61 protein-coding genes and 1 rRNA gene are annotated in these 57,671 nt (G+C 38.4%); 14 read left to right on the top strand and 48 right to left on the bottom strand.

Annotated features, from left to right (window positions below; translation table 11 throughout):
* Together BLR86_RS08665 and BLR86_RS08670 are read right to left on the bottom strand one after the other, a co-directional pair.
* Positions 1–319 (bottom strand): 16S ribosomal RNA (locus tag BLR86_RS08665); the annotation flags it as partial.
* A gap of 282 nt (positions 320–601) precedes the next feature.
* Positions 602–1,477 carry a nucleotidyltransferase-like protein gene (locus BLR86_RS08670; RefSeq protein WP_090760383.1) on the bottom strand — a complete coding sequence of 292 codons (876 nt, stop codon included), beginning with the start codon at positions 1,475–1,477 and terminating at the stop codon, positions 602–604.
* 147 nt (positions 1,478–1,624) lie between these two features.
* Between BLR86_RS08670 and BLR86_RS08675 the strand changes: the two genes are divergently transcribed.
* Positions 1,625–1,975: a YgzB family protein gene (locus BLR86_RS08675; protein ID WP_090760385.1), complete on the top strand. Its 351-nt coding sequence runs from the start codon at positions 1,625–1,627 to the stop codon at positions 1,973–1,975.
* Between the two features lie 37 nt (positions 1,976–2,012).
* Here the strand turns inward: BLR86_RS08675 and perR are convergent, their stop codons facing one another.
* The 4 genes from perR to BLR86_RS08695 all read right to left on the bottom strand — a co-directional run bounded on the left by perR (position 2,013) and on the right by BLR86_RS08695 (position 4,293).
* Complete coding sequence (gene perR / locus BLR86_RS08680) at positions 2,013–2,450, bottom strand: peroxide-responsive transcriptional repressor PerR (RefSeq protein ID WP_090760387.1); 438 nt, start codon at positions 2,448–2,450, stop codon at positions 2,013–2,015.
* 109 nt (positions 2,451–2,559) lie between these two features.
* Complete coding sequence (locus BLR86_RS08685; protein ID WP_090760389.1) at positions 2,560–3,111, bottom strand: cob(I)yrinic acid a,c-diamide adenosyltransferase; 552 nt, start codon at positions 3,109–3,111, stop codon at positions 2,560–2,562.
* Positions 3,112–3,351: 240 nt separating this feature from the next.
* Positions 3,352–3,822 (bottom strand): thioredoxin-dependent thiol peroxidase, encoded by a 471-nt coding sequence (bcp, locus tag BLR86_RS08690; RefSeq protein WP_090760391.1) that lies wholly within the window; start codon positions 3,820–3,822, stop codon positions 3,352–3,354.
* Between the two features lie 66 nt (positions 3,823–3,888).
* Positions 3,889–4,293: a potassium channel family protein gene (locus BLR86_RS08695; protein ID WP_368086766.1), complete on the bottom strand. Its 405-nt coding sequence runs from the start codon at positions 4,291–4,293 to the stop codon at positions 3,889–3,891.
* A 154-nt stretch (positions 4,294–4,447) separates the two neighbouring features.
* Between BLR86_RS08695 and BLR86_RS08700 the strand changes: the two genes are divergently transcribed.
* The 4 genes from BLR86_RS08700 (at position 4,448) to BLR86_RS08715 (ending at position 12,047) form a co-directional block, all read left to right on the top strand.
* A complete protein-coding gene (locus BLR86_RS08700) occupies positions 4,448–5,743 on the top strand; it encodes a glutamate-1-semialdehyde 2,1-aminomutase (protein ID WP_090760393.1) in 1,296 nt (431 codons plus the stop codon).
* 299 nt (positions 5,744–6,042) lie between these two features.
* Positions 6,043–10,512 carry a glutamate synthase-related protein gene (locus BLR86_RS08705; RefSeq protein ID WP_090761062.1) on the top strand — a complete coding sequence of 1,490 codons (4,470 nt, stop codon included), beginning with the start codon at positions 6,043–6,045 and terminating at the stop codon, positions 10,510–10,512.
* A gap of 190 nt (positions 10,513–10,702) precedes the next feature.
* A complete protein-coding gene (locus tag BLR86_RS08710; protein WP_090760395.1) occupies positions 10,703–11,776 on the top strand; it encodes an FUSC family protein in 1,074 nt (357 codons plus the stop codon).
* Between the two features lie 160 nt (positions 11,777–11,936).
* Positions 11,937–12,047 carry a YjcZ family sporulation protein gene (locus BLR86_RS08715; protein WP_090760397.1) on the top strand — a complete coding sequence of 37 codons (111 nt, stop codon included), beginning with the start codon at positions 11,937–11,939 and terminating at the stop codon, positions 12,045–12,047.
* A gap of 281 nt (positions 12,048–12,328) precedes the next feature.
* Here the strand turns inward: BLR86_RS08715 and BLR86_RS08720 are convergent, their stop codons facing one another.
* From BLR86_RS08720 to fabL, 5 genes are all read right to left on the bottom strand, one after another.
* On the bottom strand, positions 12,329–14,104 hold the full coding sequence (locus BLR86_RS08720; protein WP_090760399.1) for an ABC transporter ATP-binding protein: 1,776 nt from the start codon (positions 14,102–14,104) through the stop codon (positions 12,329–12,331).
* Positions 14,105–14,249: 145 nt separating this feature from the next.
* Positions 14,250–14,780 carry a nucleoside tri-diphosphate phosphatase gene (locus BLR86_RS08725; protein ID WP_090760401.1) on the bottom strand — a complete coding sequence of 177 codons (531 nt, stop codon included), beginning with the start codon at positions 14,778–14,780 and terminating at the stop codon, positions 14,250–14,252.
* A gap of 194 nt (positions 14,781–14,974) precedes the next feature.
* Positions 14,975–15,232 carry a YgaB family protein gene (locus BLR86_RS08730; RefSeq protein WP_090760403.1) on the bottom strand — a complete coding sequence of 86 codons (258 nt, stop codon included), beginning with the start codon at positions 15,230–15,232 and terminating at the stop codon, positions 14,975–14,977.
* A 296-nt stretch (positions 15,233–15,528) separates the two neighbouring features.
* Complete coding sequence (locus BLR86_RS08735; RefSeq protein ID WP_090760405.1) at positions 15,529–15,747, bottom strand: gamma-type small acid-soluble spore protein; 219 nt, start codon at positions 15,745–15,747, stop codon at positions 15,529–15,531.
* A gap of 74 nt (positions 15,748–15,821) precedes the next feature.
* The gene (gene fabL, locus BLR86_RS08740; protein ID WP_090760406.1) at positions 15,822–16,571 is read right to left on the bottom strand and encodes an enoyl-[acyl-carrier-protein] reductase FabL; all 750 of its coding nucleotides are present in this window, start codon (positions 16,569–16,571) and stop codon (positions 15,822–15,824) included.
* A 107-nt stretch (positions 16,572–16,678) separates the two neighbouring features.
* Between fabL and BLR86_RS08745 the strand changes: the two genes are divergently transcribed.
* The gene (locus BLR86_RS08745; RefSeq protein WP_090760408.1) at positions 16,679–16,903 is read left to right on the top strand and encodes a hypothetical protein; all 225 of its coding nucleotides are present in this window, start codon (positions 16,679–16,681) and stop codon (positions 16,901–16,903) included.
* A 422-nt stretch (positions 16,904–17,325) separates the two neighbouring features.
* On the opposite strand, the gene mutY is transcribed toward BLR86_RS08745, so the two are convergent.
* Positions 17,326–18,423 carry an A/G-specific adenine glycosylase gene (mutY, locus tag BLR86_RS08750; RefSeq protein WP_090760410.1) on the bottom strand — a complete coding sequence of 366 codons (1,098 nt, stop codon included), beginning with the start codon at positions 18,421–18,423 and terminating at the stop codon, positions 17,326–17,328.
* 163 nt (positions 18,424–18,586) lie between these two features.
* Between mutY and BLR86_RS08755 the strand changes: the two genes are divergently transcribed.
* Positions 18,587–19,570 carry a metal-dependent hydrolase gene (locus BLR86_RS08755; RefSeq protein ID WP_090760412.1) on the top strand — a complete coding sequence of 328 codons (984 nt, stop codon included), beginning with the start codon at positions 18,587–18,589 and terminating at the stop codon, positions 19,568–19,570.
* Between the two features lie 276 nt (positions 19,571–19,846).
* Here BLR86_RS08755 and BLR86_RS08760 read toward each other — a convergent pair whose 3' ends face one another.
* On the bottom strand, positions 19,847–20,113 hold the full coding sequence (locus BLR86_RS08760; RefSeq protein WP_090760415.1) for a YfhJ family protein: 267 nt from the start codon (positions 20,111–20,113) through the stop codon (positions 19,847–19,849).
* A 140-nt stretch (positions 20,114–20,253) separates the two neighbouring features.
* Between BLR86_RS08760 and BLR86_RS08765 the strand changes: the two genes are divergently transcribed.
* A complete protein-coding gene (locus BLR86_RS08765; RefSeq protein WP_090761064.1) occupies positions 20,254–20,427 on the top strand; it encodes a small, acid-soluble spore protein K in 174 nt (57 codons plus the stop codon).
* A 55-nt stretch (positions 20,428–20,482) separates the two neighbouring features.
* On the opposite strand, the gene BLR86_RS08770 is transcribed toward BLR86_RS08765, so the two are convergent.
* Together BLR86_RS08770 and recX are read right to left on the bottom strand one after the other, a co-directional pair.
* Positions 20,483–20,806, bottom strand: coding sequence for a YfhH family protein (locus tag BLR86_RS08770; protein WP_090760417.1), 324 nt, complete (start codon positions 20,804–20,806; stop codon positions 20,483–20,485).
* A gap of 57 nt (positions 20,807–20,863) precedes the next feature.
* The gene (recX, locus tag BLR86_RS08775) at positions 20,864–21,673 is read right to left on the bottom strand and encodes a recombination regulator RecX (protein WP_090760419.1); all 810 of its coding nucleotides are present in this window, start codon (positions 21,671–21,673) and stop codon (positions 20,864–20,866) included.
* Positions 21,674–21,848: 175 nt separating this feature from the next.
* On the opposite strand from recX, the gene BLR86_RS08780 reads away from it, so the two are divergent.
* Both BLR86_RS08780 and BLR86_RS08785 read left to right on the top strand, forming a co-directional pair.
* On the top strand, positions 21,849–21,983 hold the full coding sequence (locus BLR86_RS08780) for a YfhE family protein (protein WP_090760421.1): 135 nt from the start codon (positions 21,849–21,851) through the stop codon (positions 21,981–21,983).
* A gap of 144 nt (positions 21,984–22,127) precedes the next feature.
* Entirely contained in the window at positions 22,128–22,316 is a 189-nt protein-coding gene (locus BLR86_RS08785) for a YfhD family protein (protein ID WP_090760423.1), read from the top strand.
* Positions 22,317–22,862: 546 nt separating this feature from the next.
* Here the strand turns inward: BLR86_RS08785 and BLR86_RS08790 are convergent.
* The 12 genes from BLR86_RS08790 to argC all read right to left on the bottom strand — a co-directional run bounded on the left by BLR86_RS08790 (position 22,863) and on the right by argC (position 37,491).
* Positions 22,863–23,531: a GNAT family acetyltransferase gene (locus tag BLR86_RS08790; RefSeq protein ID WP_090760424.1), complete on the bottom strand. Its 669-nt coding sequence runs from the start codon at positions 23,529–23,531 to the stop codon at positions 22,863–22,865.
* Positions 23,532–23,548: 17 nt separating this feature from the next.
* Positions 23,549–24,214 carry a GNAT family N-acetyltransferase gene (locus tag BLR86_RS08795; protein ID WP_090760426.1) on the bottom strand — a complete coding sequence of 222 codons (666 nt, stop codon included), beginning with the start codon at positions 24,212–24,214 and terminating at the stop codon, positions 23,549–23,551.
* A gap of 13 nt (positions 24,215–24,227) precedes the next feature.
* Positions 24,228–25,085, bottom strand: a complete 858-nt coding sequence (locus BLR86_RS08800; protein ID WP_090760428.1) for a carbon-nitrogen hydrolase family protein — start codon at positions 25,083–25,085, stop codon at positions 24,228–24,230.
* Between the two features lie 91 nt (positions 25,086–25,176).
* Positions 25,177–26,553 carry an argininosuccinate lyase gene (gene argH / locus BLR86_RS08805; RefSeq protein ID WP_090760430.1) on the bottom strand — a complete coding sequence of 459 codons (1,377 nt, stop codon included), beginning with the start codon at positions 26,551–26,553 and terminating at the stop codon, positions 25,177–25,179.
* 61 nt (positions 26,554–26,614) lie between these two features.
* Positions 26,615–27,826 carry an argininosuccinate synthase gene (locus BLR86_RS08810; protein WP_090760432.1) on the bottom strand — a complete coding sequence of 404 codons (1,212 nt, stop codon included), beginning with the start codon at positions 27,824–27,826 and terminating at the stop codon, positions 26,615–26,617.
* 76 nt (positions 27,827–27,902) lie between these two features.
* A complete protein-coding gene (gene argF / locus BLR86_RS08815) occupies positions 27,903–28,880 on the bottom strand; it encodes an ornithine carbamoyltransferase (protein ID WP_090760434.1) in 978 nt (325 codons plus the stop codon).
* Positions 28,864–32,100, bottom strand: a complete 3,237-nt coding sequence (carB, locus tag BLR86_RS08820; protein WP_090760436.1) for a carbamoyl-phosphate synthase (glutamine-hydrolyzing) large subunit — start codon at positions 32,098–32,100, stop codon at positions 28,864–28,866. Before carB ends, argF begins: the two co-directional genes overlap by 17 nt.
* On the bottom strand, positions 32,087–33,163 hold the full coding sequence (locus BLR86_RS08825; protein ID WP_090761065.1) for a carbamoyl phosphate synthase small subunit: 1,077 nt from the start codon (positions 33,161–33,163) through the stop codon (positions 32,087–32,089). Before BLR86_RS08825 ends, carB begins: the two co-directional genes overlap by 14 nt.
* Positions 33,164–33,182: 19 nt before the next feature.
* Complete coding sequence (locus BLR86_RS08830; RefSeq protein WP_090760438.1) at positions 33,183–34,370, bottom strand: acetylornithine transaminase; 1,188 nt, start codon at positions 34,368–34,370, stop codon at positions 33,183–33,185.
* Positions 34,367–35,164 carry an acetylglutamate kinase gene (gene argB, locus BLR86_RS08835; protein ID WP_090760440.1) on the bottom strand — a complete coding sequence of 266 codons (798 nt, stop codon included), beginning with the start codon at positions 35,162–35,164 and terminating at the stop codon, positions 34,367–34,369. The genes BLR86_RS08830 and argB overlap by 4 nt, the downstream gene beginning before the upstream one ends.
* Before the next feature lie 13 nt (positions 35,165–35,177).
* Positions 35,178–36,404: a bifunctional ornithine acetyltransferase/N-acetylglutamate synthase gene (gene argJ, locus BLR86_RS08840; protein ID WP_090761067.1), complete on the bottom strand. Its 1,227-nt coding sequence runs from the start codon at positions 36,402–36,404 to the stop codon at positions 35,178–35,180.
* A gap of 49 nt (positions 36,405–36,453) precedes the next feature.
* A complete protein-coding gene (gene argC / locus BLR86_RS08845; protein WP_090760442.1) occupies positions 36,454–37,491 on the bottom strand; it encodes an N-acetyl-gamma-glutamyl-phosphate reductase in 1,038 nt (345 codons plus the stop codon).
* Positions 37,492–38,224: 733 nt separating this feature from the next.
* Between argC and BLR86_RS08850 the strand changes: the two genes are divergently transcribed.
* The gene (locus BLR86_RS08850) at positions 38,225–38,812 is read left to right on the top strand and encodes a YdcF family protein (RefSeq protein ID WP_090761069.1); all 588 of its coding nucleotides are present in this window, start codon (positions 38,225–38,227) and stop codon (positions 38,810–38,812) included.
* 89 nt (positions 38,813–38,901) lie between these two features.
* On the opposite strand, the gene BLR86_RS08855 is transcribed toward BLR86_RS08850, so the two are convergent.
* The 7 genes from BLR86_RS08855 to BLR86_RS08880 all read right to left on the bottom strand — a co-directional run bounded on the left by BLR86_RS08855 (position 38,902) and on the right by BLR86_RS08880 (position 44,964).
* Positions 38,902–39,666 carry a MerR family transcriptional regulator gene (locus tag BLR86_RS08855; RefSeq protein ID WP_090760444.1) on the bottom strand — a complete coding sequence of 255 codons (765 nt, stop codon included), beginning with the start codon at positions 39,664–39,666 and terminating at the stop codon, positions 38,902–38,904.
* Between the two features lie 414 nt (positions 39,667–40,080).
* Positions 40,081–40,917: an acyl-CoA dehydrogenase family protein gene (locus BLR86_RS26620; RefSeq protein WP_368086778.1), complete on the bottom strand. Its 837-nt coding sequence runs from the start codon at positions 40,915–40,917 to the stop codon at positions 40,081–40,083.
* Positions 40,918–41,012: 95 nt separating this feature from the next.
* Positions 41,013–41,696: an acyl-CoA dehydrogenase family protein gene (locus tag BLR86_RS26625; RefSeq protein WP_254782282.1), complete on the bottom strand. Its 684-nt coding sequence runs from the start codon at positions 41,694–41,696 to the stop codon at positions 41,013–41,015.
* Between the two features lie 162 nt (positions 41,697–41,858).
* Positions 41,859–42,458: a response regulator transcription factor gene (locus BLR86_RS08865; RefSeq protein WP_090760446.1), complete on the bottom strand. Its 600-nt coding sequence runs from the start codon at positions 42,456–42,458 to the stop codon at positions 41,859–41,861.
* Between the two features lie 2 nt (positions 42,459–42,460).
* Positions 42,461–43,594 (bottom strand): sensor histidine kinase, encoded by a 1,134-nt coding sequence (locus BLR86_RS08870; RefSeq protein WP_090760448.1) that lies wholly within the window; start codon positions 43,592–43,594, stop codon positions 42,461–42,463.
* A 148-nt stretch (positions 43,595–43,742) separates the two neighbouring features.
* Positions 43,743–44,774 carry a Delta(5) desaturase DesA gene (locus BLR86_RS08875; RefSeq protein WP_090761071.1) on the bottom strand — a complete coding sequence of 344 codons (1,032 nt, stop codon included), beginning with the start codon at positions 44,772–44,774 and terminating at the stop codon, positions 43,743–43,745.
* 4 nt (positions 44,775–44,778) lie between these two features.
* The gene (locus BLR86_RS08880) at positions 44,779–44,964 is read right to left on the bottom strand and encodes a hypothetical protein (protein WP_090760451.1); all 186 of its coding nucleotides are present in this window, start codon (positions 44,962–44,964) and stop codon (positions 44,779–44,781) included.
* 45 nt (positions 44,965–45,009) lie between these two features.
* Between BLR86_RS08880 and BLR86_RS08885 the strand changes: the two genes are divergently transcribed.
* Both BLR86_RS08885 and BLR86_RS08890 read left to right on the top strand, forming a co-directional pair.
* Positions 45,010–45,375, top strand: a complete 366-nt coding sequence (locus BLR86_RS08885) for a DoxX family protein (protein WP_090760453.1) — start codon at positions 45,010–45,012, stop codon at positions 45,373–45,375.
* A gap of 128 nt (positions 45,376–45,503) precedes the next feature.
* The gene (locus BLR86_RS08890; protein ID WP_217642372.1) at positions 45,504–46,535 is read left to right on the top strand and encodes a UvrB/UvrC motif-containing protein; all 1,032 of its coding nucleotides are present in this window, start codon (positions 45,504–45,506) and stop codon (positions 46,533–46,535) included.
* A gap of 15 nt (positions 46,536–46,550) precedes the next feature.
* Here BLR86_RS08890 and BLR86_RS08895 read toward each other — a convergent pair whose 3' ends face one another.
* The 11 genes from BLR86_RS08895 to hpt all read right to left on the bottom strand — a co-directional run bounded on the left by BLR86_RS08895 (position 46,551) and on the right by hpt (position 54,580).
* A complete protein-coding gene (locus BLR86_RS08895; RefSeq protein WP_090760455.1) occupies positions 46,551–47,159 on the bottom strand; it encodes a class I SAM-dependent methyltransferase in 609 nt (202 codons plus the stop codon).
* 22 nt (positions 47,160–47,181) lie between these two features.
* Positions 47,182–47,739, bottom strand: coding sequence for a hypothetical protein (locus BLR86_RS08900; RefSeq protein ID WP_090760457.1), 558 nt, complete (start codon positions 47,737–47,739; stop codon positions 47,182–47,184).
* Between the two features lie 3 nt (positions 47,740–47,742).
* On the bottom strand, positions 47,743–48,375 hold the full coding sequence (locus tag BLR86_RS08905) for an SCO family protein (RefSeq protein WP_090761075.1): 633 nt from the start codon (positions 48,373–48,375) through the stop codon (positions 47,743–47,745).
* Between the two features lie 75 nt (positions 48,376–48,450).
* Positions 48,451–50,133, bottom strand: coding sequence for a cbb3-type cytochrome c oxidase subunit I (locus BLR86_RS08910; protein WP_090761077.1), 1,683 nt, complete (start codon positions 50,131–50,133; stop codon positions 48,451–48,453).
* Between the two features lie 19 nt (positions 50,134–50,152).
* Positions 50,153–50,620, bottom strand: coding sequence for a cytochrome c oxidase subunit II (locus BLR86_RS08915; protein ID WP_090760459.1), 468 nt, complete (start codon positions 50,618–50,620; stop codon positions 50,153–50,155).
* A gap of 12 nt (positions 50,621–50,632) precedes the next feature.
* Entirely contained in the window at positions 50,633–50,782 is a 150-nt protein-coding gene (locus tag BLR86_RS25630; RefSeq protein ID WP_139185587.1) for a cytochrome C oxidase subunit II, read from the bottom strand.
* Positions 50,783–51,114: 332 nt separating this feature from the next.
* The gene (cyoE, locus tag BLR86_RS08920) at positions 51,115–52,038 is read right to left on the bottom strand and encodes a heme o synthase (protein WP_090760461.1); all 924 of its coding nucleotides are present in this window, start codon (positions 52,036–52,038) and stop codon (positions 51,115–51,117) included.
* A gap of 88 nt (positions 52,039–52,126) precedes the next feature.
* The gene (locus tag BLR86_RS08925) at positions 52,127–52,885 is read right to left on the bottom strand and encodes a TPM domain-containing protein (RefSeq protein ID WP_090760463.1); all 759 of its coding nucleotides are present in this window, start codon (positions 52,883–52,885) and stop codon (positions 52,127–52,129) included.
* On the bottom strand, positions 52,882–53,460 hold the full coding sequence (locus tag BLR86_RS08930; protein ID WP_090760465.1) for a LemA family protein: 579 nt from the start codon (positions 53,458–53,460) through the stop codon (positions 52,882–52,884). The genes BLR86_RS08925 and BLR86_RS08930 overlap by 4 nt, the downstream gene beginning before the upstream one ends.
* 329 nt (positions 53,461–53,789) lie before the next feature.
* Positions 53,790–54,023, bottom strand: a complete 234-nt coding sequence (locus BLR86_RS08935) for a hypothetical protein (protein ID WP_090760467.1) — start codon at positions 54,021–54,023, stop codon at positions 53,790–53,792.
* A gap of 29 nt (positions 54,024–54,052) precedes the next feature.
* Entirely contained in the window at positions 54,053–54,580 is a 528-nt protein-coding gene (hpt, locus tag BLR86_RS08940) for a hypoxanthine phosphoribosyltransferase (protein WP_090760469.1), read from the bottom strand.
* Positions 54,581–54,777: 197 nt separating this feature from the next.
* Here hpt and BLR86_RS08945 point away from each other — a divergent pair, with 197 nt between their 5' ends.
* Complete coding sequence (locus tag BLR86_RS08945; RefSeq protein WP_090760471.1) at positions 54,778–55,206, top strand: VOC family protein; 429 nt, start codon at positions 54,778–54,780, stop codon at positions 55,204–55,206.
* Positions 55,207–55,262: 56 nt separating this feature from the next.
* Here the strand turns inward: BLR86_RS08945 and BLR86_RS08950 are convergent, their stop codons facing one another.
* The 3 genes from BLR86_RS08950 to BLR86_RS08960 form a co-directional block, all read right to left on the bottom strand.
* Positions 55,263–56,009: an amino acid ABC transporter ATP-binding protein gene (locus tag BLR86_RS08950; RefSeq protein WP_090760473.1), complete on the bottom strand. Its 747-nt coding sequence runs from the start codon at positions 56,007–56,009 to the stop codon at positions 55,263–55,265.
* Positions 56,010–56,024: 15 nt separating this feature from the next.
* Entirely contained in the window at positions 56,025–56,684 is a 660-nt protein-coding gene (locus BLR86_RS08955; RefSeq protein WP_090760475.1) for an amino acid ABC transporter permease, read from the bottom strand.
* 69 nt (positions 56,685–56,753) lie between these two features.
* Positions 56,754–57,530, bottom strand: a complete 777-nt coding sequence (locus BLR86_RS08960; protein ID WP_090760477.1) for an amino acid ABC transporter substrate-binding protein — start codon at positions 57,528–57,530, stop codon at positions 56,754–56,756.
* Positions 57,531–57,671 lie beyond the last annotated feature (141 nt).

The following is a 57,671-nucleotide window of genomic DNA, read 5'->3' on the forward strand; positions in this document are numbered from 1 at the left end:
TGGCCGATCACCCTCTCAGGTCGGCTACGCATCGTCGCCTTGGTGAGCCGTTACCTCACCAACTAGCTAATGCGCCGCGGGCCCATCTGTAAGTGTCAGCCGAAACCGACTTTCAGCTTTTCCCCATGAGAGGAAAAGAGTTATCCGGTATTAGCACCGGTTTCCCGGTGTTATCCCAGTCTTACAGGCAGGTTGCCCACGTGTTACTCACCCGTCCGCCGCTAATCAAGAGGTGCAAGCACCTCAAGATTCGCTCGACTTGCATGTATTAGGCACGCCGCCAGCGTTCGTCCTGAGCCAGGATCAAACTCTCCAAGAAAGTTGATATAGCTCATTTGTTACGTTGGCTTAGCTTTTATAAAAAGCTAAAAAATTGTTTGTTGACGTTCTTGTTTGTTTAGTTTTCAAAGAACAAGGCTACTACATTTTGCTAATCATCGCTCACAAGCGACTTTATTAATATAGCACAGTTCAATTTACAATGTCAATAGTATTTTTAAAAGAAAACCGTCACTTACGAAAGTTTTCATTTCCTCGTTCGCAGCGACGGTTATTAATATATCAAGTATCTCACGAAAGGTCAATAGGGTTTATTGTTTTTTTACAATAATTTTTTGCTTACTTGGTAACATCGATGAAATATTCCCTGGCCCTTTGTATCAAGACTAACAACATCAATTAACCCTTTTTCATTTAGATACTCAATCAGCACAGCAAGATCAACAGAATAATGGATTAGCTCCTTTTCGATCTGCATCTCATTAAACGTCCAATATTCTTTTGTACTTAGAACATCTAAAAGATGAGCACATCCCATTTTTGTTCGAGAATGAATCATAAATTCACTAGCTAAGAACAATAACTCCAGTCTCTTTTCAATCGGCTCATCACTGTTTACGAGTTCTTCATATAACTTTACAATTTCAGGTTCTAGTTGTTTAACCTGCTGCCAGACAGTTAATTCTGGATGAAGACCATTTTCAATCACTGCAAGTCTCGCCAAATGGTGCAATGAATGCACAACATAATTATAAGCATCTAGGTATTGTTTGTTATCAAAAAGAGCTTTCCCGTCTACATACCTTCTTATTAATTTTGCAAATTCTAAGCCCATTTTTATCTTCCGTCCATTAAAAGGAAAATCACGTAACTCTGTTTTTAGATTGGCAATATATTCATTTCGATCAAATAATATTTTTGCGCTCTGGAGCCATTCAAATATTTTTCGATTCGTTCCTAATAATAGCCAATCTTTCAGTTGTTCCTCAGTAACAATATGCATAGCAGCTTTGTTTTCGTTATAGGTATAATGTTTTATTAATACCGACTGTTCTGCCTCTTTTACAATAATCAACAGTATAACATCAAACGTATCTGTTGTATGACCTGATTTATGTCTTTTTTCTACCATTAATACCCCAAGAGTATTAGATTGACTAGCCCGTTCCTGATAAATAGGCCGAAGAATGTCTTTCATGCATCATTCCTCCATTATTCTGGATAACTATATGTTCGACAGTAATAACAAATCTCCTTCTTATAAAAGAGACAAATTTCGACATTCATTAACATAACATTTTTTCACAAGAAATAAATATGGTATAGTTTGTCTAGGAGGGGAAACATGGCTAAATATTCAAGTAAGATTAATAAAATTCGTAGTTTTGCATTATCCTTAATATTTATCGGATTTATCGTTATGTATGGTGGAATATACTTTCGTAACTCTCCACTTATTATGACCATTTTCATGCTTTTTGGTCTTTTATTTATTATTGCAAGCACAGTAGTTTATTTTTGGATTGGGATGTTATCCACAAAAACAATACAAGTAAAGTGTCCAAGTTGTGGTAAACATACAAAAATGCTTGGAAAAGTGGATATGTGTATGTATTGTCGCGAACCTTTAACCCTTGACCCAAATCTTGTCGGCAAAGAGTTTGATGAATCATATAATAAAAAACCTCAAAAATAAAAGCCGATTTTAAATAATCGGCTTTTATTTCTATTCATCAATGTACTTCTTTACTTGTACACTCTGGACATGTTCCGTAAATTTCCATGCGGTGATTATTTACCTTGAATCCCGTAACATGGGAAGCAAGATGTTCCACTTCATCTAACCCTGGGTAATGAAAGTCCACTATTTTTCCGCAAGACTCACAAATCACATGATAATGATGGGTTGTTACAAAATCAAATCTAGCTGAAGCATCACCATAAGTTAATTCCTTTACTAATCCCACTTCACGAAATACTCGTAAATTATTGTAAACAGTTGCCACACTCATATTTGGGAATTTTCCCTCTAAGGCTTTATAAATTTCATCTGCTGTAGGATGTGACATTGAGTTTATTAAATATTCAAGTATCGCATGACGTTGCGGAGTGATCCGTACTCCTGTTTCTTTTAAAGTTTCCAAAGCCTCTTTCAACTGATTCATCGCCATGCACCTCTATTCCAAAAATATTCTTAAATTATAATTGTTATAAATAGTTTACTAAGGAATTAATACTTTTGTCAATATTGTAATAGCATAATTAAGCAATTGTTTACTATTAATCTTTGTGTAATGTTTGCTCTTTACTCCCTAGTGCATGATTAACAAATCTAGCTGTTACGAATAAAAGGTCAGATAGCCTATTTAAATAGGCTAAAACAAGAGGGTTTACGTTATCCCCCAAAGAAACCGCACATCTTTCCGCTCTTCTTGCAGTTGTACGTGCAACATGAAACGCCGCGCCGGCTGAATGTCCTCCAGGCAGGATAAAATTAGTTAATTCAGGAAGTGATTCATTTAAATCGTCAATTTGCTTTTCCAATTCCTCAATATCACTGGATTTAAGTGACCACTTTACTTCTTTTCCTTTCGGGGTAGCCAACTCTGCTCCAACGTGAAAAAGATTTGTTTGTATTTTATGATACATATTCTCTATTAATTCTTTTTGTTGAAAAGATTCATTGGTCAAATAACTCAACGCTAATCCAATCATTGAATTCGTTTCATCACAGGTTCCATATGCTTCTACACGCAGATCGTTTTTCGCAACCCTTTGCCCATAAATTAAAGATGTAGTTCCTTTATCACCGGTTTTCGTATAAATCTTCATATTTCATCCCCCATTAGAAATATATGTACAGAATCAATAGTAATAAATCTAGTTGAATGTATTTTTTTCATCATATCACCTATTTAAGCCGCAATGAAGTAAGAAGGATTAAACTCCATTAAAAAAAGGGTCGATAATCGACCCAACAAGTTTTATCTGAGGAGGTATGCCCTAATAAAATGATATTCAAACCACATTCACTTGCATTGGACAAATGCCTCTTCTATGGAAAATAGGCTGTTAAATAAGGTTTTCTTTAATGTATGTTAACGCATCTTCAACATGTCCTTTAACCTTAACCTTTCTCCATTCCTTTACTAAGGTTCCAGTTTTATCAATGATAAATGTTGACCTTTCAATCCCCATATATTCCTTGCCAAAGTTTTTCTTTAATTTCCAAACTCCATACTCTTCTGCTACTTGGTGTTCAGGATCAGCTAGCAACAAGAATGGCAAGCCATATTTCTCCGCAAATTTCTGATGACGGTCAACTGGATCAGGACTAATTCCCAGGATAACCGCATCTACTTCAGTAAACTGGACCACTTGATCACGAAAATCACATGCCTCTGTCGTACAACCCGGTGTCATATCTTTAGGATAAAAATACAAAACGATAGTTGTTCCTTTTAAGCTTGATAGCTTAATGGTCTCACCATTATGAGCCTGTAATGTAAAATCAGGAGCTTGCTTTCCTATTTCAATTGTCATGATTACCATCACCTCATGGAAAATATTCTCTTCCATTAGCCTAACCAAACATAATCAACAATACAACTATTTGATTTCCTTCACTTCACGATCCATCAATGCACGCGCAACAAATGCAGCTGGTAATGTATAGCCAATTAACGCTTCAACCACAGCAACCATCCTACCTACGCCATGAGGAATTACATCGCCATTCCCTACAGAAAATAATGTCATGGCACTGAAATAAAAACTAGTTTCAAACATGTTATAGTTGTTTTCATGATTTGTTTCTACCAGCATTGATATCCCCTTTAATTCGAACAACAAATAGATGAGTCCAAATCCGAGAATAACTGTCAGATAGATAGATCCTAAAAATAGCGCATTTTCAATAGAAACAAACTTTCCTTTTATGGTGTTTGGAATAAACAAAGTTCTTATACTCATAAATATACAAAAAATAACGATTGGAAATAGAAAATAGAACAACAGCAGCCACCTCAATTGAGTCAGTTACTCTATTTCTATGCAAGCTTGGACGAAATATTATGTAGCGATTGAAAATTTTTCAAAAGTAAAACAAATAGAAGTCCAGCAAAAAAGTGCTAAAATAGGAAGGAAATCATCACAGGGAGGAAAAATAATGCAATTTACCAATTCAGAACGGATACATAATGAAGCTTTAGAACATATTGTCGGCGGGGTTAACAGTCCGTCCCGCTCGTATAAAGCTGTTGGCGGCGGGGCTCCGGTCGTGATGGAGCGAGCACAAGGTGCCTATTTTTTTGATGTCGATGGCAATCAATATATTGACTATCTGGCTGCTTACGGTCCGATTATTACCGGGCATGCACACCCACATATTACAGAAGCGATAAAAAGAGCCGCAGAAAGTGGTGTTCTATTTGGAACACCAACACCACATGAGGTAAAGTTTGCGAAAATGCTAAAGGAAGCTATCCCTTCCTTAGAAAAAGTTCGTTTTGTAAACTCAGGTACAGAAGCAGTAATGACAACCATTCGTGTTGCACGAGCTTATACTGGCCGAGATAAAATTATTAAGTTTGCCGGCTGTTATCACGGGCATTCTGACCTCGTCCTTGTTGCAGCTGGGTCAGGACCGGCTACACTTGGAACTCCAGATTCTGCCGGTGTTCCAAAAAGTATTGCACAGGAAGTTATTACTGTACCATTTAATGATATTGAACCATTTAAAGAAGCTTTAGAAAAATGGGGTGATCAAATCGCTGCCGTTCTTGTTGAGCCTATCGTTGGCAACTTCGGAATTGTTGAGCCAAACCCGGGCTTTTTACAAGAAGTGAATGATTTAACCCATGCTGCCGGTGCACTCGTAATTTATGATGAGGTTATTACAGCTTTCCGGTTTATGTATGGCGGAGCACAGGATTTATTGGGTATACAGCCGGATCTAACTGTCCTCGGAAAAATTATTGGCGGTGGTCTGCCCATTGGTGCCTATGGCGGGCGTAAAGACATTATGGAAAAAGTTGCACCGCTTGGACCTGCCTATCAAGCTGGTACAATGGCTGGAAATCCAGCATCAATCCTTTCTGGAATTGCCTGTTTGGAAGTTTTAAAGCAAGAAGGAATCTATGATTATCTAGACCGCTTGGGTGCAATGCTTGAGGAAGGAATAGTGGAAGCAGCTAAGGAACACGATATTCAAATTACCATCAATCGCTTGAAGGGAGCTCTCACCGTTTATTTTACAAATGAAAAAATTGAGAACTACGAGCAGGCAGAAAATACCGATGGCGAGACGTTTGCAAGATTCTTCAAACTTATGCTTCACCAAGGCATTAACTTGGCACCATCGAAATACGAAGCATGGTTTCTAACCATTGCGCATACTGAAGAGGACATTGAAGCAACACTTCATGCAGTAAATCATGCATTTTCTCTTCTTAAGGGCGAATAAATATACATTTTTTATGCAGATATAGAGAGTGTTTATCACTCTCTATTTTTTATTCACTATTTTGAAAACGTTTACATCTCAATCCTTACACATCTAAACAAACTCAAAATTTATCCATTTTCATATCCATATTCTTGTATATTTATTTGATTTCTGAAAATTCGTATGATATTATAAATATTATTATTTTTTACCTTTTTTTTCTAATCTCCCCACTTTTAAGACAACAAATCTTACATTAAAAAGCTAATAGGAGGTGAAGCGGCTTTAGAGGAATATCCGCTAAAAGCCCAATGTATATGACAGAAAGATGGAACCCTTCCCTTTTTAAAGATTTCCATAAACATGAACACGATGCCTGCGGAATTGTTGCCTGTCTAGAAAAAAACAAGCAAGCTACTAGAAAAAACATTTTTGATTGTATTGATGCCCTTGTAACGATGAATCACCGTGCTGGCTTCATTAATGGTGAAGGTGATGGAGTTGGGATTCATGTAGATATTCCTACTGATTTATGGAAGGAAAAACTACTACATGCTGGAGTTGACCCTTCCCATGTAGACAAAGAAAACTTTGCTGTTGGCCATATTTTTATTAGCCAAAAAGCTGACTGGGATTCTATTAAACATGAATTACTTCAGAAACTAAAAAACTATAATTTAGATATCATTTTTGAAACGATTCAAGTAACAGATTCTAGTGCTCTAGGTCCCATTGCGATTCAAGAGAACCCCGTTTTCTGGCAATTCGCCTGTCTGTCCAACAAAGCAGGGCAAGAATTAACGAAGGTCTTATTTGACGCGATCATTGATTTAGAAGTTAATGAACATGTTCATGTAGCGTCTTTAAGCCAAAATCATGCTGTTTATAAAGTAATGGGTGCAGGAGATATCCTCCCACGCTTCTACAAAGATTTAGCCAACCCAATCGTTGCCTCCTCTGTAACGCTCGGCCATAATCGATATTCTACAAATACACTTTCAAGCTTTTTCCGAGTACAGCCATTTAGTGTACTTGGACACAACGGAGAAATCAATACAATTGCAAAGCTTCGTGATGAAGCAAGAATGATTGGTGTTCCCCTTGTAAAAGACGGCAGTGACTCACAAGATTTAAGCCGGACAATGGAAACAATAATATGCCGTGAAGGTTATACCTTATTCGAAGCGATTGATCTGTTATTCCCACCCATTATCAATGAAATAAAATCCTACTCTGAAAATCTACAAGACTTATATACTTATATTCGCGAGGCATGGGGCCATTTTGCTCAAGGTCCAGCTGGCATTATTTCCAGATACGGCGACGAAGCCGTTTTTAGTGTCGATGCTTTAGGATTGCGGCCACTCTGGATGCTTGAAACCGAAACCTCCTATCTATTTTCATCTGAACCAGGAATCATTCCTTCCAGTGAGTATGTAAACGATCCTAAGCCATTAGCCCCTGGAGAAAAAGTCGGCTTTAAGTGGAGCGATGGTATATTAAACGTTTACGAGCAAAATCACTTCCAACAAGAGGTTTATTCCCGTTTTTCTAAGCGTTTAAGCCTTCAAGATTCAAGAGTCCGTTTACAAATTCCCACTCTTGAAAAAAACATTACCATGAATTATCCTGATAAAATTCATAATGGACAATATAAAGCGTTTGGCTGGGAAAGGGACCACATCCAATTGATCGAGCAAATGGCTGAAAAGGGTGTTGAACCTATTCGTTCCCTTGGCCATGATGCACCACTTGCTGCCCTTAATCCTGAACGTAAAAATATTGCGGACTATATTAAAGAAAGCGTTGCAGTTGTAACCAATCCAGCTATAGACCGCGACCGTGAAACAGAGCATTTTTCAACACGCGTTATTATTGGAAAACGCCCTGCCTTATTCACGAATGAAAAGACAGACACTGTTCTTGAATTAACTTCCCCTCTTCTATTAGAAGGTAAAGCAGGTTATAGCTGTTTAGAGTCCATTGGTCAACCTAGCTTTGACCAAGTTGTTGGACATTTCCAAAAACAAAAACTTGTTTCGTTTATTTCGGCTACTTTTAGGATAGAAGAGACTATTGATACTGCCCTAACCAGAATTTCTGATGAAGCCATCCAAGCTGTCCAATCCGGAAAGTGTTTACTTGTCCTCGATGACGCAAACGCTCATCAGGATAATTTTTACTGGATTGATCCACATTTAGTCACATCTGCCATTGACCAGGCATTGGTCAAAACAGGACTACGAAGAGATTGTTCTATAGTATTACGCTCTGCAGCGATTCGATCACTTCATGACATCGTTACTGTTTTTGGATTAGGTGCTGATTTAATTAGTCCATATTACATGTTCATGACGGTTCTTGAGGAGGAAACTAAACCTCTAATAAACCTTTACAGCGCGTTAACAAAAGGCATTGAAAAAGTAATTTCAACTATCGGTATTCATGAATTACGTGGATATGGCAGATTGTACTCAAGCATTGGTTTACATGAAGATATTGCTAATGTGTTAAATATCGTTAACTTCTTTGGCTCGAAGGAAATAGAGAATGATTTTGAAGCAATGAAGAATGACTCTTTTTCAAGAGCAGCAGATTACCAGAACGAAAAAGAAAGAGTCGGAAAAACTTTCCACCTCTTCCCTCGTATTTGGAAGGCTATTGGTGAAGTTGCAGCAACTGGTGACTACAGTGCCTATCGGGATAAGATCAGTGAACAGGAAGAGCAGAATCCTACGACCATTCGTCACTTAGTTCAATTAAAGAAAAGCAGTCAGGCTATTTCTCCAGCGGACGTTGATATTACTGTTGGTGAGCATGATTTACCATTTATTATTTCTTCCATGTCGTTTGGGTCACAAAATGAGATCGCATTTAGAGCGTACGCTGAAGGTGCCGACCGCCTAAACATGGTCAGTCTAAATGGCGAGGGCGGTGAAATCAAGGATATGCTGGGGAAATATCCAAAAACACGAGGACAACAAATTGCTTCTGGCCGTTTTGGAGTAAATGCTGAGCTTCTAAACTCTTCTAATCTATTAGAAATAAAAATCGGTCAAGGCGCGAAGCCAGGCGAAGGGGGACACCTGCCTGGTTCAAAGGTAACTGCTAAGGTTGCGGCAGCACGTAATGCTACGCTTGGTTCAGATTTAATTTCGCCATCAAACAACCACGATATCTATTCAATAGAAGATTTAGCTCAAATGATTCTCGAATTAAAAACGGGTAACGACCAAGCGAGAATTGCTGTAAAAGTCCCTGTCGTCCCTAATATCGGAACGATTGCTGTTGGGATCGCGAAAGCCGGCGCTGATATTATTACTTTAAGCGGATTTGACGGCGGTACTGGTGCCGCCAGAATACATGCTCTTCAGTATGTTGGACTCCCAGTGGAGATTGGCGTTAAAGCAGCAAATAATGCATTGCTCGAAAGCGGACTCCGTAATAAAGTAGAAATATGGGCTGACGGTGGAATGAAGAGTGCTATGGATGTCATGAAGATCATGCTCCTAGGTGCAAACCGTGTGGGCTTTGGAACTCTTTCCATGCTGGCAATCGGCTGTACTACTTGTCGTGGATGCCATCTAGATACATGTCACGTTGGAATTGCTACCCAAATTGAGTCTGAAGTTCAAGCGAAGGAACATGGACTTCGCCGCTTTGTACCACGTCAGCTTGACTTAGCGGTTAATGGAATCATGAATCTATTTTCTTCCTTTGGTGGTGAATTAAAGTCATTGGCTGCTTCTGTCGGTATTACGAATTTACAAGATGCAGTTGGACGTTCTGATTTACTTGAGCAAGTTAAAGGGAGAAATCAACTTAGCTTATCTTATTTATTAATGCCGCTAGAAATTAGCCAATTCACAAAAACAGAAGAATCAAAGGCTTTCCAAGAAGTCCAAATGCAAGTGGCTGTGGGTGCTGAATATTTAGACGCCAGCGTGGAGCAATTACATTCTTCTCGTGAGTTTGAAAGTGTTACCTCTGATCAGCGCGTGTTAGGAAGCAGAGTTTCTTGTCACCGTGTTCGCGGACGCCTTGATGGGTCATACCAGCAGCTCCCTCCTGTACAGCTTAAGTATAAGTATGGTTCCATTCCTGGTAATGGCTTAGGTGCCTATAATAGTGGCGGAATTGAAATCACGGTTAATGGCGGCGGTCAAGATGGTGTTGGAAAAACTTCATTTGGCGGAAATATTTATATCCTTAAATCAAAAGGAAAAAATGGCAACTATTATAATGGTTCCGTTGGAAAGGGATTCGGATATGGTGCACAAAAAGGTCTTTTAGTTGCCCAGGGTAATGCCGACGCCCGTGCCGGGATCCGTCTATCTGGTGCTGATATCATCATCGGTGGTTTTGTGAGGAAGCCAATTCCTGAAAAAGAGGCTGGTAATATTGGAGCCAATGCAAACATTAAAGGATTTGCTTTTGAATATATGACCAACGGTCGTGGATTAGTTTTGGGAGACCCAGGTCCATGGATTTGCGCCGGAATGACAGGTGGAGTCGTGTATGTTCGGAAGCAGCCTGAAATGGGATTGACCGTTGAAGCGATAAAGAGAAGGATTGCAAAAGGTGCTAAGGTTTCGGTCATGAGTTTGACCGAAAATGGCAAAAAAGATGTGACAGAGCTATTAGGTAAATATACAGATTTACTTGCAGACGACGGGCAGATAGAAGAAGCCAATCTGCTTCGTTCATTACTCTCTAACCCAGAAGATCACTTTATTCAAATTGTTCCAGTAAAAGAACAAGCTGATCCAGCTGTATCTACGGAATGATTAATAGGAGAACGTCCGCTTATTAAGTGGACGTTCTTTTTTTCGTTTTAGAAAATATCTGTAACTATAACTTGAATAAATTCATATAATATCTCTTGATAAAATGTTTTAATCCATGTATAGTACCTAGTTGTTCATTATAAGGTAAACTATATACAAATCATTTAAATTTGAAAGGAAACCATTTGGAATGAAGTTAGGTGCCCGCATTTTTAAAACGGGAATTGCTATTGTCTTATCCCTTTACTTAGCACAGCTGCTGCACTCGCCCTCTCCTGTATTGGCAGGCATTGCTGCCATATTTGCAATCCAACCAACGATTTATCGTTCCTTTTTATCGATTGTTGAACAAATACAAGGTAATCTAATTGGTGCTATACTCGCAGTCATTTTTGTCCTTTTATTAGGAAATCACATTATCATCATTGGTTTAGCTGCCATTATTGTAATTGTTATCAACCTTAAATTGAAAATTGGAAATACAATCGGGCTTTCACTCGTTACACTGCTTTCGATTATGGAAACCCCGGGCACTGATTTTATTCCGTTCGCAGGAATTCGTTTTTCAACGATTATGATTGGGGTATTTTCCGCATTTGTCGTCAACCTTGTCTTCCTGCCGCCAAAATATGAAAAGAAGCTTTATTTTAAAATATCTGATACCACTGAGGAAATTATCCGCTGGATACGGCTAAGTACCCGCCATGACTTCGATCATAATCTTTTAAAAGCAGATATTGAAAAATTAAAAGATAACTTGATAAAAATCGGGCAGTTCTACTTAATGTATAAAGAAGAAAGAAGTTATTTTAAAAAGATTAGCTTGGAAAAGTCAAGAAAACTAGTGATTTTTAGGCAAATGACCTCGGCTGCTAAAAGAGCACTTGATACCCTAAAAAAGCTTCATCGATATGAAAATGAAATGCTTCACCTGCCCGAAGGCTTTAAACAGTCGATACAAGAGCAGCTTGACAGTGTCATTTACCATCATGAGCAATTAATGCTACGGTTTATCGGCAAAGTGCCAACACCCTTGGATAGTGAGACGAATACTTGTATTAATAAAAAAGAACTATTCAACTTGTTCTTGACCCATCAAAAGCTTTACAGTGATCAAGACGATCCACATTTATATCATACCATGCAAATTATTTCTTCCATTATTGATTATGGGGAACAAGTTGAACATCTTGATACGTTGATAACAAGCTTTCATGCCTTTCATCATAATGAGGTATCCATTGAACAGAAGGAAATCGAATAAAAAAGAAAACTTACCACAGTTTTGGTAAGTTTTTTTTATTACACCAAAATTATAACTAATAAGTGATTGATCTATATATTTAAAATTCCATGTTTGTCCATTTCAGATTTACCATCATTCCATATATTATATAGATTCTATAAAGAGGTGGTGATACATTATGTCAAACCAAGGTGGATATAGTGGTGGATCTAGAATGAACTTCGCGCTTATCGTGGTTCTATTCGTTCTTTTAGTTATTGTTGGCACAAGTTTCATGAGTGGGTACTAACCTGTAAAGGTAACACAGAACCAAATACTACTTCTTTAAAGGAAAGAAGCGTCAACCGACGCTTCTTTTTCTAATTAATTTTTTAATCAGGATTGGATTTGAACTTGTTAAAAAATTGATTATTTTTAGCTCTTGCATCTGCTCAATTGTTGAAAAACCTTTGTATATACTATTCCAGAGCGAAACCCCTCCATTAATGGAGGGTAAGACTTTCTAATTACAATTAAATACAAAAATAACGTATGCCAAATTGAACATACGTCATTTCTTGTTGCTTATATCTATGCTTGCAGCGGCGTTTTTTCTTTATGATGTTCAAGCTGCTGCACTTGAAATAATCTAAAATAATTGCCCTGTTTCGCCATTAATTCATCATGTGTGCCTACTTCAACTATTTGCCCATGTTCAATTAAAATAATCCGATCAGCATGGGTGATGGTCGATAACCGGTGGGCTACAACAAATGTCGTCCTGTCCCTTGCTAGCTCATCAAGTGCTCCCTGAATCAGGTGTTCACTTTCTAAATCAAGGGCTGATGTTGCTTCATCTAGTATTAAAATGGGTGGATTTCGTAAAAATACGCGAGCGATAGCAACTCTTTGCTTTTGTCCGCCCGAAAGCTTTACTCCTCGTTCTCCCACCTTGGTATCATAACCATTTGCTAGATTCACGATAAAATCGTGAGCATTGGCCGCTTTAGCAGCTTGATAAACCTCTTCATCCGTTGCTCCGGGTTTACCTAGTAAGATATTGTTCTTAACAGAGTCACTAAATAAGATATTATCTTGGAAAACTACCCCAATTTTGTCTCTTAGAGATTGAACATTAAAATTACGTATATCTACTCCATCTAAAAGGATTCTTCCTTCGGTAACATCATAGAAACGAGGAATTAAGGTGACGAGTGTCGACTTTCCTCCGCCACTCATCCCAACAAGGGCAATCGTCTCCCCTTTTTTCACATTAAGGTTGATGTTTTTAAGGATCATCTCTTCTGATTCATTGTATGTAAATTGAACATGATCAAAGATAATGTCCCCCTTTACATCCTTACACTCAATTGCATTAGGAGAGTCGACGATATCATACTTTACATCCAAGAATTCAAATACCCGATCCATTGAAGCAAAAGATTGTGTGAGCGTCGTTGATGAATTCACTAGTCTTCTTAAAGGACTGTACAATTTATCAATATAAGCAAAAAACGCAATCATTGTTCCTAGCGATAAACTTCCTTGAATAACAAGGTAAGCAGAGTAGCCTATAACTAGCAGCGGTGCAATATCGGTAATCGTATTAACGGCAGCAAAGGACTTAGCATTCCAACTAGTATGCTCTAAGGCCTTTTCTAAAAAGTTTTTATTTTGTTTGTCAAACTGCTTTTGTTCAAACTCCTCAATCGCGAAGCTTTTAATCACCGGCATTCCTTGTACACGTTCATGTAAATAGCTTTGTACCTCTGAAAGTGCTTGGGAGCGTGTCCGAGTAAGCTTTCGAAGATTTCCAAAAAAATACTTTATCGAAATAGCATAGAGTGGAAACAACAAAATAGAAACAAGAGTAAGACTAACATTCATGTAAAACATAATGATAATCGCAATAACAATCGTTGCCATATCAAGCCAAAGATTCATTAAACCGGTTATTACAAATGTTTTTGTTTGCTCAACATCATTAATGACACGTGAAATAATTTCTCCTGAACGAGTATTGGCATAATATTTAAAGCTAAGTTTCTGTATATGTGAATACATCCGGTCCCGGATATCATACAGAATTTTACTTGAAGTCCATTGGGCAAAATATTGACGATAATACTCGATGGGCGGTCTAAGGACGACAAAAACTAAAATCATAATCCCCATAATGATGAGCAATTTATTTATTTTTTCATCACTACTTAAGCCGCTTTTCCCAATAATATCATCAACCACATACTTAATTAACATTGGAATCATTAGTGGTATGGCAAATTTTAATACTCCAATAAAAATGGTTCCTATGATTTGAATTCGATATGGTTTTACAAATTCAAGATACCTGCGTACACTACTCAAAATAGCCCCCCCTTCCTGGTTTTCCTGTTAATCGTAATCAAAACCAGCATTAGACCGTCAACACAGGAAAGATGATGAAGGCAGCTACTACCTATAGTTGTAGGTACCTTCATCATCTTTCCTAGGCGGTGAAACATTATTTCCATTATCGTCTGTATGTTAAATACCGCTCATACCAGATATCAATAAAATCTGGGGCAAAAGGCCCTTTGCGCTGCCGAATCCAGTGAATGAGCTTCTCAACATTCCGTTTCAAAATTTGATCGATCACTTCGGGATATTTCATCTCACGACGATGCCGTTCATATTCATCTTCGTCTAACAGATTAAACGTCATATCAGGAAAAACCTTAATATCAAGGTCATAGTCAATATATTTAACTGCTTCTCCATCAAAAATAAATGGTGAGCTTAGATTACAATAGTAATAAATACCATCTTCACGAATCATTCCAATAATATTAAACCAATACTGTGAATGAAAATAACATATAGCAGGTTCTCTTGTAATCCATGTTCTTCCATCCGATTCCGTTACAATTGTGCGATCATTCCCGCCGATCACTAAATTTTGCGACCCTTTTAATACGGTCGTTTCCTCCCAGACGCGATGGATGTGCCCATTGTGTTTATAGCTATGTATTTGTATTGGTACACCTTCGATGGGTACGCCCATGATTCTCCCCTTCTTTCCTTCCTAAACGCTTTGTAACCGATCCTCCTGCAAATAAACGACAAATGGTAACAAAGTTATTTACTATTTCTTATTATTATAACGGTTGAATACAGAATTTAAAACAAAAGAGCCATTGATTTCAATGACTCTTTGAAAAAAATTGCCTATTTTTCATTCAAATTTCGATTTTCGACCTAAATAGAAGGCTCTAAGTCCGTTTCACGATATGATTGAATGACTTCTTCCGTTTGTTTTTCGAAGATTTCCTGAATCTCTTTTAATTCCTTTTTCATTTGATTGATATCAAATTGAACACTCTCTAATTCCGTTTCATTTTGTAAAGTCTGTAGTTGTTCTTCGATTTCTTGACAACGTTCAAGTTCTCCTTGAAGGTATAGTAATTTTTCCATTGTCATCATCTGTTCAGATACTAAACGGTTAAAATGATCCATTTACCACACCGCCTTATATTTTCTTCCTACTATGTATTCTTTAACAAACAGATATAATCCTTTGACAACTTATGTAGACTCAAGAGAACTTTTGTCGATTTAACGAAAAGCGGAAGCGCCTTGACCAGGGGCGACAGGCATAAGACGAGCCGGCGGGAAGGTTGTTCTTTAACCTTTCTGACGGATTGGCTTATGACCCCGAGCCCCTAGGCGCTGTAGCTAGACAATTATCTATTTTTTTCACATAAAGAAGGCACTCTATACGAATAAGAGTGCCTTCTCTTTACTAATTATTATTAGCTTTGGCCATATTGACCAGAATTGCCTTGGCCTTTGTTAGCTTGAGATTGCTGATTTTGCTTTTTTACTTCTGCAGCATCTGTTTGGCTAGCGAATTCAGTTCCGTATTGACCAGCTGAACCTGCACCGCCTTGAGATTGAGCATTTTGCTGTCTAACTTCTTGAACGTTAGTTCCAGCAGTTGTTTTGTTTGGTTGTTGATTGAATTTTGCCATTGGTATCACCTCCACAAAAATTAAGATACCCAGGTGATGTGGAGACTATCCAAAGTTTTTTTATGAAAATTTGGTTACACGAGCAATGAAATACCACCATCAACAATAATTGTTTGCCCTCTGATCATGCTAGATTCTTCAGATAAAAGGAACATAATACAATTTACCATATCATCAATTTCAACCATCCGGCCAGCTGGTGTTTTCTTCTTTGCTTCTTGAAGAAGCTCCTCACGGTTTGGAAAATGAGTTAATGCTTCTGTATCAATGGCACCACCAGAGACCGCATTCACAACTATATTCTTCGCCGCTAATTCTACCGCCAAATATCTTGTCAACGCCTCAAGAGCAGCTTTAGATACACCTACTACTGTGTAATTCTCTAAGTACCGAATAGAACCTAAAGAACTAATACTAACAATCTTACCGCCACCATTTTTCTCCATTAACTTCGCTGCTTCCTGCGCACAGAATAATAATGCCTTACTATTAATATTTAATGTCCAATCCCAGTGATTTTCTTCAAGTTCCATAATCGGGCGTTGAACTCCAGAGGCAGCATTATTAACAAAAATATCTAACCTGCCGAATTCTTGATCGATTTGACTGAACATATCCTTAATTTTACTAACATCACCGACATTCGCTTTCACTACTAATACCTTTCTACCCAAAGCTTCTATTTCTTCTGCTACTTGAAGTGCAGACTTTTTACTTCTTGCATAGTTTATGACGATGTCATACCCCGATTGAGCAAGCCTCAAGGCTGTGGCCTTCCCTATTCCCCTGCTACTTCCTGTTATAAGTGCTACTCTTTGTGTCATAAATTATATCCCCTTAAATTTTAGTATTGTTTTTATTTTAGCCTTTTCATGAATAGAAGACAATTGATTACAAAACCTATAGCTATAAAACAGAGAGGAAGAAGCATATGTACGTAGGACGTGATATGACAGAACTTTCAATGGTTGCTAAATCGGAATGGGAAAAAAGCGAGTTGGCTTTTTTTCATCATTCTCTCCAACAAATAGCTCCTTATTTAAATAGTGAAGGTGTTACTATACATCGGGAAATCATTGAAGAGATAGAAAATAGAGGCGGATTGGAGCGTCAAGAAGCGGATTATACTCATGGTACGCAAACTGGATATGACTGAAGCAAAATGAACGCCAACATCTGGCGTTCATATCCATGAATTCTGGTCATCATCTTTGTAATGATGACCATTTGCTTTATTTTTCCGATCAGTTTTGGTCTTCATCAGTATAATGATGACCATTTCCTTGATTTTTTCGATCGGTTTTGGTCGTCATCAGTGTCATGATAACCATTTCTATGAGTTTTTCAATGAGTTTTGGTCGTCATCAGTGTCATGATAACCATTTCTATGAGTTTTCCCATGAGTTTTGGTCGTCATCAGTGTCATGATAACCATTTCCTTAATTTTTTCGATGAGTTTTGGTCATCATCAGTCTCATGATAACCAGTTCTATGAGTTTTCCCATGAGTTTTGGTCATCATCATCGGCTTAATAACAATCACCTAGACCTGAGAACGGCAACAAACATCTGGCGTTCTTTATTTGCTATGTTCCTGATAGAGCTTTAAGATTTTATGATAAGAAACTGGAAAGGCATACTCTTCCATGTCAGCTAATGTGATAAATTTCCAATCAATGCTTTCCTGGAAATCTGTGCTAATCGTGCCAGTATAGACGCGAATATTCCAAATCAGATGTGAAAAAATGTGTTCAATTTGGCCAATACCCTTTTCTAGTTGAATATCCATATCAAATGAATCGTGGAAAAGGTCAGCTATTTGGGCACGTTCGAGCACAAAAGGTTGATGAATCTCAACATTTGGAAATTCCCATAAATTTGCTAATAGGCCACTTCCAGGTCGCTTATGAATTAAGATTCTTCCACTGTCGTCCTTTAGAATAACTGCCGCAAGTTCTACTGTTCTTTGTGAGTTCTTTTTTGACTTTACTGGAAGGTCAGTCTCGACTCCCTCATGAAAGCCTTGGCAATGCTCCCGAACGGGGCAGAGTAAACAAGAAGGAGATGTTGGTGTACAGATTAACGCACCTAGTTCCATTAATGCCTGATTAAATTCTGAAGGTTCATCATGGGAGATCAGCTGCCTAACAGCGTTTTCAAACACCTTCCTCGTAGATGGCTTGGCAATATCCTCCCAAATCGAAAGAATTCTTGATAAAACCCTCATCACGTTGCCATCCACAGCCGGTTCAGGAATGCCATAGGCAATACTCAAAATGGCGCCAGCCGTGTAAGGACCTACACCTTTAAGGCTTGAAATTTCTTTTGGTGTATTCGGTACCTGACCATTGTATTTCTCATTTACTTCCTTAACGGCTGAATGTAAATTTCTTACCCGCGAATAATAACCTAGTCCTTCCCAAGCTTTTAGTACTTTATCATCATTTGCTTCTGCAAGGTCTTCTATCGTTGGAAACCATTCGATAAATCGATTAAAATAAGGGATAACCGTATCGACTCTAGTTTGTTGGAGCATGATTTCTGAAACCCAAACTTTATATGGATCCTGGTCTTTTCTCCATGGTAATTCTCGTTGTTCAGCTTTAAACCAGGAGATTAAATCATCTTGAAATTTTTTTATTGAGATTTTTTCTATATTTTTCAGCTCATTCACCATTTCAAAAGTGCCTCCTGACTGTTAAACTAAACAAAATAAGGGAATATAATAATAAGCATTTTTTAACGATAAGCCAATTTGTTCATTTTGACAAGAAAAAAGAAAAGCAGAGGTGCCTTGATAGGTGCTAAGTTAGATAATTATTGAAGGAGGATTTTTCCTTTTGGATACTGGAACTCACGTTGTAATGGGAATTGCTCTAGGTGGTCTGGCAACTCTAGACCCTGTGGTGGCTGGCAGCTCTGTAACAGCAACCAGTGTATTAATTGCTACAATTGTTGGCTCACAAATACCCGATATTGATACCGTGTTAAAGTTAAGAAATAATGCTATCTATATCCGAAATCATCGTGGTGTCACCCATTCTATTCCGGCTGTACTATTATGGCCGCTTATCCTATTAGCGGTCATTTATCCTTTTTTTCCAGAAGCAAATCTTTTACACCTGTGGGGATGGACATTTGCTGCAGTCTTCATCCATGTATTTGTAGACATTTTTAACGCATATGGTACACAAGCTCTTAGACCTTTTACATCTAAATGGGTTGCACTTGGGGTAATTAATACCTTTGACCCGATTATCTTTGGTATACACATAGTAGCAATACTTATATGGGTCATAGGCGCTGATCCTGGTTATACTTTTTTATCGATGTTTGTAGTATTAATTGGATATTATGTCCTTCGCTTTCATGTCCAGCGAAAAGTAAGGGCTGAAGTTTTAAAAATAATTCCTGATGCTACAGATATCATTATTGCTCCGACCATGAAGTTTCATCAATGGAGAATTGCCGCCATGAACGAAAGTGAGTTTTTTGTTGGCAAAGCTTTAGGAACGAATGTCGATATAGTAGATCGATTCAAACGAATACCAGTTCCAAAGACGCCCGTTCTTGAAGCTGCAAAGAAGGATAAAAATCTAGCTGCCTTTCTATCCTTTTCCCCTGTCTACCGCTGGGAATTAGATGAGTACAATGACTTTTACGAAGTCCGGTTTATTGATCTGCGCTATCGAAGCAATGGTCACTATCCATTCGTGGCGGTGGTACAACTAGATGTAAATTTAAATCCAATCAGCTCTTATACTGGCTGGGTGTTCAGTGAAAAGAAATTAAGGAAAAAACTAAGTATATTACCAGCAGATTAAGAAAAGCGCAAGCGCCCTGGTCAGCGGCGTATGGCCTCCTCGTAAAAGCTAACGCTTTTCCTACGTGCGAAGCCTATGCTGCCGAAGCGTTCCTTGTGGAGCGCTCCAACCGAGATAAAGGAAACACGAAGAGCCGGAGGTGATTCGATGTTGACTTATCGTAGGGCGGAGAGCGAAGGACACTAGCCGCTAGGGCGCTGGAGCTGGACAGCAACCTAAGTTAAAAAAATTATCCTTATCTTATAAGAAAAGCGATGACTTTTGTCATCGCTTTTCTTATAACGAGTTTTTATCTTGATTTAGGAAGTGTTGATATTTGGGATTCTTGGCTATAAAGTCATGGAGCCTATCCCCATAATTTTCAATCCACTGTCTAACAATTCTTTCCGTCATTTCACTGCCGAGGTAATCCCTCCCAGCCTTCGCAGCGGTAGTTTCAAAATCATCCCACATTAACTCCACCCATGTTAGCGCCTGATTGGGAGAAATCTGTTCATTTTTTTCTAGTAATAATTTTACTAATCTTTCGTGGTAATCCTTCATACACTCACCTCATTGCCAATTTCTTATAACATAACCTGAACCATAAATTCAAATACTATCATCACGTGGTAAGCACTGGTGTGACAACACTTTGCTATTCACGGTGTTTCTCATTCCCTTTAGATGGAGGTACCAACATGGTGAGAAATAAAGCAAGAAATTTCCCGAACCAAAATAATAACAAGTTAGAGGGAGAGCCTAGGGCCAAAGCTGAATACGCCTCAAAACGAGCGGACGGCACTATTAACACACATCCCCAAGAGCGGATGCGTGCTTCTGGTCAGCGTGCAAATGATACACCTGAGTATTTTTAATATTTGCTCTCGCACATGGACAAACCTAGAGATTTCCTCTCTGGTTTGTCCATAATTATTTTAACCATTTCAACATCGAAATTGGCAGTGCTTCCTCTTTCCCATCCCCTTTAAGACGATATCCCCAAGCAAATACTCCATTTATGTAGTCGATTTTAAAATATTCACCAGGGTCACCTTCAAGTTCATAAATTTCACCTGGTTTAAAGGATGTTGGATCCATCAAGTATGCTCTAGCCATAGTCGCTTTTCTTTCTAGTACAGCATATTCACTAACCATTCCCATTTGCTCGGCTTTTCTCCCCTTTTCTAAAAGCTGTGCAATTTCTTGTTTTAATTCCTGTTCTGTCATCGTACTGTATCGTTTCTCCTGATGCATCCTTTCCACTCCCATTTTCGTTTTTTCTTTTATTTTAGTATCGTTATTTTTAAGGTGTTATGATTTTTTACTTTCTTCTAAGTATTTTTCAATTACATCCATTGAAAATCCTTTTCGGTATAAGGCCTCTTTCATTTTTTGGATATATTCAAAACCACTGTATTTATTATACTTTCTCTGAGCTTTTTCGCCTTGGTACTTAATAGCTTCCATTTCTTCATCTTCTTCTTTTTCCATATCGGCTTCATTTAATGCTAAATGGATAATATCAAACGGGTATCCTTTTCTTAATAGCAATTGCTCCGCCTTTTGCTTAGCAATTCTTTGCGATTCCTTGACACTCTTTTTGTTTAACTTTTCTGATACCTTGATCGCTTTTTCAACTTGTTCCTCTAAAGGATATTCCTTTATGGCAGCTTTAATTATTGCCTCATTTATCCCTTTTTCCTTTAATTCGATCCGAATTAAATCTGGACCTTTATCTGTTGTATTTTTTTGTGTCCTTACAAACGAGAAAGCAAATTCCTCATCGTTTGTATATCTTTGTGCAGCCAATTTATGGAGAACTTCATTAGCAATAGGTTCCTCCACTTCCTTTTTTGCAAGATACTCCCTAATTTCCTTTTCAGATCTCATTCTTCTCGCCAAATAATTAATGGCCAGATTATATGCCTTACGTATGTCGTCTTGCAATTGAATTTCCAAAATCGAAAATTCATCAATTGCCATACCTTTTTTCAATTGAAATCTTATCAAGACATTACTATCGACACTAAAGGCATATTCTTCCCCTTTACCTTTGTCCAAAAAAATATTAAAGCGATCTTTATTCTTTTGTTGAGTGGTGATTTTTGTAATAATAGCCACCTTATTCACCTCACCACTACTTTACCATATTTCTTTTTTACGGGATGTTTTGAAAATATATTTCCTAAAAAAAGTATCTTTTTTCCCATATAGGTAAAAATGGAAAATGTGCTTAATTTTTTACCATAAGCTTCGTAACCATTAACAAATAAATATGTTGAAAGGAATGGGCAAAATGGCTGAAAAAAAGAAAAAAGATAAGGATAAGGGCAAATATTCACTAACAAGTATGCAGGAAGTATCCTATCAACGCGAATTTAAAATGGCTGACCGTGCCGGCGGTTTTCATGACAAAAAAACTCGTTTATAAGAAAAGCGGAATACGCCTGCTTAACGGTGACTGGAGCTCGGCAAGTTGGAGTTTTTTCCATTCATGAACTCTTTCAAATAGGAAAGTCTAATTAAGGGAACCATTTTAAGTTCCTAAATGCTAACTTTGAAAGGGGTTTTTGTAATGGGTCGTGCTCAAGGACATAAAACTCGTGATAAGAACAAAGGGTCACTTCCACAGGTACCTAAGAACATGAAATCTGATGGAAATGATGTGGAGTATTCGGCAGAATTTGCTGATCATGCAGATCTTGAGGCAATGGCACGTGCAAATGCAGCCAACCAGCGCGTTACAAATAAACGAAGAAAGTAACCCTTTTTAAAGATAGACAGCATAAAAGAAAAGCGTAAGCGCCCTGTTCAGCGGCGTATGGCCTCCTCGGAAAAGCTAACGCTTTTCCTTCGTGCGAAGCTTATGCTGCCGAAGCGTTCCTTGTGGAGCGCTCCAACCAAGATAAAGGAAACACGAAGAGCCGGAGGCGATTCGATGTTGACTTATCGAAGGGCGGAGAGCGAAGGACACTAGCCGCTAGGGCGCTGGAGCTAGACAGTATTCTAAGTTCAAAAACGTACATTTTCTTATCAAAAAAAGAGAAGCAGGAATTCCTGCTTCTTTAAAAGTTTAGAGGGGGAAAAAATGATTAAATTATCGAGTCCTATAGAGAGATTTTGCCACTTAAAAACAGCATAGGACCCGGTAACGATACTAGGAGATTGTGAATGGAATCACTATCTCCTTTACATCTTCACTATACTCTCCTTCAAAACCAATAACAACGGCTTTCACAGTTTCTTAACATATTAACGTTAGAAATATGAATAGTATGTGAACTTATTAAGTTGACTGTGTTAGAAACATCTATAGTGGTAATAAAGTGATCGTTTCCTTTTGCCTTAAGGCCTCTATCATATCTAACCATTCCTTTGGCTTATTGGAAAGAATGGAGTAATAGGTGGACAGAAAATCAGCCACAAAGGACGCAGGAATAGCATCTAGCTCATCGTTCATTGGCATGAAGCAGAAATCAAGTCCCTTAACAGCTTCACCATTATTTTCCCAAGAAGGGTGTACATAGTCTAAATCAATTCGTTTATAGCCTAAATGAGAAAGAACCTCGCGCCGGACATAAGGGTCCATTACCTTTACATCTCCAAATTCGTGTCCCACACGATATGGATCGTAGATTTCAGCAAACATACCAAAAAGTTCTTTACCGTTATTAACAGCTAGCTGCTGCAAATCTTTTAAGCGGTTTTGCGCTAAAAACCTTCCTAGGCTAAGACCTGGTCGGCTAATAATAGTGAAATCTGTCATCGCTATATTCCAATCAGGGTAATATCGGTACTCAGTTGCCCCTACAACCTCATCTCCATTAATTGCAACAAAAACACGGATACTTGGATCCTCTAAAGGCTCCTTCCATAACTCATACTCTAAAACTTCCTCTGGAGGGAAAATTCCTCTCATTAAGTCATGAAGTTTTTTAAAATTTGGATCAGTAATACTCGTAATACGTTTATATTCCATTATTCAATACTCCCTTACTATTTTATAAATGGATTTTTCCATTCCATTAATGCAGCATAATTGCAGGATTCCACATCATCAAGGTAATTTTCTACAATACCGATTGGCAGCCTTCCACAGCGGAGTAAAAAGGTAATCACAGGATCTTTCAATTTTCCCGTTATCACTTCTTGTAAATATTGATCGGGTGTCATCGTATCTGCTTTCTTTTGATAGCCAGGCATTCTGCCTCCGCCAAGCAGCCGTACTAGTTTTTTCTGAATCACGACATGATACATTGCCTGCATCATCAGTTTTCCAAGACCCAGTTTTCGGAAACTTGGTCGGACACTAATATCTACAATATAGAGTGTGTCACCACTTGGATTATGGTTTGTAATGTAGCCATTGTCCGTTATATCCTCCCATTTATGCTCCATGTGGTTTGGATCAAAATTGACACACAGAGCTGTCAGGGAACCAGCTAATACACCATCTACCTCAATACATAGTGCCCCCTCTGGAAAATACGTGACATGATTGGTTAATTGCTCTATGTTCCACCAAAGCTCTGAAGGAAAAGGCGGTGGAAAGCATTCAGACTGAATTTGAATGAGTTCGTCAAAATCTTTTGAAGTGTAATTACGAACAACTACTGGAACTGGCATATTCCCGTCAAAAACGTAAAATTGACTATGATACATGACAGCTCCTCCCTTATTCCCAATCTGGATATAAATCTGTTCTACGGTCTCGCCAGGTTGTGACCGATCCTCGTTCTCTTACTTCATATAATAGGTCTAAATCTAGGTCCGCTGTAACAACCATATCGTTGTTCAACTCCCCTTCGACTAGAATACCTTTAGGAGGAAATGGAATATCATTTGGCGTAATAATAACGGCCTGACCAAAGTTTGCTCGCATGAAATCAACCGTTGGTAATGCCCCAACAGTACCAGTTAGGACCACATAAACCTGGTTCTCAACCGCACGTGCATGGCTTGTGTAACGAACTCTATGAAAGCCATGGCGGTCATCGGTACAAGAAGGACAGAAAATCACATCTGCACCTTTTGCTTTTGCCATGCGGACGATTTCAGGGAATTCAATGTCATAACAGGTGAGCATGGCAATTTTCCCTTTGTCTGTTTCAAAAATTTGAAAGCCGTCACCTTTCTCCATGTTCCACTCGTTCACTTCTGTAGGGGTAATATGAAGCTTTGCCTGCTCGCCAATCCTGCCATCAGGGTAAAATAAATGAGCTGTATTATAAAGCTTTCCGTCATTTTCAATCACATGTGTACCGGCGATGATGTGCATGTTGGTTTGTTTGGAAAAGTTCTGAAATAATTTTTTGTATTGCTCGGTGAAGCCAGGCAGGTCATTTATTGTTAGGCTCTGCCCCTGTCCATTTCCTATCGATAATAGCTGTGTCGTGAAGAACTCTGGAAACAGAACAAACTCCGCACCAAATTCTTCAGCCGTTTTTATATAATGCTCACATTGTGCAGCAAATTCTTCAAAAGAATGAATCGTATGTAAATGATACTGAACAACAGACACGCGTAATTTCATTATTTTCCTCCTCTTAGTTTATCCGTATGAGGAAATTATCTAATAATTTAGGTATTAATACAAATGAAAACCACCCTTAGGTGGTTTTCGATTATTTTCTTAGTTTTCCTTCGGCAAGCTCAATTTGTTTTACCACTTGTTCCGGTGATGTCCCCCCGAAGCTATTTCGAACAGCAACAACGTGTTCTGGTGCTAAAACCTTATATATATCCTCTTCAAATAACGAACTGAACTCTTGGTATTCTGCAAAGCTTAAATCAAGCAGGAATTTTCCTTGCTGAATCGCATATAAAACAATTTTTCCAATAACTTCATGTGCATCCCTAAATGGCAGACCTTTTCTCACCAAATAATCAGCTATATCCGTCGCATTAGAGAAGTCATTATTAATCGCTTTTCGCATAATATCTTTATTTACCGTCATCGATTCAATCATCGGTGCTAACAGCATAAGGGATCCTTCAAGTGTCTCTACGGTATCGAACATTCCCTCTTTGTCCTCTTGAAGATCCTTATTATACGCAAGCGGTAACCCCTTTAGGACCGTCAGCAAGCCAATCAAGTTCCCATAAGTACGGCCCGTTTTTCCTCTTAACAACTCAGGAACATCTGGGTTCTTCTTTTGCGGCATAATGCTGGACCCTGTGCAAAAAGAGTCATCAAGCTCAACAAATTGAAACTCTTGGCTTGACCAAATCACTAGTTCCTCAGAAAATCTTGAAATATGTGTCATAATGATCGATCCAATTGAAAGGAATTCTAAAATAAAATCCCTGTCACTAACTGCATCCATACTATTTGGATAAATCGTTTCAAAGCCTAGAATCTCTGCAACACGTTCGCGATTGATAGGAAAGGTTGTCCCTGCTAACGCACCAGAACCTAGCGGCAGCCAATTCACACGCTTTAAACTATCAATTAGTCTTTCTTTATCGCGTTCAAACATCCAAAAATAAGCCATCACATGATGAGCGAATGAAACCGGCTGAGCACGCTGAAGATGCGTGTAACCTGGGATTAGTGTGGTTACATTCTCTTTTGCCTGTACAAGCAGAGATTCTTGAACATCCTCAAGTAACTTAATGATTTCCGTTGTCTTTGTTCTTAAGTACAAATGCATATCGGTAGCAACCTGGTCATTTCTACTGCGGCCCGTATGAAGCTTGCCGCCAACGGGGCCAATTTTTTCAATCAATAGCTTTTCAATATTCATATGAATATCTTCATCTTCTACTAAAAACTCGACCTCATCTTGGTCCACCATTTTTTTTATTTCAAGCAGTCCAGCTTTAATTTTTTCCGAATCCTCTAATGGAATGATGCCGCATTCACCAAGCATTTGAACATGTGCCATGCTGCCGGCAATATCTTCTTTTGCAAGCTTTTGATCAAACGAAATGGAAGCTGTAAACTCTTCCACTAATTTATTTGTTTCTTTTGTAAAGCGTCCGCCCCATAATTTGGACATCGATGGTCCCTCCTCGAATCTAACAAGTTTGCCCTCGAAAATGGTTTCGAGGGCACCCATATTATTTCATAATCGTTTCTTTATTATTTACCTCTGAATATACCTTTGTTGGCAGTCCCCATAGTTTGATAAAACCAACCGCTGCATTATGGTCGAAGGCATCACCTTTTGAATAAGTGGCCAATTCTTCATTATAAAGGCTGTGTGGCGACTTACGTCCAACCACTGTATGGTTTCCTTTATGGAGTTTTACGCGAATAGTACCCGTAACTACCTTTTGCGTTTCATCAATAAAGGCATCGAGAGCTGGTTTTATTGGCGAGTACCAAAGTCCTTCATAGATGATTTTCGCCATTTGCTGTTCCACTTGCGTTTTAAACTGGGTTACTTCACGCGTTAGTGTTAAAAATTCTAATTCTTTATGTGCATTAATTAAAATTAACGCAGCAGGATTTTCATAAACTTCTCTAGATTTAATTCCAACTAAACGGTTTTCAATATGGTCGATACGGCCAACACCATTCTTACCGCCAAGTTCGTTTAAGGTTTCAATAAGCTGTACCAATGGCAGCTTTTCACCATTCAAGGCAACAGGAACTCCTTGCTCAAATTCAATTTCCAGATATTCCGCTTGGTCTGGCGTTAATTCAATTGGTGCTGTCCAGTCAAAAGCCGCTTCAGGCGCCTCTGCCCATGGATCTTCTAAGACACCAGCTTCACAGGCACGTCCCCAAATATTCGCGTCAATGGAGAAAGGATTGTCTAAATCTACAGGAATTGGAATACCATTTTCCTCTGCATACTTAATTTCTTCATCACGAGTCATGCCCCATTCACGAACAGGTGCAACCACCTTTAAACTTGGATTTAACGCCTGAATAGAGACCTCGAAACGAACCTGGTCATTCCCTTTTCCTGTACAGCCATGAGCAACAGCTGCTGCCCCTTCTTTTTCAGCCACTTCTACCAATAATTTTGAAATTAATGGTCGGGATAGCGCAGATGATAGAGGGTATTTCCCTTCATATAAACAATTCGCCTTTAAAGCTGGTAAAATATATTCCTTTGCTAATAATTCTTTTGCATCAATCATATAAGCTTTAACAGCCCCAACGTTCAACGCCTTTTGCTTAATTGCTTCTAGATCTTTCCCCTCACCTACATCTAGACCTAAAGCTATGACATCATAGCCATATTTCTCCTGAATCCATTTAACTGAAACCGAAGTATCTAATCCGCCTGAATACGCTAAAACAATTTTTTCCTTAGCCATTTATATTCTCCTCGCATTTACATGAATTAATATTCAACCAATAGAATTATTATACAATAAAATTCAAAAAAATCTACTATTCTAGCAAAAGTTTTAAAATTGCTTTTTGAGCATGAAGTCGGTTCTCAGCTTCGTCAAACACAACCGATTGCGGTCCATCGATAATTTCTGCCGTAACCTCTTCCCCACGGTGTGCTGGTAAACAGTGCAAAAAGATATAATCTGATTTTGCATGTTTGCATAGTTCAGCATTTACTTGATAGTCGGCAAGATCCTTTAATCTTTTTTCCGTTTCTTCCTCTTGACCCATACTGGTCCACACATCTGTGACGACAATATCAGCATCCTTGATCGCATCCACTGGATTATGAGTAATCATAATTTTGCTTCCTGTTAATTTGCCGGCTTCTATCGCCTTCTCTGTGATCTTCCCATCAGGTAAATAGCCAGGAGGGCTTGCAATACTAATATCCAGTCCGACCTTGGCTGCACCTTCCATTAATGAATGAGCCATATTATTGTTTCCGTCCCCTAAATAGCACATCTTTAATCCAGCCAATTTGCCTTTATGCTCTTGAATCGTTAATAAATCAGCCAACACTTGAGTCGGGTGATGCAAATCGGTTAAACCATTTATAACCGGAACGGTCGCATGCTCTGCCAGCTCTTCCACCGTGTTGTGCGAAAACGTTCTAATCATCATACAATCAATATAACGTGATAACACTTTTGCCGTATCCGAAATACTTTCTCCTCTGCCAATCTGAATATCCCTTGAACTCAAGAAAATTGGATGGCCTCCTAATTGGAGCATCCCTACCTCAAAGGAAACTCTAGTACGAGTAGAAGCCTTCTCAAAAATCATCCCTAGAACCTTTCCGCTCAAGTAAGGATGTGGCTTTCCTTGCTTTTGGAGGCTTTTCAGTTCCTTTGCTTCCTCAAGAAGATAGAGAATTTCATCTGATTGAAAATCGGACAAGGTTAAAAAATCCTTGCCCTTAAATTGTAGCTGCCCAGATACACCTTTCGTGTTCCATTTAATTACTTTTGACATGTTCCACACCGCTCTCTTCAATTTGATAATACTCTGTTACAGTTCGAACGTTTGAAGGTGCACTCGATTGAGCCTGAAGGTCAATCATTGCCTCCACTGTATCTAGATGGGTAAACACAGGTACATTATAGCGAGTTGCTTGTTCACGAATGTAAAATCCGAACTTTATTTTATTTCTTCCTTGGTTTGGTATATTAATGACTGCCTGAATGGTATTGTTTCGGAAAAGTTCATTTACATCTAGGTTATCTTTTACGATCTTTTCAATTGAAATCCCATTTTTCTTAAGGAAATTTGCCGTTCCTTCCGTTGCCGCTAACTTGTAATTTTGATCCACAAATTGTTGAAGAATTGATAGACTGGCTTGTTTTTCCCGATCAGATATCGAGCAGAAAAGATAGTTTTCTGTTTCTCCAGCTGTGGTTGGAAAAGCCTTTTCTAGCGCTTCATGGAAGGTTGCTCCTAGACCTAACACTTCACCGGTTGATTTCATTTCCGGTCCTAGTACATGGTCGACTCCCTTTAATTTGCTTCTTGAAAAAACAGGTGCTTTTACTGAATAATAATTTGGCTCTGCTAATAAACCATTTTCATTCGATAAAGAGTTCAAGGATACTCCCAATTGAACCATTACGGCCCACTCAATCATCGGAATTCCTGTAACCTTACTCATGATTGGAACGGTTCGTGAAGAACGCGGATTTACTTCTAAAACAAGGACCTGGTTCTGAAAAATAACAAATTGGATATTCATGATGCCTATAATAGGTGCAGATTGAGCAATTTTTTCAGCATAATCAATTAATGTTTCTTTTATCTCTTTCGCTAATGAAATGGGTGGAAAAACACTAATACTGTCTCCGGAATGTACGCCTGCTCTTTCAATATGCTCAAAAATACCTGGGACAACTACATTCGTTCCATCACTAATCGCATCTACTTCACATTCAAGACCTGGCATATAGCGATCCACTAATAAAGGCCACATTTTTTCCTGTGAGTTGTTTTCCTCAAGCTGCTGGATATAATAGTTCAATTCTTCCTCTGAAAAAATCGTAAACATCGATTGTCCGCCAATGACATAGGATGGACGAACCAACACTGGATAGCCTAAATTTGCTGCTGCTTCAAACAATTCATCTTTATGATTTACGGTTTTGCCTACAATATGTGGGATATTCAAATCTTCTAGCAGCTGATAAAATTCCTCCCGATCCTCAAAGCGATCGACGTTTTCAACTGTTGTCCCAAGAATTTTCACTCCCTCTTCTTCTAAATCATGTGCTAAATTAATCGCTGTTTGTCCACCAAATTGAATTAACACGCCTTCAATCTTCTCTTTTTCAATGACGGTAAGAACGTCTTCGGCGGTTAACGGTTCAAAATATAGACGGTCAGCGACAGAATAATCGGTACTAACTGTTTCTGGATTATTATTGATTACTACTGCTTCATAGCCCATTTTCTTAATTGCCTTTGCTGCATGTACAGAACAGTAATCAAATTCAATTCCTTGACCAATTCTGATTGGCCCCGATCCGAGTACAAGAATTTTCTTGGTGCCTGTCACCTCTACTTCATCTGCTCCAAGCCAAGTTGAATAGTAATACGGGGTAACCGCGTCAAATTCTGCTGAACAGGTATCGACCATTTTGTATCCCGGTTTCCAATTAAGTTCTTTCCATTTCCTTCTGATTTGCTTTTCATCTATTTGGAAAATCTGCGATAGCAGCTTATCGGAAATATTGTGACGCTTCGCTGTTTTTAAAAGCTCTGTTGGAACACCACTCCAGCTATATGAAGCTAATTCCATTTCTAAGGCTACAACTGAATTAATTTTATATAAAAACCATGAATCAATTTCCGTCAATTGCTTAATTTTTTCTAAAGAAATGCCTCTTCTAAAAGCTTCTGCTATCATAAAGAGTCTTTGGTCATTTGGTCTTTCAAGTTTTTCTAATAAGACCTCATTATCTACATTTTTATTTGATTCCAGACAAAGTCCAAATGTATTTGATTCCATCGAACGGATCGCCTTATTTAGTGCCCCTTCAAAGGTCCGGTCTATCGCCATTACTTCCCCGGTTGCTTTCATTTGTGTTCCTAATGTACGGTCTGCTTCAGGAAATTTGTCAAATGGAAAGCGTGGAAGCTTAACCACTATATAATCAATCGCTGGTTCAAAGGATGCATATGTGTTACCTGTTATTGGGTTCACAATCTCATCTAAATGATAACCAACCGCACATTTAGCTGCCGTCCTAGCAATCGGATAACCGGTAGCCTTTGACGCTAATGCAGATGAACGACTTACCCTTGGATTAACTTCAATAATGCAATATTGATTGGATTCTGGATTAAGAGCAAACTGGATGTTACAGCCGCCAATAATCTCTAATTCTCTTATTACTTTTAGAGAAGAATTACGTAGCATTTGGTATTGAACATCGTTTAATGTTTGTGAAGGAGCGACAACGATCGAATCACCTGTATGAACGCCGACAGGGTCCATATTCTCCATATTGCAAACAATAATACAGGTGTCATTTGCATCCCTTATTACCTCATATTCAATTTCCTTCCAGCCTTTAATGCTTCTTTCCACAAGGACCTGATGAATCGGGCTTGCTGCTAATCCCTTCTTCAGAACATTTTCAAGTTCCTCATCAGTATGGGCAAAGCCGCCACCATGTCCACCTAGTGTATAGGCTGGACGGATAATAACGGGAAAATCTATTTCCTTGACGAACGCTACCCCCTCTTCATAGGTATGAATAATCGCTGATTCCGGAATTGGCTCGTCAATCTTTATCATTAAACTGCGGAACCTGTCGCGGTCCTCGCCATTTTTTATCGATTCTACAGAGGTACCTAATAGCGCTACATTGTATTTTTGGAGAATATTTTTTTCATATAGTTCTACTGTAAGATTTAAACCAGTTTGACCACCTAACGTTCCAATAATTCCATCAGGCTTTTCTTTTTGAATGATTTTTTCTATTGTTTCAACGTTTAATGGTTCGATATATACTTTATCGGCAACGGATTCATCTGTCATAATCGTTGCTGGATTATTATTAATTAAAACCACCTGTATTCCCTCTTCTTTAAGAGCGATACAAGCTTGTGTTCCGGCATAGTCAAATTCTGCAGCCTGCCCGATGACAATCGGACCTGATCCAATTACTACTACTTTTCTTAGGTTTTTATTTAATGGCATATTGTTTCTCTCCTGCTGACATGATCTGTCTTACAAATTCTGTGAGAATATATTCCGTGTCGCTTGGCCCTGGGTGAGCTTCAGGATGAAATTGAACCGTTTGGATTGGATAACGACGGTGTTTTAATCCTTCGATTGATCGATCATTAACGTTACGGTATGTGATTTGGAATACTTGTGCGTCAATACTTTCATCGACTACTACATATCCATGATTCTGTGCGGTAATTTTCACTTTGCCCGTTGTTAATTCTTTAACGGGATGATTGCCGCCACGATGTCCGTAAGCGAGTTTTTCTGTTTTCGCCCCATAAGCGAGGGCAATTAATTGATGACCAAGGCAAATTCCTAAAGTTGGATAATGCTGGGTAATCTTTTTGATTTCTGGAAACCATTGTTTTAATGCCATTGGGTCTCCAGGTCCGTTACTCAATAACACTCCATCCGGATTTAAGGATTTAATTTTTTCAAAAGATGTGTTGTATGGAACGATGGTTACCGAACAATTCTCATCTAGAAGCGCATTGAGGATTGATTTTTTATATCCAAAATCTAGCAGGACTACATGAGGTCCTTCGTTATGAAAATTTTGAATTTTATTTGTAGAGACCTTTTCTACCCAAAGTGGTGTTATATTGGTTTCAGAAAAAGACTGTTGCTTCGTCTTACTTAAATAACCCTTTACCGTCCCACGGCTGCGGATTGTTTTTACTAGTAATCGAGTATCCACACCAGCAATCCCCGGAACTCCTGCCTGCTTAAGTTTTTCAGAGAATTTATTAATCGATTGGTAATGGCTTGGTGTTTCACATAGATCACCAATAACCACTCCAGCTAATGATGGTGAAATACATTCATCGTCCATTGCATTGATTCCGTAACTACCGATTATCGGATAACAAAAAGTAATCAGCTGGCCTGCATAGGAAGGATCTGTAATGATTTCCTGGTAGCCAGTCATACTTGTATTAAAAACAACTTCTCCTAATGAGCCCTTGTTCGCACCTATTAATATTCCTTCAAATACTTCTCCGGTTTCCAAAGTAAGGTAACCATTTTCCAAAACACTCACGCGCCTTTCTCTATATACTTTGGAAAGCCTTTTCCAACTTTTGTATAAATTCGTTTATTTCTTCTTTCGTTGCTGTTAATGGCGGAAGCAGTCTAACAACATTTGGCCCCGCTGTTAAAATCAACAGTTGATTTTCAATTGCCTTTTGAACGATTTGAGGAGCCTTATCTCCAACTACGATCCCTTTTAGGAGACCTTTTCCTCTAATATCTTCTATAAAAGTGTACTTTTCTTTAAACTTTGTTAACAGTTCATCTAAGTGCACTGAAATTTCATTCACATATTGTAACAAATTGCTTTCAATGATATGGGATATAGTTGCAACTCCAGCAGCAGTTGCTAATGGATTTCCGCCAAACGTACTTCCATGCGTACCTGGTTCGAACGCTTTTGCTGCCTTTTCCTTTGCAATGATGGCACCAATCGGAAACCCTGAACCAAGACCTTTTGCTACACTAATGACATCTGGCTCAATGCCGTATTGTTCATAGGCAAACAGTGTACCTGTTCTTCCGATTCCCGTTTGAATTTCATCAACCATTAATAGGATGTCATTTTTCTCGCAAATTTCAGCGATTTTCTTTACCCAGTCTGGATTTGCTGGAATGACTCCACCTTCCCCCTGGACAAGTTCCAGTAGAATGGCTGCTGGCTGGAGAGTTTTTAACTGCTCAAGTGCTTCGATATCGTTAAATGGCAGGTAACTAAACCCTTTGACTAATGGAGCAAAACCCTGTTGGATTTTTTCCTGCCCTGTCGCAGATAATGTTGCCAATGTTCTGCCATGAAAGGATTGTTGGAAGGTAATAACTTCAAAGGAATCTGTTCCTTTAACTTTCTGTGCGAATCTTCTTGCAAGCTTTATGGCCGCCTCATTTGCTTCTGCTCCGCTGTTGCAAAAGAAGACCTGATCGCCACAGCTATTGGCTGTCAGCAGTGCAGCTAGCTCCTGCTGATTTGGAATATTATACAGGTTTGAGCAATGCCACAGATTCTGCAATTGTTCTTCTACCTTCTCTTTCACAACATCAGGTACATGGCCCAAGTTACATGTTGCAATGCCAGAAGTAAAATCTAAATATTTTTTTCCTTGATCATCCCATACATAGCTTCCTTTCCCCTTAACCAACGTGATAGGAAAGCGGCTATACGTAGCCATTACTGGCGAAATTGGGGAAACAGAAGTTTTTATGGTCATTTTACAAGCTCCTCATCTAAAACAATTTTTGTTCCAATATTTTTGCCGTTCACGTAATCTATTAGACTGTTTTTCGTAAAACCGTCGATGATACCTACTTCAGGTATTTTGTGTACGAGACCATCGATTGCTGCTTTCACCTTTGGGATCATCCCGCCATAGATGGTTTTATTTTCAATTAGTTCTTCAACTGTTGATTTGGTAACTATATCTAGTTTGGATTTTTCACCACTTTTTTCAACTAAGATACCTGGAATATCGCTGATAAAGCAAAGGTTCGCCCCCAGTGCCTTGGCAACGGCGCTTGCGGCAACATCTCCGTTAATGTTGTACCGCTGTCCATCTGCTCCAATCCCAACTGGTGAAATGATAGGTATATGTCCTTGATTTACGATACTTTCAATGACTGAAGTATTTACTTCTACGACTTCTCCTACAAAACCTAAACTTTCATTTGAAGTTGGAATGGCTTTTAACAAACTGCCATCCACTCCACTTACACCAAATGAACTTCCGCCTGCTTCTATGATGTTCCGTACAACTTGTTTATTCACCGTTCCGCTTAACACCATTTCTACAATATCTAATACCTCGTTATTGGTGACTCTTAAACCATTTACAAAGGTAGTTTCTACGTTTAGGCTTTTTAACAATTTATTAATTAGAGGTCCACCGCCATGGACAATAATCGGTGTCCATTCTCCTGTTTGTTGAAGAGCTATAACATCTTTATAAAAGGACTTTGGCAGATTTTCTAACACACTTCCGCCACACTTAATGACAATATATTTCATTTTTAGCCACTCCTTATGTGCGGTAGGAAGCGTTGATTTTTACATAATCGTATGTTAAGTCGCAGCCCCAAGCTGTTGCATTTTCATTACCTTGGTTGAGTTCAACAAGAATTTTAACTGTTTCCATTTCTAAGTACTCTTTTACTTCTTCTTCCACAATCGGACTAGGTAAGCCATTTTCGAAAACTTTGTAAGGGCCAATTGCTACTACTAATGCATTAGGCTCAACAGCTATTCCCGAATAACCAATTGCTGTAATGATTCTTCCCCAGTTCGGGTCAGTTCCGTAGATGGCTGTTTTTACAAGATTTGAAGATATGATGGATTTTCCAACAGCTCTTGCTGCTTCATGACTGTAGGCTCCGTTAACTTGAACTTCAACAAGCTTCGTAGCTCCTTCACCATCTCTGGCAATTTTTTTAGCAAGCTCTTCACTCACTAGTTTTAAGCCTGATTTGAAGAGGTCCCAATCCGGATGGTCTTTTGTTAACTGGTCATTCCCGGCTAACCCGTTTGCCAAGACTAAAACCATATCGTTCGTACTTGTATCGCCATCAACGGTAATCATGTTGAAGGTCTGATTTGTTATATCTTTTAGTGCACCATGCAAATCCTCGTGGGCGATATTTGCGTCAGTTGTTATAAAACCAAGCATTGTCGCCATATTTGGATGAATCATCCCTGAACCTTTGGCTGCTCCACCAATTGAAATTGTTTTTCCATCTATTTTTATTTGAACGGCGACTTGCTTAATGCAAGTGTCCGTTGTTAAGATTGCATTTTTAAAATTTTCTTCTGTTGCGTATTTTATCTGAAGAACTTGACTTATTCCTGCTTTCACCTTTTCCATCGGCAGGAGTTCACCAATTACTCCAGTAGAGGTAACAGCAACAAGATGCTCCTTGATCCCTAACTCATTGGCAAATCCTTTTTGCATCTCATTGGCGTCCATCAATCCTTGCTCTCCAGTACATGCATTTGCGTTACCAGAGTTTACGATGACCGCTTGAATCTTATTTTCTTTCGCTATACTCTCTTGAGTAAGTAAAAGTGGTGCTGCTTGAAAAATATTCGTTGTATAAACGCCAGCAACTGTTGCCGGAACTTCGGACACGATATACCCTAGATCAAGACGCTTCTTTTTAATCCCGCAATGCATGCCGCCTGCTGTAAAGCCTTTTGGCAGGGTAACACTTCCTTCTTCTAGTACAATGATTTCTTTATTTGAAATGGCTGGCATCAATTTAATTTCCCCCTTGTTACTAAACTAGTTACCTCGAAATTTATCATTATGGATACATTGGGATACTATCTAGACCCGTCCTGATATCCCAATTGTTCATTAAGTTTGCATTTTGAATTGCTTGCCCTGCTGCGCCTTTAACTAAATTATCGATTACTGAAATGATCGTAAGTCGATTGGTTCGTGGGTCAACATGTAAGCCGATGTCACAGTAGTTGCTTCCTTGAACTTCTTTTGTTGCTGGGTAGGTCCCCTCTGGCCTAATCCGTACAAAAGGATGATCTTTGTAAAATTCACTATATAAATCATGTACCTCACTTGTCGAAATCTTCCCCGTTAAATTTACATATGCTGTAATCATGATTCCTCTATTCATCGGTACTAAGTGGGTTGTGAAAGAAATGGTTATTAAACTACCTGTCTCATCTTTAAGTACTTGCTCAATTTCCGGAATATGTTGATGAGCACCAAGTTTATAGGCTTTAAGGTTTTCATTTATTTCTGCATAATGCGATGTTAATGAAAGTCCTCTGCCTGCACCGGAGACGCCAGATTTGGCGTCAATAATAATAGATTTTGAGTCAGCAAGATTTGCTTTCAAGATTGGCAACAAACCTAGGCTGGTTGCTGTTGGGTAGCATCCCGGATTGGCAATAAGTGTTGCACCTTTAATTTCTTCTGCGTAAATCTCACTTAAACCGTAGGTTGCCTGACTCAAATATTCCTCTGCTGGAGCGGAATGCTTATACCATGTTTCATATTCAGTTTGCGACCTTAGCCGGAAATCTCCTGAAAGATCGATCACTTTAATACCCTTATCTATTAGTTGAGGAGCTAACAAGCTGCTAACACCCGAAGGCGTTGCCAGAAACACAATTTCATTTTCCTTGCTTATCTTTTCAGCATTAAATTTTTCAAGTGTTAGATTAACAATGTTAGACAGGTGTGGATAACTGTCACTAAAATCGGAACCTGCTTGCGAGTTTGAAACAACCGTACCAACCTCTAAATAAGGATGATTTTGTATTAATCGAATTAATTCAATTGCTCCGTACCCAGTCCCACCAATAATCGCTGCCTTCATACATTTCATCTCCTGCGATTTCTTTATACTGAATTATTATACATACGATATAATAATTATTCAATAATAAAATTGCCTAATTTTCAGTTTTTATTTAATTTTATTAGTTAATTATTTGTAAACGCTTACAATTAGTGATACATGATTATTCAAAAAGTATACAGGAAATTGCATAAGCATAAGCTTAAACTTCCAAAAAAGTTAGGTTTATATGGGTAAAAATGGTGAATAGCGCTATAGAAGGATTTTTGAGAACATGTCCTATTTTCAGCCTGCAGACCTCGATTAAAAGTATAAGGACTCAATTTAAATTGCCTATATTTTTTGGGATTGTGGGGATGAAAGACAATTCTTTATGTATTGCCACTAATTTTGCAATGAAGGACATTTTCACGGCATTTTTAATAGACTTTGTCCTTCATCGAGGTTATGAAGGACATTTCTACGGCATTTTTAATAGGCTTTGTCCTTCATCGGGGTTATGAAAGACATTTCTACGGCATTTTTAATAGACTTTGTCCTTCATCGCTTGTATGAAGCCCAGTTCCCCTGTAATTCACCAAACTTTCGGTCTCCAAAAATTCCTAATAAACTAGCATAGTTTGGCAGGAGAAATATCTATGAACACTTGTAATACTTCTTGGAATTTGCTTTAACTTACTCACTCTTAACATGGAAAACTATGGTAGAATATAAGAGGTTTACTATATTTGTTGAGAATTGGTTGGGTGCCATGAAAAAGCGAAAATCTATCCTTATCTATATAAGACTGGCAATACTGATAATCTTTATTTACTTTGCTTTTTTACATTTTAAGATTAGAGAACATACGAATATTGATGTAGCTAATCATGCAGACTATATCATTATTCTTGGGGCTCGAGTTAAAGGGGAAGTACCTTCGCTCTCCCTTCAATATCGTATAGACACTGCAGCAAGCTATATGAAGAAAAATAAGAAGACGATTGCCATAGCTTCAGGTGGACAAGGGACAGGCGAGGATATTAGTGAGGCTGAATCCATAAAAAGAGGATTACTGCAACAAGGAATCGATGAGTCAAGGATTCTTTTAGAAGATAAATCAACTGACACGGTTGAAAATATTAGATACTCAAAAATACTCATTCCTAAACATCTCCGTACAGGACTATTAGTAACAAATGATTTTCACCTTTATCGCGCCAAGTCTATTGCGCGAGATCAAGGGTTAAATTTAGAAGGCCTTCCCGCTGATACTCCAGCCATAGCCATTCCTAAATCGTATAGCAGGGAATATCTTGCTGTAACTAAATATTATCTTGTTAAACTTTTTCAAAATTAAAACCGGCTTATTTATCTTTAGCCGGTTTCTCTTCGTAATAATCTTCTCTGCAAAAACTTACCCTAACCATCAGGCGGGTGAATCTTAAGCTAATTTTTCATGCCTGTATAAATATGAATGGCATCTCTTAAGAACTCTGCTGTACCTGGCTGTTCTTTATCATAGTAGGCTGTAAATCGTTCATCGTCCACATACATTTGCGCTAAACCTGCATGTGCTTCCTTGCTATATTCTTTCCAATAATAGGTTAGCCATTGCTTGTGTAGATCGGCTGCTTTTTGGGCTAATTCACCAGCAGGATTACCTGTTTTGAATGCTTCCGCAAGTGTAAGATGAAGCTCTTCTCCTAAAGCTGTGACCTCGTCATATTGTTCCTGCGTCATGTTCATTACTTTTGCATTAGACGCTTCAACCGTATCCTTGCCATATTTTTCACGAATTTCTTTTCCATACTTTTTCTCATTATCCTCAATCATTTTTTTCTTAAAGCCATCAAACTTTTCTTTATTTGACATGGTACTTCTCCCTTCCGTAACGGCTATCGTTTTATCGACATTGGCGATTAATTTATCTAGTTGATCTCTTTTATCGAGGAGTTTTTTACGATGGTCCCGCAGTGCTTTTGCACCCTCAAAGGAAGCTGCGGTTACAATTTCTTTGATGCGGTCTAGACCGACTCCTAATTCTCTATAGAATAGAATTTGCTGAAGACGATTCACCTGCTCCTGACCATAGATCCGATATCCTGATGAATTGATTCTTGCCGGCTTAAGAATTCCAATTTCATCATAATACCTGAGTGTTCGGGTGCTGACACCTGCGAGACTGGCTAACTTTTGTATGGTATATTCCATGCGTTCACCTCCTCATAAGTAAACGATACACCTTTACGCAACGTTAAGGTCAATACCTAGTTTGCCAATTTTTTATAAAAATAGGCTCTATTATAATTGGATGTTGATTTCACTGCGCTTGAAAAATAAACGGAGAAATTCCGGTTATTTTGGAAAACATCCCTATATCCTTTAAAATAAAGGTAGCTTTTCCGCTTATATGATCCAAATCCTTGGATTTTGTCTTATTTAGAGCAGTTAGTCGGAATATCTCCGCCTATTTTTGCTTCTAAAGCTTCCTCTATATACATTAACCGGAAATTCTCCGTCTATGAATTATCATACCTTCTCGAAAAGCAACTATGAATAATAACAGGGCCTATAAATAAAAAAAGGCATTACCAAAGTGTTCCCCACCAAGGAAATGCCCCCATTTTATTTTTCTATTTCAGCTAGAGCAACTTCCTGATAAGCTTTAAAGAAGGAATCACAAAATGTGTCCCATTCCTCCGCCGCTTTCATCGAAGCCTCATTTACTTCTCCTAGAACTGGTCTTTGAAGTAAATCCTCAAGTTGATTTGAAAATTGCTCAATTGTTTCTTGTGATGCCCCAGTTAATAGAGTGTGAACAAAATCAGTTGGCGCATACCAGTCTGCCACTCTATGAAGATCTCGATAAATTTGGGTAAGCAACAGATTTCGGGGTCCTTCCCATTGCTCATTGACGACAACATCACGGAAAATCCTTGGCAGAGCAGAGAACTCCTCCATTACCCCGTGACCAGCAAGGACTGAAATCGCATCTCGAAGCACTTCCGCTCCCTCATTTGTCGCACATATTTTTTGGAATAATACGAGTTCTCGTAAGTTAAATAGCTGCTTTCGTACTTCTATAGGATGGTCTGAATTAATTCCTGGATTTAAAGGCTTCTCCAAGCGTAAAAAGAGATCATAAATTTTAAAAGCACCAGCAGTCGTCCGTTTGGCAGCATACTCAATTTTTCTCAGTTTACTAGCAGTCAGTGGGAAATCCTTAACTTTTTTACCAAAAACGGTTCGGAAGTCACCATATAGGTTTGCCTCTCTTGAAGCACGGAGCATGAAACCTGCACATGCAATTCCAATTTCCAGTCTGGATAATGTTAGAACAATCCCGACTGCGACAGCAATTCCTTTATCCTTAGGACCGATAGGATAGGCGAGTGCCCCGTTATATTGAATTTCGGCAGTTGGTAATTCGGACGTTCCAAGCTTCCATTTTATCCGGTTGATGTCATAGCTGTTTCGCTATTCCTTCTCTTTATCTCCCGGGAGCCATGCCGGAACAATAAAGGTCGATACTTTGTTTGAACCGGTAATTTTTGCTGTTACCACTGAATAATCAGCGTGGGCAGAGAACAGAAAAACTTATTTCCGTATAAGCGGTAATATTTACCCTCGGGTACTGCCTCTAGAAGATTTGCCGGCAGGTCTGAACCGCCTTGAATCTCACTCATAAATTGAGCACCAATCGCAAATTCACCGTTTAGGCCTTCTTTTGTATGTAGTAAAATTTCTTGGAGTTCTGGTATTTCATGATTAGGGAATTGGTCTAGAAGTGCAATTAATCCATGCGTACAGGTCAATGGACAAGTCACTCCGCCTTCACCGATTTGGTGTGTCAACATTCGTTTAACAAAGCTTTCCCATGGCGGCATCTTACTCGAAAAAAGCCCTTCACCAAATACTTCGCTCTCTAACTGATGTACCTCAAGCGGCCGGACAATACGATCAATTCTGTGATTAAAAGCGTCATAATGAAGCATATAAGGACGAGCCTCGGGTCTGGCATTTCGTTCGGCTAATTGATTCCATTTCGAAGATACCCTTGGTGAAAAAGCTTGGATTTTCTCATGGACTTCTTCAAACTGTGCACCAGTATATTTCCTCACAGCCTGCTGCAAAAATGGATCATCTCCATACCAATCCAAATTCTCACGTCTCAAAACAAATTCGTCGAAACTATAAGTATTCTTACCCCTGGTCCCCGTTTCATGCGAAGTTAATCTCATCCTAAGCTCACTCCCTTTATCGTTATAATTATTCATAATATTCAGTCTAATTATGACATAAGCACCCAACCAAAAAAAAACAGGACCCTCATCCTGCTTCAAATATTTGAAAAAGTGTCCATATGGGGTGGACACTGTCCACGAGTGGTGCCTGTCACCGCTTCATTTGAACCAGCCTTTTTCTTTGGATTGTTTGATGGCTTCGATTCGATTTTTTACGTCTAGTTTGTCTAGTATGGTTGAGATGTAGTTACGGACGGTTCCTGTTTTGATGCTGAGTTGTTCTGCGATTTCTTGCGTGTTTTTTCCATCTGCGACAAGTTCAAGTACTTCTTTTTCGCGGTCGGTAAGTGGATTTTCCTCGCTGTAGACATCGTCCATAAGTTCGGGTGCGTAAATGCGTTTTCCTTCCATCACACGACGGATGGAGCTTGCTAGCTCTTCACTTGGACTGTCCTTTAACAAATAGCCTCGCACTCCTGCTTTTAGGGCACGCTGAAAATAACCAGTTCGGGCAAATGTTGTTAAGATAATTACTTTGCAATTTAACCCTTTTAACTCTTCTGCCGCTTCAAGGCCTGTCTTTCCTGGCATTTCAATATCCATGATACAAATATCCGGCTGATGCTTCTGGACCAATGCAACAGCTTCCTCCCCATTCGAAGCCTTCCCCACTACTTCCATGTCCTCTTCCAAATTTAGCAGGGAACCGAAGGCGCCCAACAACATTTGCTGGTCTTCTGCTATTACAATTTTAATCATTTTTACGCCTCCTCTTTATTTGATGGCTTTACATCATTGGGTACTCTGATTACTAAAGTTGTACCTTCTTTTGTCAGAAGCTCTAAGCTGCCATTTATAAACTCAAGGCGTTCCCTCATTCCTAAAAGACCGCTGCCCTTTGTTTCTTTATCACCATTACTTTTAAATACACCATTATCATGAATGGTCATCACCAGTTCCTTCCACGATTGCTCAATTGAGATTGAGCAAGAGCTGGCACCACTATGTTTAACAACATTATTCACTGCCTCTTTCAAGCACATACTGAGAATGTTCTCTGTTAATAAAGGAACACTTTTAATTGAAATATCTTGGTTTCCCTCGAAGGTGATTTCTGCGGCTTTCAATATTTGTTTCACACGGACAATTTCGTCCTTTAAACGAATCCCACGCATTGACGACACCATTTTTCTTACTTCACTTAACGCCGTCCGTGCTGTTTGCTGTACATCTTTTAATTCATTTCGCGCCTGATCGGGATCTTTTGTAATTAATCTTCTTGCCAAATCACTTTTTAATCCAATAAGGGATAGTTTTTGACCTAATGTATCATGAAGATCACGAGCAATTCTCTGTCTCTCCTCTAACTTTACCAACTCGGAAATTCGCTTATTGGCGTCCTCAAGTTTCTCCTCCAGCTGCCCCATTTCATTCTTATTATGAATATTAAAGGGAAGCAAAATGACACTTATCCAAATGATGATGACAAATGGCAATTGTTTAAGAAAAAATTCATCCTGCTGAACAATGCTAAAGTTAATAGAAGCAGAGGTACTAATCAAATGAATAAAATATAAGGTTAAAAACGTTACCCTATCCTTGATATTGCCGATAAAATAAGAAAGGAAAAAGGCAAAATAAACATAGCTGAAAAGGCTTGTTGATGTAATAGAAATACCGATTAAGATGAAGGTCCAGAGATATACTGGCCACCCTTTCGAAATAAATGCAATTCGATAGAAAATAAAAAAGAGAATCGTAAGGATAATTCCGACGACGATTTTAATAGGCGAGGCCGTCTGGAAAATAAAATAGAATGGCAATATGCAAAGAACAGTCCAAATATAGGGCGATATACCACTATTTTTTTGGAAGGTTATATACCTTTTCAACATAAAAGAACCTCATTTTCAGCATAAAATAGTTAATTAACTTAATCTTACCACAATTGCCCTTTTTCTTCATTTACTACTATGTATTCGAACACTACCTTCATTTAGTACAGAAATAACGACAAGCCCTTTTTTAGTGGGCTTGTCGTTTCTACGCTTTCTCTGGTCTAAAGTACTCTTTTTGTTTTTTTACAAGGGCCTTTATTTCTTTAAAACCAACAAACTTCTTCGTCTGCTCATCCCAAAGCCGAAATTTAAGCGAACTTATGCTTGTTGCTAACGAAATCGTTGGAACATTTTGCAAAGGGGGTATATGATTATGTACCGCTTCAAGCTTATAATTAGGGACCCTTGGACTTAAATGGTGAACATGATGGTAGCCAATATTTCCTGTCAACCATTGCAAGATCTTTGGAAGCTTATAAAAGGAACTGCCTTCTACCGCCGCTTTTACATATTCCCAATGCTTATCTTCCTCAAAGTACGAATCCTCAAAGGTGTGCTGCACATAAAAGAGCCATATCCCCAATGATCCTGAAATTAGAAAAATGGGGGCTTGCACGAATAGGAATTGCTCCCAGCCTAAAGTCAAACAAAGAATAGCAGATATAGTCACTATAGCTACATTTGTTATATACGTGTTCAACCGTTCATTTAATCGTGCACCTTTTCGATTAAAACGGTTTTTAAGCAAAAAAACGTAAATCGGTCCAAGTCCAAACATAACGAGTGGATTCCGATACATCCGATATTTCAATCTTTTCCATGTTGAAGCTGCTAAGTATTCATCTACTGTGAGGACCCAGATATCTCCTGTTCCTCGCTTATCCAAATTACTACTCGTAGCGTGATGGATTGAATGATCATGCTGCCATTGATGGTAGGGGAAAACCGTTAAAATACCCGTTATCGTTCCTAGAATCATATTTGCCTTTCTATTTTTAAAAAAGGAGTGATGACAGCAATCATGAAAAATAATGAATGTCCTCACCAAAAATCCAGCTGCTATGACTGCGATCCCCAAAGTAAGTATGTATGATAGTGAAAGACTATGATAAGCAAGAATCCACAATAAAACGAAAGGTACTAGAGTGTTTACCAGTTGCCAAATACTTGCTCGTAAATTGGATTTTTCATACACTGCGACTTGTTTCCGTAAACTCTTTTGATTTGGTTCCATTATTTCTTTAATCCCTTCTTTCATTTTCATCCATATCTGTCATTGTTAAGACATGACAAATGTCATATTCCCCTTTTACGCAACAGAGGAGAAGCTCGAACTTCGAGCCTCTCCTCCCCTTTTGGGCATGTTTATTTTCTGCTTTCCAAGAAATAATTAACCGTAGTTTTTTAAATTTTTTTATTTTACTCATGGGATGTCCCACCTATTGAATACAAATTACAAAGGAGGAATGGACATGAATCATTCGTTAACAACATTCAGTTTAGTCCGATTTGCTGTAGCCTATGTCTTTATCACATCTGGTGTAATGAAATTATTTAGTGTAGAACTAGCAGAAGTGTTTATCGGTTTAGGTCTGCCTTTTCCAGATATGCTGCTGCATGTTACAGCTTTTTTGGAAATAATCTGTGGGATACTCATATTGCTAAATCGCAATGTAAAACATGCAGTCATCCCCTTAATTGGAATCATGATTGCAGCCATCTTACTAACAAAGCTGCCACTGCTAAATAGTGGAATTTTATCATTTGCTTTCAAAGCAAGATTGGATATTGTCATGCTACTGCTGCTGATTACCTTATATTCCAAATCACCATCATAGGTTTTAACCAGATTGGTTGCAATCAATCTGGTTTATTTTTATGATAAAATAAGTGGAGGAAGGGAGTGATCATTATTTTGCTAAAAGAAAAGGTACGTTCGCTTCCCTCCACCCCAGGGGTTTATTTAATGAAAGATTCCCAAGGTTTGATTATTTACGTAGGAAAAGCCAAAAATCTGAAGCGGCGAGTTCAATCCTACTTTCAACAGTCCAAGAACCATCCTCAAAAGATTATCAAGCTTGTTCACAATATAAAGGATTTTGATTACATTTTGACCGATACCGAATTTGAGGCATTTATGCTGGAATGTAAATTAATCAGGGAAAGAAAACCATTATTTAATAAAATGATGAAAAGCCCACAAGCCTACAATTATATCGTCTTTGAAATGAATCAATCATTTCGAACCTTTGAAATAACAAGTACCAAACATGAACGGGATGGAAGGATTTATTTTGGTCCATATCCAAGTAAGAATAGAGTTGAACAAGCGATTTTTGGAATCAAAGAATCCTTTAATATACTTTGTAGCACCAACAAGAAAAGCAATTCTCCTTGCTTAAACTATTCCTTAGGTTTGTGTATGGGCATGTGTCGAGGCGGTCCTGCAATTAAGGAGTATAATAAAATACTAGACAACATCATCTCCTTACTTTCAGGCGGGGATATGAGCATTCTCGAAGAAATGAAGAAGCGAATGGCAGCTGCTTCTGAAAATTTTGATTTCGAGACCGCTGCAAAGTATCGGGATAGGATTGAGGCGATTTCCTTTTTGATTAAAAAAGGTAAGGTCCTTGATTTTACAGAGAAGAATAAAAACATCGTAGTTCTTGAAAATTTAAGTGAGGAAACCTACAAGCTATTTCTCATAAAACGAAACCAAATCCTTTTTAGTGAAAAATTCACCCCAGAGAATGTAGCAGTCGAAGAACATGCTACTCGAATTAAGAATTATTTTAAGCAGGATGCCCTCTCTCCCAACCGTGAAGTGAGCAAAGATGAAATCGATCAAGCACAAATTATTTATCGCTACTTAAAAGGCAGTCATTGCAGCTATTTTGTGATTCCTGATAAATGGCTTCAGAAAAAGACGAATGCCAGCCTTGAAAAGGCAGTTATCAAGTTATTTAATCATAAAAGCCCTCAATTGTCATATTAGACATTGAGGGCTTTCTTAATAAGCCAGCCGATAAATTAAAAATCGTTCATTGGGATTATGTTCGTATAAACCGGGAAGCTGAATTTCCTCGATTAGTTCAAAGACGGTATGGTTTTCTAAAAAATAGATATAATCTTCAGATGGATAATATAGTATTACGTCTACTTCTCGTTTGAAATTTTCTACCGAAGCTAAAATATGATCAATGACTTTCCAAAAGATCGGGATTGTAAATGGGTTAAAAAAATAAAAACGATTATCTAAAGGAGTAATTTCATATTTTTCTGCTAAGCAGCAGTGAAATTGAATTTTGTCCTTGCCATTTTTATATTTCTTTACATAACTATTCTGGTTTTCAATTGCTTCCTGATAGAGAGTCTCGTTCATCTCTACTCCGGCAACAGAAGCTTGGAAGAAGCGATGAATGTAGAAGTTTAATCTTCCTTTTCCACAGCCAAAATCAACAATATGATCGCTGCTAGTCAATTGATAACGAGCAAATAGTAGTTCAAGTGCACTATAGGGAGTGGCCTCATACCGGTGATAATGGAAAGACTTATTATATCCCCTATGGTCTCCGCCAGTTTTTATGTTCAACAATTCATCGTAATTAAGTACTCTCATTTATAATCTCCTGCCTGCCCTCTCATTCATAAGCCGAAGGGTCAATAAAAAAGTTATAGCCCAAATAGACGATCATACCGATTGCAGTCAGTAAAAATGCCCATCCAAGTGTTACTTGTTCTATTACTAGATAGTTATTACATAATTGTACAGGTGACCAAATATATAACCATCCCAAGCCAATAAATAGAATGGTAAAACTAATAATAATCGCATTTTTCCCAACAGGTTTGAGTTTTTTCCAACTGTCCCTTAAAGGTATTCCAGCTAAAAATGGTATACTGATAAATTTAAATCCTTCTACAATCTGAGAAGTTAATGCTTCATCCATTGATCGCGGTAACATCCAGTATACCATGATGATGACAAATAATGTAATTCCTGGAACCCCATTACGATTCCACTTCTCAAAAAATCCCGGAAATTTGGTTTGAAAAAATTTTGCCATTAAGAACCCTGAAATCACCAGCATCGGCATTTGCATATGCATATGAATGACCATTAAGGATTCCATGAAATCTGCAACAGGGGGAATAACTAAGAAAATGAATAAAAGTAAGCCATAAAATGACTGATTCATAGTCTATTCCTCCCCTTTGTTTTCTAAGATTTTAGCAACCTTTTGAGCAGCTTCATCGATTTTTTTATAGTCCATTACATCAGCCAGTCTACCTTTTTTATCTACTAAATAAAAAGCAGAATTATGGGCAAAATTTCCGTTATCATCTGGGATTACAATGACCCCAAATGCTTTTAATAAAGAATCTAACTCATCCTGGTTTGGAATCCTGGCCATCCGCCAGGTTTCACCATCGCTTTTAAAAAAGTCTTTGTATTTGTTTAAAACAGCCGGTGTATCTCTTTCAGGATCGAAGCTTATGCTTAGAAAAACAATTTCTTCACCTTTAACTCCACTCGGCAGTTTATCGTACACTTGCTTCATGTTATATTCTAATTCGGGACAAACAGTGGTACAGGATGTATAGAGAAATGTAATAAATACATATTTATCTTCAAATTCAGTTATAGAATATTTTTTTCCCATACTGTCCTCAAGGGTAACTTCAGGGAAATTAGGTTGATCCTCTTTTAGCTGCTGTACTCTGGCAGTTTCAGCAGTAAATGCCGTGAATCCATCGGTTCCGATATAAAACAATCCAATTCCAAATACTATTACAAGAAAAAATGAGATTTTCGTATACCTATTCTTGATCATAGTGATCACTTCCAAATTTGTTTTAGTAGAATAAAAAGATAGCCCAAGCACTTTGAGCTATCTCCTTTCGTCAAATCACCAAGTTTTAAATGGTGGTGATCCTGGAGGTGCATTTACGATAAATTCTGTAAGCGGGATTACATATGCCATTGCTACTACGATTAACATGATAACAATCCATATACCCCAACGCTCTGTCCAATAAGGAGTTTTTGATGCGTTCTCTTCTTCTTCGGCAATTGGGAATTCTGTATCACCTTTTGGTGCAAAGAACATCATATTGAATACGGCGTACACTTGAAGAATAACACCGATAATTAACAACGTACCGCCAACTGCTAATAACATCAAATATGGGTCCCAGCCTAATGCTGTTGCATGATCGCCATAAGTTGTGTAAGAGGTTCTTCTTGGTGAACCAAGTAATCCAACGTAGTGCATAGCACCAGACATACAGATCATACCAACTGTCCAAATCCATGTTTGGATAACACCTAATCGATTGATTTGTGGTGTTAATACGCGATTTGAAATATAAGGAACCAACCAATAACTAATTCCAAAAAATGTCATTACGACTGACATACCTAATGTTAAGTGGAAATGTCCAACCACCCACATGGTATTATGGACGACTTGGTTGAGTTGATTGGTACTTTGAACAATACCACCTGCACCAGCAGGAATAAAGGCAAGCATTGCAATAAATGGTGCTAGGAAACGAACATCGCCCCAAGGCATTTTCTTATACCAGCCGATTAATCCTTTTCCGCCTTTTCTTCTAGCCGTACGCTCAAATACGGCGAATAGTGCAAATGCTGTCATAAGTGATGGGAAGCCAATGGCCAAACTCATAAATACGTGCATAAATTTAACGACTGCATTAATACCCGGGTCAATGATTTGGTGATGGAATCCACCAGTGATGTTCATAATGACTAAAGCGATAATAACCACACGTGTTAATGTATCACTCCAGCGCTTACCGCCGATCACTTTTGGTACCACTACGTACCAGGCAGAAACAGCTGTTAAATACCAGATATTAACCAATGTGTGTCCAAAAGCCCAGAACAGTGTACGAGCGACCATTACATTGATTGTGTCGACCCAGCCAAATACCCATGGAAGAATCATAAATAATACTTCAACTGCTACGAACATTAGAGCGAAAAATAATAGAACGAATACACCAGTTGCAAAGTAAGATAGGATTGGAACATGTTGCCCTTTATGATTTTTTCTCCAATTCGCTACTTGGATAAATGCTCCAATACAGCACAACCAAACACCAACTACGATTAATGCTAAACCAATATAGAATACTGGATGTGCAGCCATCGGCGGATAGAAGGTGTACATAACCGATGCTTCATTCATTAAGATTGGAATGATGGCTAAAACAAACCCGACCAACTTCACAAAGAAACCTACCCAAGCGAGCTTTCTTACTTTTGGAAGAAGTCCCCCTAAATTATGTGAAAGTGCTGCATAAAAGTATCCAATGGTAAAGAAGGCTGTTAACACGAGGATTAGCAATAATCCATGTGCCGTTAGTACTTGGTAATAATTAAACCAAGTTGGCAATTCTAACAATCCTGCTCTATTTAATCCTTGTAATAATCCTAAAAATCCACCAACTAGTAATGCGATAAATGCAACAGCTATATATGATTTCGATAATTTTGCATCCTCTGGGTAAAATCCTAGCAGTTTATTCGCTTTATCTTTGAAACCTGTTTTTAAATCTGCTTCCATTTTCATCTATTATCCCCCCTTATTTTACCGTAATCGTTGTGCTCATTACTTGGTGACCAGCACCACAATATTCATTACAGATAACTAAATAATTTCCTGCATTAGCAAATGTTTGTGTAATTTTTTGAATATGACCTGGCATAACCATTGCATTGATATTTGTTCCAGCAACTTCAAATCCGTGAACGACATCTTTTGACGTTAAGATGAACGTAACCTTTGCTCCAGCAGGGATTTCAATCTTGTTTGGAGTGAAACCAAACGCTTGTAACGTCATGACGACTTCATATTCATTGTCGCCTATTTCTTTTATACCAGGGTGATCGAATGGTGCTGTTTGATCCACCTTCTGCGGGTCAATCGTTTCCATATTACTTGGCGGTCCCATTCCCAAGGCAAATGCTTGGTATCCAGTAATTAGCATGAATCCCATAATGATTCCAAAACTTATCGTAAGCCAGATTTTTTCATCTAAGTGCATTTTCATCTTTATCCCCCCTTAAAATCTTGCCATATATAGTCCATATAGTACTGCATAAGTTGCAACAATAACGACTCCAACCACGGTTACGGAAATCCAAGTTCCCTTTAATGGTGCTTCGACTTCCTTACTCTCTTTTTTATTGGAATTATCTTTTGTAGCTCCCATTGAAACATCTACCCCCTTAATTTGTTCTTACTTATATAATAATTGCGAAGCATTCTCACTGAAGTGAACTGAATCACATAATTGAGAACGGAATAACATGAAAATCAACCGAAACTTTTATTTCAGTCTTCTATTTAACGAGCCGCCAATAAACTAAAATCAACTTTTTCAAGCCTTGTAGAATTAAAATTTAAAATTGCAAAATAGTAATTATTTAGATTAGAAAAAGTGACGAAATTATGAACGATGATAAAATGCGTCTAAGAATTTTCAAAAAAAATAGCTGCCCCCACTACACAGGGACAGCTAACTTAAATTCTATTTCAGACTAATTATATAGGCAATGTGACAATTATCATCAAGACGAACAAAATCGTTACATAATTTACAGAATAAAGAAAAATTACATGAGCCCACTTTAGATCGTCTTTCGTAAAAAACCCATAAATACTGGCAACTAACCAGCCAATATTTAGTAATGTTGCAATGACAATAAATGGTGTACCCAGCGGTGATAAGAAAAAAGGTAAAGGAAGCAGGCATGCCACATAGACAACAATTTGCCTTTTCGTTATTTTAAATCCGCGGACAACTGGCAGCATCGCAACACCTGCTGCTTTATATTCTTTACACTTCTTCATAGCAATCGCAAAGGTGTGCGGCATTTGAAAAATAAAGATGATTAGAAATAATATAATCGGGATTAAATGGAAACCTGATTCAATGGCAGTCCACCCGATTAATGGAGTAACGGCACCTGAAACACTGCCAATGAGTGTATTAAAAGTGTATCTTCTTTTAGACCACATCGTATACAGGAATACATAGGTGAACCAACCAATGAATCCATAAATGGCTGCTTCAAGAGTCGTAAACAGAAGAAGAATAAATCCAATGATCGTAAAAACAATCCCCATTGTTAAAACAACTTTTAATGGTATATTTCCTGTTACAGTTGGTCGTTTTTTGGTTCTCTCCATTATTGTATCTATATCAACATCATACCAATTATTAAGGATAAGTGCTCCTGCCATAACCATTGTACTTCCTACTATCGTTAACAAAAAAACTCCCCAGTGGGTGCTAAAGGATGTTTCCGTAAAATAAAGAGCTAGCCAAAACCCTGTAAACACAGGCAGAACATTTGCAACCAAGACCCTAGCTTTAAAAAGTGATATTAAATCAGCTATGATGGTAGAGGTATTCTGTTTGTCTAAGAAAGCCTTCTGAATAGAAGATGCCTCATTTTTATTCATTAAAAAATACCCCCAAGTTTAAACCCTTTTGAACCATTAAACCATAAACCTAAGGCTTATTACATTGATTTGCATCACTTGAGAATATTTACCAGCCTCGCCCTGCACCGCCACCACCTGATGAGCCACCGCCTCCACCTCTAGAGCCTCCGCCGCCTCCACCTCTGCCACGTGAAATAATAGACAGCAACAGATACGTGAGGGTACCTCCAAAAAATTTAAAATCAAGCACCACAACCACTACCACAATAATAATCAATAGCCAAGAAGGTATACCAAGCCCCTTATCACTAGTATTCGGTTGAACCTGCTTTTCAGGACTCGACAGCCCACCTTCTTGACCGTATTCAGCTAACACTTCATTTGCCAAAACCTTATATGTTTCTACTATCGCCTTGTTTGGCTCATCATTTTGAAGGAAAGGGATGGCATATTGATCTAGAATCCGGCCAGCTTTTCCGTCAGGAATCCTCCCCTCGAGTCCATAGCCTACTTCGATTTTGATTAAGCGGTCTGTAGCGGCTATAACTAACAATACTCCATTATTTTCCTGTTCATTTCCAATTCCATATTGTCTAAAAGCTTCATTCGCATATTCCTCAATCGTGTTTTCCCCAATGGTATCAACTGTTAAAACAGAAATTTGCGCAGTAGTTCGATCTTCAACTGATCTGCCCATACTTCTTATTTCCGTTATTTCATCCTCAGTTAATATCTTAGCAAAATCTTGTACATAAATATCCCCGATAGGCGCTGGCACTTTAATAGTCTCTGCTAGTGCACTGCTTTGTAAAAGCAAAAAAGAAAGGAATACAAAAAGAAGGCTGTAGACCCTTTTCGGTTTCATTCGCCATTGCCTCCAAAGTCAACCTGTGGAGCTTCAGCCGCTTTAGGATTTGCTGTAAAATATTCTTTTTGATCAAAACCAGTCATTCCTGCGATTAGTGCCCCAGGAAACTGCTTTACTTTTTTATTATAAACCGCGACCTGATCATTATAATCTTTTCGTGCCACTGAAATTCTATTTTCAGTTCCAGATAATTCATCCATTAATTGTGTAAATTGCTGGTCTGCTTTTAAATTCGGATAATTTTCAACCACTACAAGTAATCGGCTTAGTGCACCCGTTAATTCAGTATTGGCAGTTGCTTCTTCTTCCACTGTATTTGCTCCTGCCAATCTTGCCCGTGCATCTGATATCGATGCAATCACTTCTTTTTCATGTGATGCATACCCTTTAACGGTATTCACTAAGTTTGGGATTAAATCCAGCCTTCTTTGTAGCTGATTCTCAATTTGGGCATAGGATTGGTCTACATTTTCTTCCAGGTTAACAAAATTGTTATAGCTCGACATTAACATGACACCCAATATTACAACTACAGCAACAATAATTCCAATGATCATATAACCTTTTTTCATTTTGAACACATCTCCTTTCCTTTTGGCTATGTTAAACTTGGCTGTTGATTTGAGCTCCACTAAGGAAAGCTTCTTTGAATAATCACCGCAGTGACAGGCGTTCTTTTCCTGTCACGAGGCACTTCGCTTTCCGCGGGCGGTCGGTGAGCCTCCTCGCCGCTGCGCGACTGCGGGGTCTCACCCTGACCTGCTAGTCCCGCAGGAGTCTCGTGCCTTCCGCTCAAATCAACAGGTAATAAAATCAACAGTATCACTTAACACAGCTTTCCTTTTAATTATATTCCAATTTGAAAAGCTGTGTGGATTAATTGAATCCGCACAGCTTTCTATTATTTTTCTTCTTTCGTTTCATTTAATTCATCGATGAGCTGTTTGGTTCTTTTAGCATTTCCTTCTGCAAAATTTTCTAAGCGATCCTTGAGTTCAGCATCATCGTGAATGCGCTCAGCTGTTATTAAATATGTCCGCATTAAATCTTCTTCGATTTCAATTGCATTTTCCAGAATTTCTTCTAGATTATTTTTTTCTTCTTCCTCTTTTCCTTTAAAAATATTTGCAGTCAAAGCATCCAGCCTCCTTCAACATTTGCTAACTAATACTCCTCCACTGTCGCAATATAAGGTAAGTTTCTATACTTTTGAGCATAGTCAATACCATAGCCGACAATGAATTCATCCGGGATCACAAAGCCGACATAATCAACTGGCAGTTCAACTTTCCTTCGTTCAGGCTTATCCAGGAGTGTGCATATTTTCATTTTTTTTGGTTTATGCATGTTTAAATGGTCCCGTAAAAAATGCAGTGTTAGACCGCTGTCTATGATATCTTCAACCACCAAAACATTTTTATTCGTAATATCAGCATCAAGGTCCTTAAGAAGCTTTACTTTACCTGTTGTTTCGGTTTGGTCACTATAGCTGGATACTGAAATGAAATCCACATTACAATCGCCTTTCATCCCACGAATCAGGTCTGCTGCGAACACAAACGACCCTTTAAGCACAACGATAAGCATGATTGGCTCATTATTAAAATCACTTTCGATTTCCGCTGCTAATTCCTTCACTCTTAGTTTAATCTCTTCTTCTGAAATCATCGTATCTTTTACTCGATATGGCAAGAATTATTCCTTCTTTCTATTTAGTCCAAACTGGACATCATTATTATTCCCGATTTATAGCATCTTGAAACAAATTTTCTACTTGGACTATTTTAGTTTAAATCCATTGATATAAAAAAGTAAAGAAAGTAGATTATTATTGAATTAATCGGTTAGAATGGAATTTGTACATAGATATTTTCGAGGAGTGAAGAAAAATGCCAGTTAATGTTTACCTTGTTTTTAATGGTAACACCCGTGAAGCAGTAGAATTTTATGCAAAGGTTTTTAAAACAGAAGCACCGAACATCATGACCTTTGGCGAAGGACCGAAACACCCCGATTACGAGATGCCAGAGGAAGTAAAAGATTTAGTGATGCATACAAGACTTAACGTCGACGGAAGTACTATTATGTTTTCTGACAACTATCCTGGTTCGCCATTTGTCGAAGGAAACAACGTAACACTTGCCTTAGTCAGCCAAAATTTGGATGATATTCAATCTTGGTATGATCAATTAAAAGAAGGCGGCACTGTTACGATGGAGCTCCAAGAAACCTTTTGGGCTAAACTCTATGGCCAGATAACAGATAAATTCGGTATTCACTGGCAGATAAGTCATGATAGTGGAGAATATGGAAATTAATTTCACATACAAAAAGGATACAGCCGTTTAATGACTGTATCCTTTTTGAATTCTACTTATTTCAAGCTTCTGCTTAGGAACGCTTTTGTCCGTTCGTTCCGAGGATTTGTAAACAATTCTGCAGGGTTTCCGGATTCAATAATTTCTCCGTTATCCATGAAAATAACCCGGTTTGCCACTTCCCTTGCAAAGCCCATTTCATGTGTCACAACCATCATCGTCATTTGCTCTTCGGCAAGTGCCTTGATTACCTCAAGGACTTCACCAGTCAATTCAGGGTCAAGTGCAGAAGTAGGTTCATCAAACAAAAGAATTTCAGGGTTCATCATCAACGCTCTAGCAATAGCTACCCGTTGTTTTTGACCGCCTGATAAATTGGCAGGGTAAGCATCCGCTCTCTCTGTAAGCCCAACCTTTCTCAATAGTTCCGTACTTCTTTGCTGGATCGATGCAATCGGCTCGTTCTTTACCAATCTAGGAGGCAGTTCTAAATTTTCTTTAACCGTCAGGTGCGGGAATAAATTAAAATGCTGGAAGACCATACCCATTTTTGAAGTAATCTTTTTGATTTCCTGTGGATTCGCGTAAACTCCATCCTTAACAAAAGCTTCACCAGAAATCGTAATGCTTCCTGCATTTATTTCCTCTAAATGGACTAAACTGCGAAGCATGGTACTTTTCCCCGATCCAGATGGACCAATTACTGCGATTACATCATTTTTATTAACATCAAAGGTTATCTGTTTTAGTACTTCCAGCTTGCCAAACGATTTCTTCAGGTTGGAAACCTCAATGATAGCCACATTTACCAATCCTTTTTATTCAAATTTGTATCTTCGTTCAATTCCTTTGAAAACAAATGTTAAAAAGAGTGTCATAATCAGATAAATCACACCGGCAACGAAAAATGGCACAATCGTAAAGTCTCGGTTAACAGCTGTTTGAGCATAGTGTAGGAGTTCCGGTACTGCAACGGCATAGAGCAAGGCCGTGTCCTTGACAAGTGTCACCGATTCATTGGCAAGAGCGGGAAGAGTGACCCGAAACATTTGCGGTAAAATGATCCTTGTAGTTGTCTGCCACTTACTCAACCCAAGAACCTGTGAGGCTTCATATTGCCCTTTATCAATCGCCAGGAGACCGCCGCGGAATATTTCAGCAAAGTAAGCTGCGTAATTTAATATAAACCCTAAACAAGCTGCAACGAATCGATCTAAGACTAAATATTCTCCGACAACTGGCAGCATAGGAAGGCCGAAGCAAATTAATAGTAATTGCAGTAATAGCGGAGTTCCTCTCATCACGTAAATATAGCCCTGTGCTAGTAAGGATACAGGCTTTACGCTGCTTTTAACAGCTAGTGTTAGTAAAAAACCAAGTGGAATAGAGACAATTATCGCAATGAAAAACAATAGAATGGTCATCTGGGCGCCTTCAAGCATAGGCATAACAATCGACTTAAAATATTCCAATGACATGGTAAACTCCTCCAAAAACAAAACAGGTTTCCCCAAGGAAATCCTGTTTCACCCTATTTCCAGACTATACTACTTTAGTACTTTATTCTCTCCAAACCACTTATCGGAAATACTAGCAGCTGTTCCGTCCTCATTCATTTCATCAAGTGCCTTTTGGAGTTTTTCAAGCAACGCTTCATTTCCCTTTTTCACGCCAATTCCGTATTCCTCTGGAGCAAGCGATTCATCAAGCACCTTAAATGTACCTTCCTCTTTCGCCATATAATAATTGATAACAACCTCATCAATCACCACAGCATCCAAACGCCCACTCTTTAAGTCTGTTAAGGCTTGTACATTGTCAGCAAATTCAGTGACGGTCTTAAGTTTTCCTTTTACTGGCGAAGCATCCAGGGCGTCGGATGCTGAAGAAAGTGACTGAAGTCCCACTACTTTCCCTTCTAAATCATCTAGCTTGGAAATCTTAGAATCAGCCAGGGTAACAAGGACCTGTGCATTTTTAAGATATGGTTTTGTGAAAAGGACTTTCTCTTTTCGTTCATCTGTGATCGTATATCCGTTCCAGATTAAGTCAATTCGTCCGCTGCTAAGCTCTGCTTCTTTTGTTTTCCAGTCAATTGGCTGGAATTTAGCCTCGGTCCCCATCTTTTTCGCAGCCGCCTTAGCAAAATCAATATCAAATCCAACGATATTGTTATCCTTATCACGGAATCCCATTGGGGCAAATTTATCATCGATACCGATAACTAGAGTATTTTCTTCTTTTCCAGCAGAATTTGAGCATCCAGTTACGATCGCAAACACAGAAGTTAAAATAAGAATCATAATAGCTAATCGTTTTTTCATTTTATGTACCACCTTTAATTAAATTTAAATTCACTTTAGTGCGTTACCACATTATCACGATACCACATTATAACACTATAACATTATCGAACTCAATAGCTAAAAAAAATAATAATAAAAAGGAGCCTATTTAATAGACTC

Source organism: Bacillus sp. OK048 (assembly GCF_900103525.1).
Classification (GTDB): domain Bacteria; phylum Bacillota; class Bacilli; order Bacillales; family Cytobacillaceae; genus Neobacillus.

Coding starts and splice junctions, on each gene's coding strand:
- BLR86_RS08670 (WP_090760383.1), bottom strand. CDS start 1,477: ATGAAAGACATTCTTCGGCCTATTTATCAGGAACGGGCTAGTCAATCT.
- BLR86_RS08675 (WP_090760385.1), top strand. CDS start 1,625: ATGGCTAAATATTCAAGTAAGATTAATAAAATTCGTAGTTTTGCATTA.
- perR (WP_090760387.1), bottom strand. CDS start 2,450: ATGGCGATGAATCAGTTGAAAGAGGCTTTGGAAACTTTAAAAGAAACA.
- BLR86_RS08685 (WP_090760389.1), bottom strand. CDS start 3,111: ATGAAGATTTATACGAAAACCGGTGATAAAGGAACTACATCTTTAATT.
- bcp (WP_090760391.1), bottom strand. CDS start 3,822: ATGACAATTGAAATAGGAAAGCAAGCTCCTGATTTTACATTACAGGCT.
- BLR86_RS08700 (WP_090760393.1), top strand. CDS start 4,448: ATGCAATTTACCAATTCAGAACGGATACATAATGAAGCTTTAGAACAT.
- BLR86_RS08705 (WP_090761062.1), top strand. CDS start 6,043: ATGACAGAAAGATGGAACCCTTCCCTTTTTAAAGATTTCCATAAACAT.
- BLR86_RS08710 (WP_090760395.1), top strand. CDS start 10,703: ATGAAGTTAGGTGCCCGCATTTTTAAAACGGGAATTGCTATTGTCTTA.
- BLR86_RS08715 (WP_090760397.1), top strand. CDS start 11,937: ATGTCAAACCAAGGTGGATATAGTGGTGGATCTAGAATGAACTTCGCG.
- BLR86_RS08725 (WP_090760401.1), bottom strand. CDS start 14,780: ATGGGCGTACCCATCGAAGGTGTACCAATACAAATACATAGCTATAAA.
- BLR86_RS08730 (WP_090760403.1), bottom strand. CDS start 15,232: ATGGATCATTTTAACCGTTTAGTATCTGAACAGATGATGACAATGGAA.
- BLR86_RS08735 (WP_090760405.1), bottom strand. CDS start 15,747: ATGGCAAAATTCAATCAACAACCAAACAAAACAACTGCTGGAACTAAC.
- fabL (WP_090760406.1), bottom strand. CDS start 16,571: ATGACACAAAGAGTAGCACTTATAACAGGAAGTAGCAGGGGAATAGGG.
- BLR86_RS08745 (WP_090760408.1), top strand. CDS start 16,679: ATGTACGTAGGACGTGATATGACAGAACTTTCAATGGTTGCTAAATCG.
- mutY (WP_090760410.1), bottom strand. CDS start 18,423: ATGGTGAATGAGCTGAAAAATATAGAAAAAATCTCAATAAAAAAATTT.
- BLR86_RS08760 (WP_090760415.1), bottom strand. CDS start 20,113: ATGAAGGATTACCACGAAAGATTAGTAAAATTATTACTAGAAAAAAAT.
- BLR86_RS08770 (WP_090760417.1), bottom strand. CDS start 20,806: ATGCATCAGGAGAAACGATACAGTACGATGACAGAACAGGAATTAAAA.
- BLR86_RS08780 (WP_090760421.1), top strand. CDS start 21,849: ATGGCTGAAAAAAAGAAAAAAGATAAGGATAAGGGCAAATATTCACTA.
- BLR86_RS08785 (WP_090760423.1), top strand. CDS start 22,128: ATGGGTCGTGCTCAAGGACATAAAACTCGTGATAAGAACAAAGGGTCA.
- BLR86_RS08790 (WP_090760424.1), bottom strand. CDS start 23,531: ATGGAATATAAACGTATTACGAGTATTACTGATCCAAATTTTAAAAAA.
- BLR86_RS08795 (WP_090760426.1), bottom strand. CDS start 24,214: ATGTATCATAGTCAATTTTACGTTTTTGACGGGAATATGCCAGTTCCA.
- BLR86_RS08800 (WP_090760428.1), bottom strand. CDS start 25,085: ATGAAATTACGCGTGTCTGTTGTTCAGTATCATTTACATACGATTCAT.
- argH (WP_090760430.1), bottom strand. CDS start 26,553: ATGTCCAAATTATGGGGCGGACGCTTTACAAAAGAAACAAATAAATTA.
- BLR86_RS08810 (WP_090760432.1), bottom strand. CDS start 27,826: ATGGCTAAGGAAAAAATTGTTTTAGCGTATTCAGGCGGATTAGATACT.
- argF (WP_090760434.1), bottom strand. CDS start 28,880: ATGTCAAAAGTAATTAAATGGAACACGAAAGGTGTATCTGGGCAGCTA.
- carB (WP_090760436.1), bottom strand. CDS start 32,100: ATGCCATTAAATAAAAACCTAAGAAAAGTAGTAGTAATTGGATCAGGT.
- BLR86_RS08830 (WP_090760438.1), bottom strand. CDS start 34,370: ATGACCATAAAAACTTCTGTTTCCCCAATTTCGCCAGTAATGGCTACG.
- argB (WP_090760440.1), bottom strand. CDS start 35,164: ATGAAATATATTGTCATTAAGTGTGGCGGAAGTGTGTTAGAAAATCTG.
- argJ (WP_090761067.1), bottom strand. CDS start 36,404: ATGCCAGCCATTTCAAATAAAGAAATCATTGTACTAGAAGAAGGAAGT.
- argC (WP_090760442.1), bottom strand. CDS start 37,491: ATGAAGGCAGCGATTATTGGTGGGACTGGGTACGGAGCAATTGAATTA.
- BLR86_RS08850 (WP_090761069.1), top strand. CDS start 38,225: ATGAAAAAGCGAAAATCTATCCTTATCTATATAAGACTGGCAATACTG.
- BLR86_RS08855 (WP_090760444.1), bottom strand. CDS start 39,666: ATGGAATATACCATACAAAAGTTAGCCAGTCTCGCAGGTGTCAGCACC.
- BLR86_RS26625 (WP_254782282.1), bottom strand. CDS start 41,696: ATGAGATTAACTTCGCATGAAACGGGGACCAGGGGTAAGAATACTTAT.
- BLR86_RS08865 (WP_090760446.1), bottom strand. CDS start 42,458: ATGATTAAAATTGTAATAGCAGAAGACCAGCAAATGTTGTTGGGCGCC.
- BLR86_RS08870 (WP_090760448.1), bottom strand. CDS start 43,594: ATGTTGAAAAGGTATATAACCTTCCAAAAAAATAGTGGTATATCGCCC.
- BLR86_RS08880 (WP_090760451.1), bottom strand. CDS start 44,964: ATGAGTAAAATAAAAAAATTTAAAAAACTACGGTTAATTATTTCTTGG.
- BLR86_RS08885 (WP_090760453.1), top strand. CDS start 45,010: ATGAATCATTCGTTAACAACATTCAGTTTAGTCCGATTTGCTGTAGCC.
- BLR86_RS08890 (WP_217642372.1), top strand. CDS start 45,504: ATGAAAGATTCCCAAGGTTTGATTATTTACGTAGGAAAAGCCAAAAAT.
- BLR86_RS08895 (WP_090760455.1), bottom strand. CDS start 47,159: ATGAGAGTACTTAATTACGATGAATTGTTGAACATAAAAACTGGCGGA.
- BLR86_RS08900 (WP_090760457.1), bottom strand. CDS start 47,739: ATGAATCAGTCATTTTATGGCTTACTTTTATTCATTTTCTTAGTTATT.
- BLR86_RS08905 (WP_090761075.1), bottom strand. CDS start 48,375: ATGATCAAGAATAGGTATACGAAAATCTCATTTTTTCTTGTAATAGTA.
- BLR86_RS08910 (WP_090761077.1), bottom strand. CDS start 50,133: ATGGAAGCAGATTTAAAAACAGGTTTCAAAGATAAAGCGAATAAACTG.
- BLR86_RS08915 (WP_090760459.1), bottom strand. CDS start 50,620: ATGAAAATGCACTTAGATGAAAAAATCTGGCTTACGATAAGTTTTGGA.
- BLR86_RS25630 (WP_139185587.1), bottom strand. CDS start 50,782: ATGGGAGCTACAAAAGATAATTCCAATAAAAAAGAGAGTAAGGAAGTC.
- cyoE (WP_090760461.1), bottom strand. CDS start 52,038: ATGAATAAAAATGAGGCATCTTCTATTCAGAAGGCTTTCTTAGACAAA.
- BLR86_RS08925 (WP_090760463.1), bottom strand. CDS start 52,885: ATGAAACCGAAAAGGGTCTACAGCCTTCTTTTTGTATTCCTTTCTTTT.
- BLR86_RS08930 (WP_090760465.1), bottom strand. CDS start 53,460: ATGAAAAAAGGTTATATGATCATTGGAATTATTGTTGCTGTAGTTGTA.
- BLR86_RS08945 (WP_090760471.1), top strand. CDS start 54,778: ATGCCAGTTAATGTTTACCTTGTTTTTAATGGTAACACCCGTGAAGCA.
- BLR86_RS08955 (WP_090760475.1), bottom strand. CDS start 56,684: ATGTCATTGGAATATTTTAAGTCGATTGTTATGCCTATGCTTGAAGGC.
- BLR86_RS08960 (WP_090760477.1), bottom strand. CDS start 57,530: ATGAAAAAACGATTAGCTATTATGATTCTTATTTTAACTTCTGTGTTT.